This is a genomic window from Rubrivirga marina (assembly GCF_002283365.1).
GTDB classification, from domain to species: domain Bacteria; phylum Bacteroidota; class Rhodothermia; order Rhodothermales; family Rubricoccaceae; genus Rubrivirga; species Rubrivirga marina.
Map to the genome: position 1 here is coordinate 1,426,497 of NZ_MQWD01000001.1, position 56,497 is coordinate 1,482,993.

General features: G+C 73.2%; 48 protein-coding genes and 1 pseudogene (2 of these 49 only partly in view). 13 read left to right on the forward strand and 36 right to left on the reverse strand.

Annotated features, from left to right (window positions below; all coding sequences use genetic code 11):
• The 10 genes from BSZ37_RS05850 to BSZ37_RS05895 form a co-directional block, all read left to right on the forward strand.
• A protein-coding gene (locus BSZ37_RS05850) for a T9SS type A sorting domain-containing protein (protein WP_095509645.1) crosses the window boundary here: on the forward strand, nt 1-198 show its 3' end. Its footprint begins 2,484 nt before the window's first position; only the last 198 of its 2,682 coding nucleotides appear in the window; the start codon falls outside the window, past its left edge; its stop codon occupies nt 196-198.
• 139 nt (nt 199-337) lie between these two features.
• Nucleotides 338-1,516, forward strand: a complete 1,179-nt coding sequence (locus tag BSZ37_RS05855; RefSeq protein WP_095509646.1) for a glycosyl hydrolase — start codon at nt 338-340, stop codon at nt 1,514-1,516.
• A gap of 4 nt (nt 1,517-1,520) precedes the next feature.
• Complete coding sequence (locus BSZ37_RS05860) at nt 1,521-3,281, forward strand: arylsulfatase (protein ID WP_095509647.1); 1,761 nt, start codon at nt 1,521-1,523, stop codon at nt 3,279-3,281.
• Nucleotides 3,282-3,291: 10 nt separating this feature from the next.
• Nucleotides 3,292-5,403 carry a discoidin domain-containing protein gene (locus tag BSZ37_RS05865; RefSeq protein WP_095509648.1) on the forward strand — a complete coding sequence of 704 codons (2,112 nt, stop codon included), beginning with the start codon at nt 3,292-3,294 and terminating at the stop codon, nt 5,401-5,403.
• A 47-nt stretch (nt 5,404-5,450) separates the two neighbouring features.
• Complete coding sequence (locus BSZ37_RS05870; protein WP_095512324.1) at nt 5,451-6,785, forward strand: sugar MFS transporter; 1,335 nt, start codon at nt 5,451-5,453, stop codon at nt 6,783-6,785.
• 3 nt (nt 6,786-6,788) lie between these two features.
• The gene (locus BSZ37_RS05875; protein ID WP_095509649.1) at nt 6,789-8,810 is read left to right on the forward strand and encodes a glycoside hydrolase family 9 protein; all 2,022 of its coding nucleotides are present in this window, start codon (nt 6,789-6,791) and stop codon (nt 8,808-8,810) included.
• Nucleotides 8,810-9,820, forward strand: coding sequence for a sugar phosphate nucleotidyltransferase (locus BSZ37_RS05880; RefSeq protein WP_095509650.1), 1,011 nt, complete (start codon nt 8,810-8,812; stop codon nt 9,818-9,820). The genes BSZ37_RS05875 and BSZ37_RS05880 overlap by 1 nt, the downstream gene beginning before the upstream one ends.
• Nucleotides 9,813-10,967 (forward strand): galactokinase, encoded by a 1,155-nt coding sequence (gene galK / locus BSZ37_RS05885; protein ID WP_095509651.1) that lies wholly within the window; start codon nt 9,813-9,815, stop codon nt 10,965-10,967. Before BSZ37_RS05880 ends, galK begins: the two co-directional genes overlap by 8 nt.
• Nucleotides 10,964-12,997, forward strand: a complete 2,034-nt coding sequence (locus tag BSZ37_RS05890) for a sodium:solute symporter family transporter (protein WP_095509652.1) — start codon at nt 10,964-10,966, stop codon at nt 12,995-12,997. Before galK ends, BSZ37_RS05890 begins: the two co-directional genes overlap by 4 nt.
• 49 nt (nt 12,998-13,046) lie before the next feature.
• The gene (locus BSZ37_RS05895; RefSeq protein WP_095509653.1) at nt 13,047-14,273 is read left to right on the forward strand and encodes a glycoside hydrolase family 27 protein; all 1,227 of its coding nucleotides are present in this window, start codon (nt 13,047-13,049) and stop codon (nt 14,271-14,273) included.
• A 45-nt stretch (nt 14,274-14,318) separates the two neighbouring features.
• Here BSZ37_RS05895 and BSZ37_RS22840 read toward each other — a convergent pair.
• Nucleotides 14,319-14,648, reverse strand: a pseudogene (locus BSZ37_RS22840) (glycoside hydrolase family 95-like protein); the annotation flags it as partial.
• 116 nt (nt 14,649-14,764) lie between these two features.
• Between BSZ37_RS22840 and BSZ37_RS05900 the strand changes: the two are divergent.
• Nucleotides 14,765-15,496, forward strand: coding sequence for a ThuA domain-containing protein (locus BSZ37_RS05900; protein ID WP_218830417.1), 732 nt, complete (start codon nt 14,765-14,767; stop codon nt 15,494-15,496).
• A gap of 31 nt (nt 15,497-15,527) precedes the next feature.
• Here the strand turns inward: BSZ37_RS05900 and BSZ37_RS05905 are convergent, their stop codons facing one another.
• The 27 genes from BSZ37_RS05905 to BSZ37_RS06040 form a co-directional block, all read right to left on the reverse strand.
• Nucleotides 15,528-18,995, reverse strand: a complete 3,468-nt coding sequence (locus BSZ37_RS05905; RefSeq protein WP_095509655.1) for a DUF6519 domain-containing protein — start codon at nt 18,993-18,995, stop codon at nt 15,528-15,530.
• 14 nt (nt 18,996-19,009) lie between these two features.
• On the reverse strand, nt 19,010-21,340 hold the full coding sequence (locus tag BSZ37_RS05910; protein WP_095509656.1) for a hypothetical protein: 2,331 nt from the start codon (nt 21,338-21,340) through the stop codon (nt 19,010-19,012).
• Complete coding sequence (locus tag BSZ37_RS05915; RefSeq protein WP_095509657.1) at nt 21,337-23,871, reverse strand: putative baseplate assembly protein; 2,535 nt, start codon at nt 23,869-23,871, stop codon at nt 21,337-21,339. The genes BSZ37_RS05910 and BSZ37_RS05915 overlap by 4 nt, the downstream gene beginning before the upstream one ends.
• Entirely contained in the window at nt 23,868-26,309 is a 2,442-nt protein-coding gene (locus BSZ37_RS05920; RefSeq protein WP_095509658.1) for a putative baseplate assembly protein, read from the reverse strand. The genes BSZ37_RS05915 and BSZ37_RS05920 overlap by 4 nt, the downstream gene beginning before the upstream one ends.
• The gene (locus tag BSZ37_RS05925) at nt 26,309-26,668 is read right to left on the reverse strand and encodes a GPW/gp25 family protein (RefSeq protein WP_095509659.1); all 360 of its coding nucleotides are present in this window, start codon (nt 26,666-26,668) and stop codon (nt 26,309-26,311) included. Before BSZ37_RS05925 ends, BSZ37_RS05920 begins: the two co-directional genes overlap by 1 nt.
• Nucleotides 26,669-26,672: 4 nt before the next feature.
• Nucleotides 26,673-26,996 carry a PAAR-like protein gene (locus BSZ37_RS05930; protein WP_095509660.1) on the reverse strand — a complete coding sequence of 108 codons (324 nt, stop codon included), beginning with the start codon at nt 26,994-26,996 and terminating at the stop codon, nt 26,673-26,675.
• A gap of 1 nt (nt 26,997) precedes the next feature.
• The gene (locus BSZ37_RS05935; RefSeq protein WP_095509661.1) at nt 26,998-27,498 is read right to left on the reverse strand and encodes a phage baseplate assembly protein V; all 501 of its coding nucleotides are present in this window, start codon (nt 27,496-27,498) and stop codon (nt 26,998-27,000) included.
• Nucleotides 27,495-28,616 (reverse strand): phage late control D family protein, encoded by a 1,122-nt coding sequence (locus tag BSZ37_RS05940; RefSeq protein WP_095509662.1) that lies wholly within the window; start codon nt 28,614-28,616, stop codon nt 27,495-27,497. The genes BSZ37_RS05935 and BSZ37_RS05940 overlap by 4 nt, the downstream gene beginning before the upstream one ends.
• A gap of 2 nt (nt 28,617-28,618) precedes the next feature.
• A complete protein-coding gene (locus tag BSZ37_RS05945) occupies nt 28,619-28,909 on the reverse strand; it encodes a hypothetical protein (RefSeq protein ID WP_095509663.1) in 291 nt (96 codons plus the stop codon).
• Between the two features lie 4 nt (nt 28,910-28,913).
• Nucleotides 28,914-29,576 (reverse strand): hypothetical protein, encoded by a 663-nt coding sequence (locus BSZ37_RS05950; RefSeq protein ID WP_095509664.1) that lies wholly within the window; start codon nt 29,574-29,576, stop codon nt 28,914-28,916.
• 12 nt (nt 29,577-29,588) lie between these two features.
• A complete protein-coding gene (locus tag BSZ37_RS05955) occupies nt 29,589-29,798 on the reverse strand; it encodes a hypothetical protein (RefSeq protein WP_095509665.1) in 210 nt (69 codons plus the stop codon).
• A gap of 751 nt (nt 29,799-30,549) precedes the next feature.
• A complete protein-coding gene (locus BSZ37_RS05965; protein WP_095509667.1) occupies nt 30,550-30,813 on the reverse strand; it encodes a hypothetical protein in 264 nt (87 codons plus the stop codon).
• Nucleotides 30,810-32,741 (reverse strand): ATP-binding protein, encoded by a 1,932-nt coding sequence (locus tag BSZ37_RS05970; protein WP_095509668.1) that lies wholly within the window; start codon nt 32,739-32,741, stop codon nt 30,810-30,812. The genes BSZ37_RS05965 and BSZ37_RS05970 overlap by 4 nt, the downstream gene beginning before the upstream one ends.
• Nucleotides 32,738-34,021, reverse strand: coding sequence for a Pvc16 family protein (locus BSZ37_RS05975; RefSeq protein WP_095509669.1), 1,284 nt, complete (start codon nt 34,019-34,021; stop codon nt 32,738-32,740). Before BSZ37_RS05975 ends, BSZ37_RS05970 begins: the two co-directional genes overlap by 4 nt.
• Entirely contained in the window at nt 34,018-34,209 is a 192-nt protein-coding gene (locus BSZ37_RS05980; RefSeq protein WP_143537571.1) for a hypothetical protein, read from the reverse strand. The genes BSZ37_RS05975 and BSZ37_RS05980 overlap by 4 nt, the downstream gene beginning before the upstream one ends.
• Before the next feature lie 740 nt (nt 34,210-34,949).
• Nucleotides 34,950-35,660, reverse strand: coding sequence for a T4 family baseplate hub assembly chaperone (locus tag BSZ37_RS05985; protein ID WP_218830418.1), 711 nt, complete (start codon nt 35,658-35,660; stop codon nt 34,950-34,952).
• Nucleotides 35,661-35,702: 42 nt separating this feature from the next.
• Nucleotides 35,703-36,224, reverse strand: a complete 522-nt coding sequence (locus tag BSZ37_RS05990) for a phage tail protein (RefSeq protein ID WP_095509671.1) — start codon at nt 36,222-36,224, stop codon at nt 35,703-35,705.
• A gap of 36 nt (nt 36,225-36,260) precedes the next feature.
• Nucleotides 36,261-38,534 (reverse strand): phage tail sheath C-terminal domain-containing protein, encoded by a 2,274-nt coding sequence (locus tag BSZ37_RS05995; protein ID WP_095509672.1) that lies wholly within the window; start codon nt 38,532-38,534, stop codon nt 36,261-36,263.
• Between the two features lie 486 nt (nt 38,535-39,020).
• Nucleotides 39,021-40,955: a sialate O-acetylesterase gene (locus BSZ37_RS06000; RefSeq protein WP_095509673.1), complete on the reverse strand. Its 1,935-nt coding sequence runs from the start codon at nt 40,953-40,955 to the stop codon at nt 39,021-39,023.
• A gap of 57 nt (nt 40,956-41,012) precedes the next feature.
• Nucleotides 41,013-41,396, reverse strand: coding sequence for a hypothetical protein (locus BSZ37_RS06005; protein WP_143537572.1), 384 nt, complete (start codon nt 41,394-41,396; stop codon nt 41,013-41,015).
• Between the two features lie 172 nt (nt 41,397-41,568).
• Entirely contained in the window at nt 41,569-43,062 is a 1,494-nt protein-coding gene (gene rpoN / locus BSZ37_RS06010; RefSeq protein ID WP_095509675.1) for an RNA polymerase factor sigma-54, read from the reverse strand.
• 47 nt (nt 43,063-43,109) lie between these two features.
• Nucleotides 43,110-43,751 (reverse strand): DUF3109 family protein, encoded by a 642-nt coding sequence (locus tag BSZ37_RS06015; protein WP_095509676.1) that lies wholly within the window; start codon nt 43,749-43,751, stop codon nt 43,110-43,112.
• A gap of 123 nt (nt 43,752-43,874) precedes the next feature.
• On the reverse strand, nt 43,875-44,522 hold the full coding sequence (locus BSZ37_RS06020; RefSeq protein ID WP_095512326.1) for a GDSL-type esterase/lipase family protein: 648 nt from the start codon (nt 44,520-44,522) through the stop codon (nt 43,875-43,877).
• A 41-nt stretch (nt 44,523-44,563) separates the two neighbouring features.
• Nucleotides 44,564-45,787 carry a bifunctional phosphopantothenoylcysteine decarboxylase/phosphopantothenate--cysteine ligase CoaBC gene (gene coaBC / locus BSZ37_RS06025; protein ID WP_095509677.1) on the reverse strand — a complete coding sequence of 408 codons (1,224 nt, stop codon included), beginning with the start codon at nt 45,785-45,787 and terminating at the stop codon, nt 44,564-44,566.
• A gap of 52 nt (nt 45,788-45,839) precedes the next feature.
• Nucleotides 45,840-46,151, reverse strand: a complete 312-nt coding sequence (locus tag BSZ37_RS06030) for a DNA-directed RNA polymerase subunit omega (RefSeq protein WP_095509678.1) — start codon at nt 46,149-46,151, stop codon at nt 45,840-45,842.
• Nucleotides 46,152-46,267: 116 nt separating this feature from the next.
• Nucleotides 46,268-46,855 (reverse strand): guanylate kinase, encoded by a 588-nt coding sequence (gene gmk / locus BSZ37_RS06035; protein WP_095509679.1) that lies wholly within the window; start codon nt 46,853-46,855, stop codon nt 46,268-46,270.
• A gap of 80 nt (nt 46,856-46,935) precedes the next feature.
• Entirely contained in the window at nt 46,936-47,805 is an 870-nt protein-coding gene (locus BSZ37_RS06040; RefSeq protein WP_179299498.1) for a YicC/YloC family endoribonuclease, read from the reverse strand.
• Nucleotides 47,806-47,903: 98 nt separating this feature from the next.
• Between BSZ37_RS06040 and BSZ37_RS06045 the strand changes: the two genes are divergently transcribed.
• Nucleotides 47,904-48,737: a nucleotidyl transferase AbiEii/AbiGii toxin family protein gene (locus BSZ37_RS06045; protein ID WP_095509681.1), complete on the forward strand. Its 834-nt coding sequence runs from the start codon at nt 47,904-47,906 to the stop codon at nt 48,735-48,737.
• 32 nt (nt 48,738-48,769) lie between these two features.
• Here the strand turns inward: BSZ37_RS06045 and BSZ37_RS06050 are convergent, their stop codons facing one another.
• On the reverse strand, nt 48,770-49,678 hold the full coding sequence (locus BSZ37_RS06050) for an NAD(P)/FAD-dependent oxidoreductase (RefSeq protein ID WP_095509682.1): 909 nt from the start codon (nt 49,676-49,678) through the stop codon (nt 48,770-48,772).
• A gap of 303 nt (nt 49,679-49,981) precedes the next feature.
• Here BSZ37_RS06050 and wrbA point away from each other — a divergent pair, with 303 nt between their 5' ends.
• On the forward strand, nt 49,982-50,575 hold the full coding sequence (gene wrbA, locus BSZ37_RS06055) for an NAD(P)H:quinone oxidoreductase (protein WP_095509683.1): 594 nt from the start codon (nt 49,982-49,984) through the stop codon (nt 50,573-50,575).
• A gap of 95 nt (nt 50,576-50,670) precedes the next feature.
• Here wrbA and BSZ37_RS06060 read toward each other — a convergent pair whose 3' ends face one another.
• The 7 genes from BSZ37_RS06060 to BSZ37_RS06090 all read right to left on the reverse strand — a co-directional run.
• Nucleotides 50,671-52,608 (reverse strand): LVIVD repeat-containing protein, encoded by a 1,938-nt coding sequence (locus tag BSZ37_RS06060; protein WP_143537573.1) that lies wholly within the window; start codon nt 52,606-52,608, stop codon nt 50,671-50,673.
• A 99-nt stretch (nt 52,609-52,707) separates the two neighbouring features.
• Nucleotides 52,708-53,454 carry a DUF305 domain-containing protein gene (locus BSZ37_RS06065; RefSeq protein WP_095509684.1) on the reverse strand — a complete coding sequence of 249 codons (747 nt, stop codon included), beginning with the start codon at nt 53,452-53,454 and terminating at the stop codon, nt 52,708-52,710.
• A 166-nt stretch (nt 53,455-53,620) separates the two neighbouring features.
• Nucleotides 53,621-54,151: a hypothetical protein gene (locus BSZ37_RS06070; protein ID WP_095509685.1), complete on the reverse strand. Its 531-nt coding sequence runs from the start codon at nt 54,149-54,151 to the stop codon at nt 53,621-53,623.
• Nucleotides 54,152-54,225: 74 nt separating this feature from the next.
• A complete protein-coding gene (locus BSZ37_RS06075) occupies nt 54,226-54,891 on the reverse strand; it encodes a NuoI/complex I 23 kDa subunit family protein (protein WP_095509686.1) in 666 nt (221 codons plus the stop codon).
• A 226-nt stretch (nt 54,892-55,117) separates the two neighbouring features.
• The gene (locus tag BSZ37_RS06080; RefSeq protein WP_095509687.1) at nt 55,118-55,570 is read right to left on the reverse strand and encodes a peptidase S1; all 453 of its coding nucleotides are present in this window, start codon (nt 55,568-55,570) and stop codon (nt 55,118-55,120) included.
• A 78-nt stretch (nt 55,571-55,648) separates the two neighbouring features.
• Nucleotides 55,649-56,263, reverse strand: a complete 615-nt coding sequence (locus BSZ37_RS06085; RefSeq protein WP_095509688.1) for a response regulator transcription factor — start codon at nt 56,261-56,263, stop codon at nt 55,649-55,651.
• A 79-nt stretch (nt 56,264-56,342) separates the two neighbouring features.
• A protein-coding gene (locus BSZ37_RS06090) for a sensor histidine kinase (protein WP_095509689.1) crosses the window boundary here: on the reverse strand, nt 56,343-56,497 show its 3' end. Its footprint extends 988 nt past the window's final position; only the last 155 of its 1,143 coding nucleotides appear in the window; the start codon falls outside the window, past its right edge — the gene reads right to left on this strand; its stop codon occupies nt 56,343-56,345.

Below are 56,497 nucleotides of genomic sequence, written 5' to 3' on the forward strand. Positions count from 1 at the left end.
CTCGCCGAGTCGGCCGACGTCCGCCTCGACGTGTTCGACGTCCTCGGCCGTCGCGTCTCGACGCTGGCCGACGGGCTGATGTCGGCCGGCGACCACGAGGTGCGCCTCGACGCGCGCGGCCTCGCGAGCGGGACCTACGTCTACCGGCTCTCGACGCCGGTCGGCATCCAGGCCCGCCGCCTGACCATCGTCCGGTAGAGTAGCCCGGACGAGCCCGCCGGCAGACGCGACGCCGTCCGCCGGCGGACAGGACCCCCACCGCGGTGGGCGAGCGGCGACGCCGCACCCGCCCCGCCTCGCGTGGGGGTCTTTTTTTGGACTCTGCCCACCACGTCCCATGACCGCCCGCCACCTGCTGGCCCCGCCGGCCTTCCGGCTCCTCGTCCTCGCGCTCGCCGTCGCCGGCTGCGCCGCCCCGGCCCGCCTCGGCGACGCCGCGCCCGAGGCGGACCTCGTCGACCCCGACGCGACGGCTGAGACGCGGGCCCTCTTCGTCAACCTCCGCGCGCTCGCGCCGGACCACCTCCTGTTCGGCCACCAGGACGACCTCGCCTACGGGGTGACGTGGGACCGGGAGCCCGGCCGCTCGGACGTGAAGGAGACCGCCGGCTCGTACCCGGCCGTCTACGGCTGGGAGCTCGGCGACCTGGAGCTCGGGGCGGAGGAGAACCTCGACGGCGTCGCCTTTGACGACATGCAGCGGTGGATCCGCGAGGGCCACGCCCGTGGCGGGGTCATCACGATCGCCTGGCACATGGCGAACCCGGTCTCGGGCGGCAACACGTGGGACACGACGCCGGCCGTCCACACGGTCGTCCCCGGGGGCGAGAACCACGACGCGTTCCGCGGCTGGCTCGACACGTTCGCGGACTTCGTCGACGGCCTCCGCGACGCCGAGGGCCGGCCCATCCCCGTCCTCTTCCGGCCGTACCACGAGCACACCGGGAGCTGGTTCTGGTGGGGCGCCGATCAGACCTCTGTGGAGGACTACAAGTCGCTCTGGCGGTTCACCGTCGAGTACCTCCGCGACGGGCGCGACCTCCACAACCTGCTCTACGTGTACTCGCCCGACGTCTTCGAGTCGGAGGCCGAGTACCTCGAGCGCTACCCCGGCGACGCCTACGTCGACGTCCTCGGCTCCGACGACTACCAGGCGCTCCGGACCGACTCGACGGTCGCCGCCATGACGCGGCGCCTCGCCACCGTGGTTCGGCTGGCGGAGGCCCGCGGCAAGCTGGCCGTGCTCAGCGAGACCGGCCTCGAAGGCGTTCCCGACGACGACTGGTGGACGAACCGACTCCTCCGCGCGATCGAGGCGGACCCAGTCGCCCGGCGAATCGCCTACGCGCTCGTGTGGCGCAACGCGAACGCCGAGGCGCGCGCGGCCCGCGGCGAGAGCACGACGCACTGGTTCGGCCCGCACCCCGACGGCGTCGACGCCGAGGACTTCCGCCGCTTCGCCGCCACCGACTTCGTCCTCCTGGAGGACGATCTCCCCGACCTCTACGAGCGCTAGCCCGATGCCGATCGCTCCTCCTGCTCGCGCCGCGCTCTGCCTCCTGGCCATGGGGCTGGTGCTGGCGGGCGCCGTTCGCGGCCAGGAGACCCGTCCCAACGTCCTTCTCGTGATGACGGACGACCAGGGGTGGGGCGACGTCCGCAGCCACGGCAACCCGCTCCTCGATACGCCGGTCATGGACCGGCTGGCGAGGGAAGGCGCCCGGTTCGAGCGGTTCTACGTGAGCCCGGTCTGCGCCCCGTCGCGCGCCAGCCTCCTGACCGGCCGCTACAGCCTCCGCACCGGCACGCAGTGGGTGACGTACGGGCTGGAGACGATGCGCCCAGAGGAGGTCACGATCGCTGAGGTGTTCGGCGCCGCGGGCTACGCGACGGGACTGTTCGGGAAGTGGCACAACGGGAGCCACTACCCCTCGGACCCCCTCGGGCAGGGGTTCGACACGTTCGTCGGCTTCTCGGCCGGCCACTGGAACAACTACGTCGACGCGCCGCTCGTCGCGAACGGGCGGGAGGTCGAGACGCGGGGGTTCATCACCGACGTGCTCACCGACTCGGCACTGGCTTTCGTGGAGCGGAACCGGGACCGCCCGTTCCTTGCCTACGTCCCATACAACGCGCCCCACAGTCCCTTCCAGGTCCCCGACGCCTACTTCGACCGCTACAAGGCCCGGGGCTTCGACGACCGGACGGCGGCCGTGTACGGCATGGTTGAGAACGTGGACGACAACCTCGGGCGCCTGCTCGACCGGATCGAGGCGCTCGGGCTGGCGGAGCGGACCGTCGTCGTGTTCCTGACCGACAACGGGCCGAACGGGGACCGCTTCAACGGACACATGCGCGGGTTCAAGGCGAGCGTCCACGAGGGGGGGAGCCGGGTCCCGCTGTTCGTCCGCTGGCCGGGCCGGATCGAGGCCGGGGCGACGGTGCCGGAGCTCGCCGCGCACATCGACCTGCTGCCGACGCTCGCGGACCTCGCGGGCGTTCCGCTCCCCGCCGGCCTCGTCCTGGACGGTGTGAGCCTCGCGCCGGCCCTGCTCGGGACCGGCCCCGCGCCCACCGGGCGGACGCTGTTTACGCACCACTCCCGCGGCGCCGACCTGGAGCCCTACCCTGGAGCGGTTCGCACGGACCGCTGGCGGCTGGTCCGAGAGGGCGCCGGCTGGGAGCTGTTCGACATGGCCGCCGACCCGTCCGAGGCTGTCGACGTCGCCGCCCACCACCCCGACGTGGCCCGCCGGCTGGCGGCGGCCTACGACGCGTGGTTCGCCGACGTCACGCGAGGGCTGGATGCGCCCCGGCGGATCCCGGTCGGATTCCCCGAGGCCCCCGTCGTCACGCTGCCGGCGGTGGAGAGCACGCAGGCGGGCGGCGTCCGCTACGCGGGCGAGAGCGGCTGGGCGAACGACTGGCTCACGGGGTGGGGCGCCGACGGCGACCGGGCCGCGTGGGCGCTCGACGTGGTCGAGGCCGGCGTCTACCGCGTCGTCCTCGACGTCACGGCGCCCGCGCCCGGCGTCCGCCTCCGCGTCGCGTCGGGGGCGGCCACGACGGAGGCCGTCGTCGACCGCGCGTTCGACCCCCCGTTTTTGCCGAGCCCCGACCGCGTCCCCCGCGGCGAGGTCTACGCCAAGCCCTGGATGCCCCTCGACGCCGGCACCCTCCGCCTCGGCGCCGGCCCCGCCCGTCTCGCCGTCGACCTGGTCGCCGCCCCGGGGCCCGACGCCCTCGACCTCCACGCCGTCACCCTCCATCGTGTCCGCTAGCCGTCCCGTCATGTCCCGACTCCTCGTCCTGCTGGCGGCGTTCGCCGTCGGCGCCCCGGCTCTCGCCCAGGGCACCGTCCGCTTCAACGACCAAGACCTCTGGCTGAGCGGCGGCAACGTCGCGTGGGTCGACTTCGCCCGAGACATCGGGCCGGGGACGACGGACCTCGCCCGGTTCGAGGAGGCGTTCTCCGACCTCCACGCGAGTGGGGGCAACACGATGCGCCTCTGGCTCCACACGACCGGCGACGCCACGCCGGCCTACAGCGCCACCGAGGTCGGCGCGATCACCGGGCCGGGGGCGGGGGCCATCGAGGACCTAGAGGCCATCCTCGACCTCGCGTGGGAGCACGAGGTCGGCCTCGTCCTCTGCCTGTGGTCGTTCGACATGCTCCAGAATGGGCGGTCGCCGGCGAAGCTGGCGCAGAACCGGGCGCTCCTTGAGAGCGCGGAGCTCACGCAGACCTACATCGACAACGCGCTCACGCCGATGGTGGAGGCGCTCGCCGATCACCCGGCGATCATCGCGTGGGAGATCTTCAACGAGCCCGAGGGGATGACGGGGCAGTTCGGGTGGACGCCCGAGCGGGTCAACATGACGCACGTCCAGCGGTTCGTGAACCAGACGGCCGGGGCCATCCACCGCGCGGCGCCCGAGGCGCTGGTGACCAACGGGTCGTGGAGCTTCCGCGCGTCGTCGGACGTGGTGCCGGGGCCGAACAACAAGAACTACTACAGCGACGCCGAGCTGGTCGCGGCCGGCGGCGACGAGTTGGGGACGCTCGACTTCTACAGCGTCCACTACTACGAGTGGGGCGGGACGCAGCTCTCGCCGTTCCACCACGACGCGGACCACTGGGGCCTCGACAAGCCCATCGTCATGGCCGAGTTCTTCCTCGGCGGCGGCCACAGCGGCTCCGGCGACGGCGACGAGGACGCCATCTTCGGCGTGCCCTACGAGGACGCGTACACCACGCTCTACGACCGCGGCTACGCGGGCGGCCTCGGCTGGCAGTGGTTCAACTACCCGACCGGCGCCGAGGGCGTCGTCAACTGGCCGCGGATCCTGGAGAACGCGGCGGCCATGTTCGAGCGCCACCCGGAGGTGGTGGACGTCGACGCCGGGTTTCGACTGATGTCGTTCACAGCGTCGCCGGAGGGCATCGAGGCGGGCGGGGAGAGCGTGCTCTCCTGGGAGACCAGCGGGGCGAGCGTGTCGATCGACGGTGCGCCCGTCGGCCCGGCCGGGAGCCTGACCGTCACGCCGACGGAGACGACGACCTACACGCTCGTCGCCACCGACCTCGACGACGCCTCCAACACCGAGACGGCGGAGGTCACGGTCCGCGTGCTCGACCCGAGCGAGGTCAACCGCGCGCTCGACGGGACGACGACGGGCTCCACGTGGGAGACGTGCTGCGGCGCCCCGCTCGTCCCGGGCCTCGCGACCGACGGCGACGCGTCTACACGCTGGGCGAGCGCCTGGAACGACGGCTCGAATGGCGGCACGCCCGACGCCCAACTCGACGACGACCCCGACGACGAGTGGTTGGCGGTCGACCTCGGCGCGGCGTACGCCGTCGAGCGCGTCGTGCTCTCGTGGGAGGCCGCCTTCGGGGAGGCCTACGCCATCGAGACGTCGCTCGACGGTCAAGGCTGGACGTCCGTCTTTACCGAGACCGCGGGCGACGGGGGGACCGACGAGATCGTGCTCGATGAGCCCGCGACGGCCCGGCACGTCCGGATGCACGGGGCCCGGCGGACGACGATCGCGGGGCAGCAGTACGGCTACTCGCTGTGGGAGCTCGCCGTGTTCGGGCTCCCGGCCGGCGACGTTGCCGCCGAGGCGGGGACAGTCGGGGGCGTCCGCCTCGACGCGCCGCGCCCGAACCCGGCGGCGGGCGCGGCGGCCCTAGGCTTCCACCTCGCCGAAGCCGGCCCGGTGCGCCTCGACGTGTTCGATGCGACCGGCCGCCGCGTGGCGGTGCTCGTGGACGAGGCCCGGCCGGCCGGGTCGCACGCGGTTTCGTTCGATGTCTCCGGCCTGAGCGGCGGCGTCTACCTCGTCCGCCTCGGGGCTGGCGGCGAGACGCTCGCCCGGCCCCTCGCCGTCGCCCGCTGACGATGGAGCCGGCCCCTCCCGACGACCGATCCTCGGCGGCGCGCCGGATGCGCGGCCCGTTCGCCGTCGTCACGACGCTGTTCTTCCTGTGGGGCTTCATCACGGTCATGGTCGACGCGCTCGTGCCGCGGCTGAAGGCCGTGTTCGAGCTGAGCTACTTCGAGGCGGCGCTCGTCCAGTTCGCCTTTTTCGCGGCGTACCTCCTCCTGTCGATCCCGAGCGGGGTCCTGATCGCGCGCGTCGGCTACAAGCGGGGCGTGGTCGTGGGGCTGCTGGCGATGGGCGTGGGGTGCCTGTTGTTCGTCCCGGCGGCCGGGCTCCGGGTGTACGCGCTGTTCCTCCTGGCGATGTTCGTCCTCGCGGGCGGGATCACCGTGTTGCAGGTGGCCGCGAACCCGTACGTCGCGGCCCTCGGCCCGGCGCGGACAGCCTCGTCCCGGCTCAACCTCGCGCAGGCGTTCAACTCGCTCGGCACGACGATCGCTCCGCTCGTGGGCGCCGCGTTCATCCTGGGCAACACGGTGTTGTCGTCGGGCGAGATCGCCGGCCTCGGGGAGGCCGAGCGGGCGGCCTACTACGCCGCCGAGGCGGGCACCGTCCAGACGCCGTTCGTGGTGCTGGCGGCCGTTCTCGCCGTGCTGGCCGTCGCGTTCGGCGTCTTCAACCTGCCGAAGATCCTCGAGACCGACGACCACGCCTCGGGCAGCTACCGCGGCGCGCTCGCGTCGAAGGCGCTCGTGTGGGGTGCCGTCGGCATCTTCCTCTACGTCGGCGCGGAGGTCACGATCGGGAGCTACCTCGTCAACTACTTCCTGGCGCTCGACGTGGCCGCGCTGGTGGCCGACACGCCTTGGTTGGCAGGCATTGCGGGCTTCCTATCGGGCGGCGACTACGAGACGTTCAACGTGGAGCGGCTGGCGGGCACGTTCGTCGCGCTCTACTGGGGCGGGGCCATGGTGGGCCGGTTCGTCGGCGCCGCGTTGCTCCAGACCGTCTCGCCGGGCCGGCTGCTCACCGTGTTCTCCGGCGTCGCCATCGTCCTGCTGGCCGTCTCGGCCGCCAGCGGCGGCGTACTCGCCATGGCCGCGATTCTGGCCGTCGGCCTCGTCAACTCGATCCAGTTCGCGACGATCTTCACGCTCGCCATCGACGGGCTGGGGCCGCACACGGCGCAGGGCTCGGGTGTCCTGTGCACGGCCATCGTCGGCGGCGCCGTGGTCCCCCCGCTCTACGGCGCGCTCGCCGACGCCGTCGGCGTCCAGCCGGCGTTCCTGCTTCTCACACTCTGCTACGGGACGATCGCGGCGTACGGCCTCAGCCGTGCCCGCGCCACGCCCGAGGTGCCCGACCCTGAGGCGCCGCTCTCCGCCGTTACCGTCTGACCCATGCGCTCGCTTCTCGCCGTTCTCCTCGTCGCCACGGCTGCCCAGGCCCAGACCGACGCGATCCGCCTCAATCAGATCGGGTTCTACCCGGACGGGCCAAAGACGGCCGTCGTGGTCGACGCCGAGGCCGAGACGTTCACGGTCCGCCCGGCCGGCGGCGGCGAGGCCGTCTACAGCGGCGCGTTCGGCGCGGCCGAGACGTGGGGTCCGTCCGGCGAGACGGTCCGCCTCGCGGAGTTCTCGGACCTGGCCGCGCCCGGGGAGTACGTCGTCGAGGTCGACGGGGTCGGCACGTCGTACCCGTTCGCCGTGTCCGGCCACGTCCACCAGGAGGTCGCGCGGGGGGCGCTGAAGGCGTACTACTATATGCGGGCGTCCGAGCCGCTGGAGGCGGCGTACGCCGGGCGGTGGGCCCGGCCGGCGGGGCACCCCGACGACCGCGTCCTCGTCCACAACTCGGCGGCGACCGCGGGCCGGCCGGCGGGCACCGTGATCTCGGCACCGGGCGGGTGGTACGACGCGGGCGACTACAACAAGTACGTCGTCAACTCCGGCATCTCGGTCGGTACGCTGCTCCTCCTGATGGAGCAGTACCCCGCGTACGCCGCGGCGCTCGACACGGGCATCCCCGAGAGCGGCGACGGCGTGCCCGACCTCCTCGACGAGACGCTGGTCAACGTCCGCTGGATGCTCGCGATGCAGGACGAGGACGGCGGCGTCTACCACAAGCTGACGACGGCCAACTTCGAGGGCGAGGTCATGCCCCACCGGGCGACGGCGACGCGCTACGTCGTCCAGAAGGGGACGGCGGCGACGCTCGACTTTGCCGCGACGATGGCGCAGGCCAGCCGCGTCGTTTCCGGCTACGACGACGCCTTCCCCGGCCTCGCCGACTCGCTCCGCACGGCCGCCGAGGCGGCCTGGGTCTGGGCGCGGGCGAACCCGACCGTGGCGTACAACCAGGGCGCCCTCTCTGACCCGGCGATCTCGACCGGCGCCTACGGCGACGGCACCTTCTCCGACGAGTTCGACTGGGCCGCCTGGGAGCTTTTCCTCACGACCGGCGACGCGGCGTACCTCGCCGCGCGCCCGATCCCGACCCGCCCGTCGATCGGGACGCCGTGGTGGGGCGGCGTCCGCGAGATGGGCTACTACTCGCTCCTCACGCACCGCGAGGACATCGGCGATGAGGTCGACGTCGACGCCCTCCGCGACGCGCTCCTCCGGCAGGCCGACGCCTTCCTCGCCGACCGGGAGGGCTCGGCCTACGACGTCGTGATGGGCGGGCAGACGAGCCAGTTCAACTGGGGCAGCAACTCGAACGCGGGCAACCAGGGGGTCGCGCTCGTCCTCGCCTACCAGCTCACCGGCGACCGGCGCTACCTCGACGCGGCGATCTCGAACCTCGACTACCTCCTCGGCCGGAACGCGACGGGGTTCTCGTTCCTGACCGGCTTCGGCGACAAGACGCCGATGCACATCCACCACCGCCCGTCGCAGGCCGACGGGATCGCGGACCCGGTCCCGGGCCTGCTGGCGGGCGGCCCGCACGCGGGCGGCCAGGACGTGGGCCCGAACTCGTGGCAGTGCGACGACTACCGGACGACGCCGGCCGCCTCGTACGTCGACGACTGGTGCAGCTACGCGACGAACGAGATCACGATCAACTGGAACGCGCCGCTGGTCTACCTCGCCTCGGCGATCGAGGCGGAGCTGTCGGAGACGGGGCTCCCGTCGGCGGCGGAGGGCGAGCCGCGGGGCGCGCTGCCGGTGGAGGGCTACCCGAACCCGTTCCGCGCCGAGGCCACGATCCGGTTCGAGCTGGCCTCGGCGTCCGACGTGACGGTCCGCGTGTTCGACGTGCTGGGCCGCGAGGTCGGCCGGCCGCTCGACGGCGCGCCGCGCGGGGCCGGCGTCCACCGCGTCCCGTTCGACGCCCGCGCCCTGGGGGGCGGGCTCTACCTGTACCGCGTCGAGACGGCCGGGGCGGCGGCCGGCGGGACGCTCACCCACGTCCGCTGATGCGCCTGATCGTCCCGATGGGCGGCCGTGGCACGCGGCTCCGCCCGCTCAGCCACACGACGCCGAAGCCGCTGCTCCCGCTGCTCGGCCGACCGGCCATCGTCCGGATCCTCGACGCCTTCGCCGCTGGCCTCGGGCGGCCCGTGGACGAGGTCGTGTTCGTGACCGGCCCCGACGCCTCGGCCGACGTCCGCGGGGCGCTCACGGCGGCGTGCGAGGCCCACGGGCTCCGGGCCGCGTTCGCCGTCCAGCCCGAGCCGCTCGGCACGGCCCACGCGGTCGCCTGCGCCGGCGCCGCGCTGGAGGGCGAGGTCCTGACCTGCTGGGCCGACACCCTCTTCGCGCCGGCCGGTCCCGCGCCCCTCGGTGCTGCCGACCTCATCGCGTGGACCGTCGAGGTCGAGGACCCACGCCGGTTCGGCGTGGCCGTCCGCGACGAGGGCGGGCGGGTCGTGCGTCTCGTCGAGAAGCCGCAGACGACCGAGCACCGCGAGACGCTGGTCGGCGCGTACTACGTCCGCGACGGGGCCGCGCTGCGAACGGTCCTCGACGACATGCTCGCGAGCAAGGCCACGGGCGCGGGCGGCGAGTACCAGCTGACTGACGCTTACGACCGGCTCGTCCAGAATGGCGCCCGCATGGAGACGGCGCCGGTCGCCCGGTGGCTCGACACCGGCACGCTCGACAGCTACCGCCAGACGGTCCGCGCGCTCCTCGAGGCGGGCGAGGCCGACCCGGCCGGCCTCGGGCCCGAGGCGGAGGGCGTCGAGGCCCCATCGTTCGTCCACCCCGAGGCCGTCGTGCGGCGGTCGCGGGTGGGGCCGTACGCCATGATCGAGGCAGGGGCCGTGGTGGAGGACGCCGAGGTCCGCGACAGCGTCGTGATGGCGGGCGCCGCCGTCCGCCGGGCGCGACTGGCGGCCTCGGTCATCGGCGAGCGAGCCGTGGTCGACGGGCTGAGCGGGACGTTCGTGCTGGGGGCCGACGCTGAGGTGCGAGACGATGTCTAGTCTCTCCGCCCTCATCGTCGGGGCGTTCCGCACCCGGTTCGGGGCGGCGCCCGCGCTCGTGGCCCGGGCGCCCGGGCGCGTCAACCTCATCGGCGAGCACACCGACTACAACGACGGCTTCGTGATGCCCCTCGCGCTGGAGCAGGCCGTGTGGCTCGCGGCCCGCCCGCGCAGCGACCGCCGCGTCGTGCTCCACAGCCTCGACGTAGACGAGCCCGCCGCCTTCGACCTCGACGACGCGGAGCACGAGGCGGGGTGGGCCGAGTACCCGAAGGGCGTGGCGTGGGCGCTCGGGGAGGCGGGGCACGACCTGGCCGGGTTCGAAGGCGTCCTCACGTCCGACGTGCCGCGCGGGGCGGGGCTGTCGTCGTCGGCCGCGCTGGAGCTGGCCGTCGCGCGCGCGTTCGCCGCCGTCTCCGGGATCGACTGGGACGGCCGGGCGATGGCGCTCGCCGGCCAGCGCGCCGAGAACGGCTGGGTCGGCGTCAACTGCGGCGTGATGGACCAGATGGCGTCGGCGCTGGGCGAGCCGGACCACGCGATCCTGCTGGACTGCCGGTCGCTCGCGACCACGCCGGTCCCGCTGCCGGCCGGGACGGTCGCGCTCGTCCTCGACACCGGCACGCGGCGGGGGCTGGTCGACAGCGCCTACAACGAGCGCCGCGCGGCGTGCGAGCGGGCGGCCGAGGCCCTCGGTGTCCCGGCCCTCCGCGACGTCGCGCCCGAGAGACTGGCCGAGGCCGAAGGTCGGCTCGACGCGACGGCGCTCCGTCGGGCCCGCCACGTCGTGACCGAGAACGCCCGCGTGCTGGAGGCCGCCGAGGCCATGCGCGCCGGCGACCCCGTCCGCCTCGGCGCGTTGATGGACCAGAGCCACGCCAGCCTCCGCGACGACTACGAGGTCTCGAGCGACGCGCTCGACGCCTTCGTCGAGGCCGCGCGCGCGCAGCCCGGCTGCCACGGCGCCCGGATGACCGGCGCCGGCTTCGGCGGCTGCGCCGTCGCCCTCGTCGACGCCGACCGGGCCGACACCGTCGCCGAGGCGGCCGCGGCGACGTACCGTCGGCAGACCGGCCACACCCCGGCGACGCTCGTCGCCCACGCCTCACGTGGCGCGTCCCTCGAACCCCTCCCCACACCCCCATGACCTTCGGACTGGCCGACGTCCTCGTCTTCGTCGCCTTCGTGGCCGTCGTCGTGACGGTCGGGCTCTTGCGGAGCCGTCACGCCGACGACTCGGGCGAGGACTACTTCCTCGCCGGCCGCGACCTCAAGTGGTGGCTCATCGGGTTCTCGCTCATCGCCGCCAACATCTCGACCGAGCAGTTCGTTGGGATGAGCGGGAACGCGGCGTCGAACGTCGGCCTCGCGATCGCCTCGTACGAGTGGATGGCGGCGATCACGCTCGTCGTCGTCGCCTTCGCGTTCCTGCCGTACTTCCTCCGGGCGGGCATCTACACGATGCCGCAGTTCCTCGAGGTGAGGTTCAACGGCGCGGCGCGGACGGTGATGGCCGTGGCCACGCTGGGGATCTACCTCCTGCTGCTCGGGGCCGTGACCTACTCGGGCGCGCTCACGATCCGGACGCTGGCCCTCGACGCGGGCTACGCGATGGGGCTGTTCACGCCGGCCCTCGTGATCGGCCTGATCGCCATGCTGTACGTGGCGGCGGGCGGACTGAAGGCGGCCGTCTGGGCCGACCTCATCCAGGGCTCGGCGCTCCTCCTCGGCGGCCTCCTCATCACCTACTTCGTCTTCCAGGCCCTCGGCGACGCGTCGTCGGCGACGACCGTGACCGACGTGGCGACCGGCGCCGTCGAGTCGCGTGACCTCGTGGCCGGCGCGAGCTCCATGGAGCGGTTCCTCGACCTCAACCGGAACCGGCTCAACATGTTCTTGCCGGCGACCGACACGGTCCTCCCGTGGACGGCGCTCCTGCTCGGGCTGTGGATCCCCAACTTCTACTACTGGGGCCTGAACCAGTACATCACGCAGCGGACGCTGGGCTCGGAGTCGCTCGCGGAGGGCCAGCGCGGCATCGTGTTCGCCGCGTTCATGAAGCTGCTCCTCCCGCTCGGCATCGTGATCCCGGGCATGATCGCGTTCAACCTCTACGCCGACGGGATGGCCGCCGACGCCGGGCCCGACAACGCGTCGGTCCTGGTCCAGTACGTCAAGGCGAACCCCGAGACCGGCTTCGTCGCGGTCGACGAGAGCCCGACCGAGGCGGAGGTGGCCGACTGGGACGAGAACCGCTACCTCCTGGCGGTCTACCCGGACGCCGCCGCGATCCCGCAGGCCGCTCGCCTCAGCCCGAACGTGATCCCGGTCACGCGCCAGCTGTTCGAGTCGACCGCGCCCGCGCCGTACGCCACGTTCACGTCGGCCGACCTCGCGTTCGCGCACGTCAACGCCGGGCTGAGCGAGGAGATCGCGGCGTTCAACGCGGAGCAGGAGAGCGTGGCGCGGGGCCTCGGGGCCTCGACGTCGTCGTCGACGCTCATCGCCTACAAGTACGACACGGCGCTGGCGCGGCTCTTGGGCGGCGTGCTCCCGCAGGGTGTGGGCGTCGTCGGGTTCATCTTGGCTGCGTTGCTCGGGGCCGTCGTGTCGTCGCTGGCGGCCATGCTCAACGCGGCCTCGACCATCTTCACGATCGACCTCTACCAGACGTACGTCCGGCCGGCGGCGACGCAGCGGGAGCTCGTCCGCGTCGGGCGGGCCTGCGTGTTCGGGTTCGCGGCCGTCGCCGTGCTGCTGGCGCCGCAGCTCGGGAATCCGGCCGTGAGCAACTCGATCTTTACGATCATCCAGGAGGGCCAGGGCTTTATCTCGCCGGGCATCCTGGCGGTCTTCGCGTTCGGGCTGGCCGTCAAGCGGGCGCCGCGGATCTCGGGCGTGGCCGGGCTGCTCACCAACATCGTGGCGTACGGGCTGCTGAAGGTGGCCGTCCCGGAGGTCCAGTTCCTCAACCGGATGGCGATCTGCTTCGGTCTGTGCGTCGCCGTCATGACCGCGCTGACGGTCGCGAAGCCGATGAAGGAGCCGGTCGTGTTCGAGTCGAACGCCGGGATCGAGCTGACGCCGTCGCCCGGGGCCAAGAAGGCGGCCTACGTAATCGTCGCCCTCACGGTCGTCCTGTACCTCGTCTTCAGCCCGCTCGGCGTCGCCCGCTGACCCCGCCCGCCTCGGGCCCGAGGCGGACCCTCCCGTTCCGATCCGTCCCATGTACCGCGCGCTCGTCGTCCTCCTCGCCCTCACCCTCGCGGCGCCGGCCCGTGCCCAGGCGAACGCGCCGAAGGCCGCCGGCCTCGCCGAGACCCCGCCGATGGGCTGGAACTCGTGGAACACGTTCGGCTGCGACATCGACGAGGCCCTCATCCGCGAGACGGCCGACGCCATCGTGGCCTCGGGCATGCGCGACGCCGGCTACACCTACGTCAACATCGACGACTGCTGGCACGGCGCGCGCGACGCCGACGGGTTCATCCAGCCCGACCCCGAGCGCTTCCCGTCCGGCATGAAAGCCCTCGCCGACTACGTCCACGGCCAGGGCCTCAAGCTGGGGATCTACTCCGACGCCGGGACGGCCACGTGCGCCGGCCGGCCGGGCAGTCAGGGCTACGAGTACCAGGACGCGCTCCAGTACGCGCGGTGGGGCATCGACTACCTCAAGTACGACTGGTGCAACACGGAGGGCCGCGACGCCCCGGAGGCCTACCGGACGATGCGGAACGCGCTCGCCGCGAGCGGCCGCGACATCTTCTTCTCGATCTGCGAGTGGGGCGACAACGACCCGTGGACCTGGGGCAAGGAGATCGGCCACATGTGGCGGACGAGCGGTGACATCATCAACTGCTGGGACTGCGTCGTCAACCACGGCAACTGGAACTCGTGGGGCGTCATGCGGATCGTCGACATGCAGGTCGAGCGCGGGCTCCGCGTCCACGCCGCGCCGGGCCACTGGAACGACCCCGACATGATGGAGGTCGGCAACCTGCCGACGACGCACGAGGACCGGGCGCACTTCGCGATGTGGGCCATGCTCCACGCCCCGCTCATCGCCGGCAACGACGTCCGGACGATGACCGAGGCCACGCGGCAGATCCTGACGAACGAGGAGGTCATCGCCGTCGACCAGGACCCGCTGGGCGTCGAGGGCTTCCCGCACTGGCGGGCCGGCGGCGTCGAGATCTGGGCCAAACCGCTCGACGGCGGCGACTGGGCGATGGCCTTCCTCAACCGGAACGACGACCCGCGCGACGTCTCGTTCACGTGGGCCGAGGAGGACGTCGAGGACGCCTTCACGGGGCGCCGGCCGCACTTCGACCAGCACGCCTACGCCGTCCGCGACCTGTTCGCCCGCGCCGACATCGGCACGACCGAGGGCACGTTCGAGCGGGTCGTCCCCGGCCGCGACGTCGTGATGGTCCGCCTGACCCGGGTCGACTGACGCGGCCCCGCCCGCCTCGGCGCCGAGGCGGAGGAGGTCGACGGCCACGCTGCCGACGGCGCGGAGGCCGGTCACGCGACCCGCGGGCCACGCCGCCGGGAGCGCCGGCAGGAGGTCGGTCACGTCGGCGTGGCTCTGGAGGAGCATCTCGGCCATGCCCGCTGCGCCGCTGAAGGTGCCGTCGGTCTGGAAGGGCGGGTGCGTACCGGGCAGGTCGTCCAGCGCCGACGGGCGGTAGAGGGCGAGCAGGTGGCCGCGAGGGGCAGCCCGAGCAGGAGGCCGAGTGGGTGGCGACGGGGCGGGGGGGCTCCCCGTGCGTCGGTCGGGGGGACGGCGAAGGGGAGAGAGCCGGCCTGCGTCGTACGTTTGGTCCATCGAATGGACGTCATGGACTCCGGCGTTCGAAGCGCTTCCGGCCCGGCCGGACGCGCTCGCTCTCCCCTCCGTCCCCCTCCGCCTCGATGCCTAGGTGGCCCTCCTCACGCACTCCCATGACCCGGCTTCTCGCTCTCCTCCTGCTCCTCGGCGGCTGCGCCGGCTCCGGCCCGGCCGAGCCGCCGCGCCTCCTCGTGTTCTCGAAGACCGAGGGCTGGGTCCACGACTCGATCCCGGCCGCCGTCGAGGCCGTCCGCCAGCTCGGCGAGGCCGGCGGGTTCGCCGTTGACGCGACCCAGGACGCCGCCGCGTTCTCCGACGACCGGCTCGCGGAGTACGACGCCGTCGTGTTCCTCCTCACCACGGGCGACGTGCTCGACACGGAGCAGGAGGCGGCGTTCGAGCGGTTCGTTCGGGCCGGCGGCGGCTACGCGGGCGTCCACTCGGCGAGCGACACCGAGTACGAGTGGCCGTTCTACGGCGACCTCGTCGGAGCCTACTTCGAGAGCCACCCGCCGGGCACGCCCGACGCGGTGGTCGACGTGGTCGCGGCGCACCCGTCGACGGAGCCGCTCCCCCAGCGGTGGACGTGGACGGACGAGTGGTATGCCTTCCGCGCGCAGCCGGAGAACGTTCGCGTGCTGATGACCGTCGACGAGTCGACGTACGAGGGCGGGACGATGGGCGAGCACCCGATCGCGTGGTGCCACGAGGCGCTCGGCGGGCGGGCGTGGTACACGGCCCTCGGCCACCGCGCCGAGGGCTACGCCGACGAGGCGTTCCGGGCCCACCTTCTCGGTGGCCTCCGCTACGCCGCCGGCCTCGCCGACGGCGACTGCGGCTCGTAGCGCTCGCCAACGGCAGGGCCGGACCGGGGTCTCACCGCGTCGGCACGCGCTGTCCGTCGGCGTCGAAGGCGATCAGCTCCATCGGGTCGCCCGGGACGGTCGAGCCTGAGGCGAGGATGACCACGGACTGCCCCCCCCGGCTCCGGAGGTCGAACGTCGTCCGTGCCGTCGCGTCGCCGACGGCGAGCGTGAGCGTGGCCTGCCCGGCGTTGATCCCGGTCACCTCGGAGCGGGCCCCGGGCTCCAGCCCGGTGACGACGTCACCGCCCCGCCGGCGGACGTCGATCCGGCCTTCCGCGAGCGTGTTGATGACGAGGGCCCCGACGCGGTCGCCGTCCCCCGACGCGGTCCGGACGTCGGGCGTCACGGTCAGCCGGACGCCGCCGGTCCGGGCGGCCCGCGTCGCGACGACGGTGTACGCCCGACCGGCCTCGAACTGGAGCGCCTGCGTGGCGACCGCCTCGCGGTTGGCATCGAAAACGGTGAGGACGTGCGCGCCGGCCGCGGCGAGGACGAAGGGGGAGGCCGTCTGGTACGCGAAGGTCCGCCGGTCCGAGTTGGCGGGCCGCAGGATCTCGTCGTCGAGCGTCACGCCGAGGTCGCCGACGTCGGCCGCGTTGTGGATGAACTGGAGCCGCGCGGCGCCGTCCGCGGCGCGCGCCTGGACCGGCACCACGAGGGTCGGCTCGTTCTCGGCGTTGCTGGAGATCGTGAGCTGCCCCGCAAACTGCTGCCCGTTGGCGGTGTACGTGACGAGCACGTCCGCCTCGGCGCCGGGCTCGACGCGCAGCGGGAGGGGGGCCTCGACCCGGAACACGCCCGGGCCGACGTCGAGGCTGGTGATCTGGAGCGGGGCCCCGCCGTCGTTGCGGATGCGGAGGGTCCGCTCAAGGCGTTGCCCGGGGGCCGAGACCTCGGGGAAGCGGAGCGCCGCCGGGCTCACCGCGATGGACGGCCGCCCGTCCTCGCGCGTCTCGACGAGCCAGAACCACAGCTCGAAGTCGCTGCCTCGGCGGCCGTCGCCGCTCGGGAGGACGACGTCGGTGCCCCCATCGCTCGCCCGAGGCCGGCCGAACGCCTCGCCATCGAGGTAGACGGGCCGCTCGGTGTCGGCGGCCCAGAGCTTGTCGCCGGCCAGCCGGAGCGAGCCCAGCAGGCGGTCGGCCACCCGCGGGAGGAGCACGGAGAAGGGGTTCTTCTCGAGCCACTCCAGAACGGGGTCCGAGGGGTTCCAAAGGAGTCGGTCTTCCTCCGCGACGAGCGTGCCGTCGAGGCGGATGGGCCGCGTGCCGAAGCCTGGGGAGAGGCGGTCCGGGAAGTTCCAGAGGTTGCGTTCGGACGCGTCGAGCGGGTACGGCAGGTGGAGAGTGAGCGTGCAGACCGGCTTGGCGAACGTCATCGCGTCCGGCGCCTGCTCGGACGGCCCGCCCCGCACGGCCTCCTTCGCGAGGGGCGCGTCGAAGGCCACGAGCAGCCCGGAGCGGAGGTCGTCGAGCCCGGCCCGCGCGTCGTTTCGGAGGATGAACCCGTTCTGCCACAGGACGCGCTCGACGTGGAAGCCGGGGTCGGTCTCGCCCGGCCCACCGACCTGGGCGGAGAACCGGACCGGCAGGTGAGCCTCGTTGCCGTCGCCGTCGAGGAGGGCGGCCTCAACGCGCTGGTCGTCGCCGCCGCCGAGCGTCCACCGGACGGTGGCCGTCCCGTCGACGAGCGTGGCGACCTCGACGGCGGGCTGCCCGTCGACGGTCCCGCCGCCGGCGACGATGCGGAACCGGACGGTCTCGCCCGCGACGGGCGTGTCGCCGCGTGACACGCCGACCTGGAGCGGGTAGGGGAGCGTTTCGCCCTGGACGCCGTGCTGGCCGTCGCCGCCGACGTAGTCGAGCGTCAGGTTTTCGATCTCGGCCGCGAACCGGACCGGGAGGTGGAGCGGGTCGCCGGCCGCGTCGAGGAGCTCGGCCTCGGCGCGCTGCGGGCCGCCGGCGCCGAGCGTCCACGCGACCGACGCGAGGCCGTCGGCGTCGGTCGCGACCTCGACGGCGGCGCTTCCGTCAAGCTGCCCGCCGCCGTCGACGACGGAGACCCGGACGCGCGCGCCCTCGACGGGGTGCAACCCGTTCGCGACGCCGACCTGGAGCCGGTGCGCGAGCGGCTCGAGCGGCGCGCCCTCCTGCCCGTCGCCGCCGACGTAGAAGAGGCCCGTTAGCTCGGTCACGGGCGGGAACAGGGAGCGGCAGTCCGTCACGGCGTCCCAGCCGTCTGCGACCGTGACCAGCCCGAGGCGGCAGTAGTGGTGGCCGATGCCCTCGGCCACGACCCAGCCGCCGTCCTCCGTCGGCCACTCGACGTCGCCCGTGTTGGTGCGGGCGGGGATCGTCCAGTAGTCGCCGGTCCGGTAGCGCCGGCCGCCGCCGCGGACGCGGACCTGGACGCCGTCCTCGAGGTCGCGGAAGCTCGCGTCGTTGTCGCCGTCGAACACGCCGTTCCACCGGCGGACCCTGGCGTTCTCGAGGAACGCCGCCCCGTCGATGGGGCCGGTGGCCGTGGTGAGGTCGACGGTGAGGACGTCGCCCGCGACGGAGTCGACCTGGACGAGCGTGCCCGGGAGGCCGTGGAGCTCGCGGGCGTCGTCGATGAGCTCGGCCCAGTCGCCGGGGGCGAAGCGGAGGACGGCGTCACGCCCGACGCTGCTCAGGGTCCACTCGTCGAAGGTCGGGCTCTGCGCGTCGAGCCGGGCGACGATCGTGCCGTTGTCGCGGTCCCACTTGAACGTGGCGTCGGCGAGCGTGCCGCCGTCGTGGACCTCGACGCGGTACAGCTGGTTCTCGAGCCGGCGGTAGCCCGCGCCCGGCGTCACGATGCACGGGTCCGTCGACGCCGCCGCCACGTCGGTCCGCGCGCTGAGCTGGCCGGTGCTCGGGGCGATCACGTCCTCCCAGGACGCGATCGGCCCGACGCAGTCCGCGGTCTCGCCGGCCTCCAGGGCGTGGAGCTTGACCTGCCCGAGCACGCGGGTGCGCGTCGCCGTGTCGGGGCCGCCGAGAGCGACCTCGCGGATCGGCGGCTCCTCGAGCGCCGTCCGGTGCCACTCCCACACGTCGAGGTAGGCGAGGCACTCCCCGTCGGGAGGCTCCGCGAGCGCGTCGAGGCCGAGCGTGTCGTCGGGGTCGAGCGCGTCGCGGGTGGCCGCGTCGAGCGGGTAGTAGGGCTGCGCGTCGTAGGCGACCTCGGCCTCGTTCTCCACCAGCGTGCCGCCCGCGTAGTAGCGCCCGGCGCCGATCATCAGGTCGGCGCCCGCGATCGAGAGGCCGAAGCCCGCGCCGTCGATCGGCCCGCCGCAGCCGCCGATGAGGTCGGCCGCCTCGGTCTCCGCGCGGTAGAACACGACGTCCAGCTGCTCGTTGGCGTCGGCGTCGGTCTGGACGCGCCCTTGCTGGAGGGGGACGCGCTTGACGTGGCGCGCGGGGTCGAAGGTGGAGCGGGAGAGGTCGGCTTTCATCGGGGCGGTCGGGCTCAGGAGGCGAACAGAAGGCCCGCCTCCAGCCCGAAGCGGAGGTAGTCCCCCAGGCTGGCGTGCAGGTTGGCGATGCGTTGGGGCTGCTTGAGGAGGCTCCAGACGCCCATCTCGGCCCCGTCCTCGGCGCCGGTCCGGATCTCCTCGGCGGCGCTGGCGGCGAGCTGCGCGTAGGCGGGCTCGCCGTAGCGGACGGCCGTGAACGAGGGGCGGAGCCGCCGGAGGACCCGGGTGCGCTCGGCCGGGTCGAGCTCGGCCGCCGAGCGGAGGCCGAGGGCCTCGGCGCGTCGGCGGAGCGCGAGGTCGGGCTGGCAGCGGAAGCGGCGCGGCGTGAGCGAGCCCGGCGGGACGTAGCTGAACCGGACGCACCCGCTCTGGAGCCGGTCGACCGTGACGCGGTCGATGAACACGCTCTCCGAGCCCAGCGCCATCTCGCGCACGCGGACCTCGCCGAAGACGGTGCACCGCTCGATGGTCGCGGGCGGGCCGTTCGTGGGGGCGGGGCCGGCGCCGGGGCCGGCGAGCGCCGTGTCGGCGTGCTGCACGACGCTGTCGCGGAGGCGGACGCCCCGGGCCGTCTCGGGCACCTCGAGCGGACCGCAGAGGGCGTGGTCGAGGTCGAGCACGAGCTCGCGGTTGGCCTCCGCGGCGAGCACGGCGTCGGCGACGAGGTCGACGTCGGGGCTGACGCGGAGGCCGACGGGGGCGTCGGGGTCCTGGAACCCGACGGTGCAGTGGGCCACGCGGAGGCCGCCGAGCGAGGCCGGCACGCGTGGGTCGCCGGGCGCGGGCTCGTACGCGCCGCGCACGCGGATCTCGCCCTCGACCAGCAGGCCGTCCAGGACCAGCGTTCCCGGCGTCGCGCTGGCGAACGGGGCCGTTCCGATCACCTCGACGTCGGTGCGGAGGTGGGCGCGGCGCTCCGTGGGCTCGGGGCTCCCGTCCTCCGCCCGCCCCGCGGCGACCACGACGAGCCGGCTCCCGTCCGGGACGACGATGGCGGTCGTGCCGGTGAGCGCCTCGGGATAGCTCGCGTTGTCGTCGATCGTGATGACGCCGACGGAGCCGGCGGGCTGGTCGGCCCAGCCGGGCGTGCCGGGGACGCCCGTGAGTGCGTCGAGGAGGCTCGTGAAGTGAGCGTCGACCGCGGGCGAGGACGGCCCCCCCGAGCGGCTCACCGAGGCGGACCAGTCCGGCACGAGCGGGAGCCCGTCGGGCTCGGGCGGGAGCGCCTCGGCGAGCGAGCCGGCCCGGTCGTACGGCCCGCCGCCGACGTCGCCGGGGAAGCCATGGGCGTAGCCGACCTCGACGCGGGCTGGATCCGGCGGGCCGAGCACCACGAGCCGCCCGAGCACGGGGTCGACGGAGACGCGCGTCTCGGCGGGCCCGTGCTCGGGGTGGACATGCGTGGTGGGCGCGGGCGCCGTCCAGTCGGAGAGGTCGCAGACGAGGACCTGCTCGGGGAGGAGGGCGGCGCCGTCGAGGTGGACCTCGACGACAGGCGGCTCGCCGAAGAACAGAGGGGCGGGCTCGTCCCCGCCCTCCCACGCGGCGCGGCGGTTCGCGAGCTCCTCGAACAGCGGCCGGCGGCGGAGCGGGCCGGGGACGTTGACCTCTCGGGCGAGGTGCGAGATCTCGTCTTCCGTCTGCTCCCGGTTGAAGAGCGGCGCGTCGAGGCCGTACGGGTGGAGCCAGTAGCGCCCGTCGGGCGGCTCCGTGACGGGCCGGGCCTCGACGGGGATCTCGAACGGGTAGGCCTCCAGTCGCCACAGGAAGAGCCCGACGTTCGGGAGGTTGTGGCGCCCGCGGCCGGAGGCGATCCGCCGGACGTCGGCCGTGTGGGCGACGCGGTCGAACGCCGTGTCGATGAGCTCCAGGGCGTCGGCGTCGCGGAGGTCGGGCGCGCGGTGGTTGTGGAGGCGCGGGTGGTTCGTGTGCTGCGTCGTCGCGACGAGCTCGAAGAACTCGACGGCGCGGGCGGGCCAGCCCGTCGTGTCGGTCGCGAGCTGCTCCAGCATCGTCGCCGTCCCCTTCCGGCGGCGGTAGGCGATCGTGTTCGCCACGCGCGCCCGCTGGCTGAACCCGACGACCTCGCCGAGCGCGTGGAGGTTGCGGACGCCGAGGAGGTCGCCGATGTACGGCACGGCCCACTCGTCGCACGTCTCGATGAACGCGTTGTCGTAGAGCCGCTCGATGTCGGCCTCGAGCAGCCGGCCCTGCTGGGCGAGGACCTCGACGAGGGCGCGGAGCGGGCCGCCCTGCTCGGCGTCGCGGATCCGGTAGATCGCCGGGAGCAGCTCGTAGAGGGCGTCTGCGGTGACGTGGGTCATGGCGACGTCGCGGTGAGGTCGATCCGGTCGGGATCGACGGTGAGGAGCTCGGCGGGCCGGATCGCGCCGCCCTCCCAGCGGGCCGGCCGCGCCACGAGCCACGGATTCGCGAACGGGTCGGCGCCGTCGAGCGACTCGAGGTCGACGAAGACGACGCCCTCGACGGCCTGCATGGCCGCCAGCACCTCGGCCGTGCTCACGCTCTGCCCGAAAGCGCGGGCCTCGAACGAGAAGGCCGCGACGAGCGCCGCCTCGACGGCCGCGAGGACGTCGTCGGCGAGGGCTGCGGGGTCCACGGCGACGACCGCCTCGAGCCCGAACGGGCGCGGCGCGAACGGCGAGACGACGATCTCGGCGTGGACGTGGCGCGCGGCGTCGAGTGAGCCGATGAGGCTCGTGAACAGGTCCGAGCCCTCGACCACCTCGGCCCCGGCCGCGCCGGCGACGGTCAGGTGGACCACCTGGCGCTCGCCGCTCCACAGCACCGTCGCCCCGGCCTTCCCGATGCCGGCGAACGCCCGCGCGTAGTCCTCGACGTCCTGCACCGAGACCACCCGATCGAGCGTGAGGACGGTGAGCGGCGCGTTATCGCGGGCGTCGGCGAGTTTCTCGGGGTCGTCGGCGCCGGTCGGCGCCTCGGGGTTGGTGACGTCCTTGACCCCGAACGGCCGCGTCATGAGCAGGCTGATCTGCCCGGCGTCGACGAGGGCGTCGAGTCCGATGCCCATGCGGTAGGTCGCCGTCACGTTCTCGACGGCCGTCGGGAGCCGCGCCCCGTTGACGCCGTCGCCGAACTGGACCGTGACCGTCCCGTCGTCGGCGAGGCGCGTCGTGTAGACGCGGGCGTCGGGCGGCTGCTGGTACAGCGACGGGACCTCGTCCCACCGGACGCGATTGACGCGGACCTCCAGCGTGCTCGAGGCCCCCCCCGCGGCCACCGAGGCAGTGTGGGTCAGGGGCTTGTTGGCGAGCGTGAAGCGCTGGAAGGGGACCGAGCCGTCGCCGCTCCCGAGGACCTCGCCGGCGACGGTCTTGCCGTGCGTCGCACGGGCCACGTTGGCGTTGAGCCGCGCGCCGACCACGCCCGCCCCGGCGTCGTCTTCGCGGGCGTAGCGGTGGGCGAGCGGGGCGTCGAGCGTGAGCTGGGGCAGGCCGCCGACGTCGTTGACGCGGGCGACCGTCGCCACCTCGGTCGCCGCCTCGCCCGTGTCGACGTCGGTCCCGGCAAAGGCGACGAGCTGGCCCTCCTGGATCGTGGTGACCGGTTTCGACAGCACGACGGTCGCCCCTTCGACCGGCGTCACGAGGGGCGCCTCGGCCCGCACGAGCGCCTCGGAGACGGCGAAGACGACGGTCTCCTGGACGTGGTCGCCGAACCTGAAGCTCAGGTTCTCCCCGTCGAGCTCCAGCCGCGTGGTCTTGGACGACAGCGTGAACCCGGTCCGCGCGTCCTCCGCCACCTCGAGGACGCGGTACGCCTCGGCGTACTCGGGCTGGGCGAGGACGACCCAGCTGTCGGGGACGATCTCGGGGTAGAGCGCGTCGAGGTAGATCGGGCCGTCGGGGAACGTCTCGGCTTCGATCCCGGAGATGTCGCCGATGGTGAGCTGGCCGCCCCACGGCTCCGCGTCGACCGGGACGGGGGTGGTGCTCGCGAGGCCGAGGTACGCCCGCTTGATGCTGTCGGGCATCGCCCGCCAGTCGGGTGCGTGGGATCCGAAGAGGGCCGCGCGCTGGCGGAAGACGTAGACCGTCGGGTCCGACGCGGGGAGCACGGGCGGGACGTACGAGCCCAGCCCGCGCTCGAACACGACGTGCGTGAGGGCCCGCCTCCGGTCGAGCGTGACGTCCTTGATCCGGCGGAAGTCCCACCGCTCGCTGCCCGGGTCGTCCTCGCGCTCCTCACCGACGAGCAGGAGGCCGTCGCCCGCGCGGAGGTTGAGGTCGACGCCCTCCAGCCAGATCCCGCGCGTCCCGCGCACCGGGACGACCGGGGCGCTCGCCCGAGGCCGCATGGCCTGCCACTCGGCGCGCGCCGTGATCTCCTCGACCGTCTCGAACGTCTGCGGCAACTCGTCCTGGCCGGGCAGGCTCTGCGCCTGCGTGCCGGCTGGGACGCGGGAGGTCTCGGGCGCGCCGGGGCCGGTCTGGAGCCCGAACGCGAGCGTCGTGCCGGCCGCGACGCCCGGCCCTAGCTCGTAGCCGATCTCGCGGGCGAGCTGGAGGACCGAGAGCCGCTCGGCCGCCGTCCGGAGGTAGTGCTCGTTGGCGATCCGCTCCTGGTAGAACGAGAGGACATCGAGGACCGTCGCCCAGGCGTCGATGAGCGCGAGCGTGGGGTCGGCGTCGTCGCGGGTGGTGAGGCCGGCGAGGCCGGGCTGCTCGCCGAGCGCGGCGTGCATCGAGGCCTTGAACCGGCCGTGCGTCCCGACGCGGTACGCTAGCGCGGAGAGCCCGGGCCGGTTCTCGACCGACAGGGGCGTCTGGCGCTCGACGCCGTCGCAGCATCCGCAGAAGGTGAGGTCGCTCATAGCCCTCTGGTCAGGTCGAACTCGATCCGCCCGTTGCCGGGTCGGCTGGGGTCGTTGTCGAGGCGGACGATCTCGAGCGCGGCCGTCCGCAGCACGCCCGCCGCGATCTCGCCGTGGGCGCCGTCGTCCAGGCGCTGGAACCGCTGAACCTCGACCGAGGCCACGCCCTCGACGGCCATCGCCGCGCGGTAGATCTGGCTGAGGTAGACGGGCTGGCCGAACGTGAACCGGTCCGGGTGGAAAAAGCCGCGTGAGCCGTCGGGCCGCTCGTGCCGGCCGAGCGCGATCAGGAGCTGGCGGTGGACGTCGGGGCGGATGTGGCCGGGCGCGACGCAGACCGCGAGGGCGAGGTCGAGCGGGACGTAGACGGGGTCCTGGATCTCGACGTCGTAGCCCGCGAGGCGGTACCGGTCGATGTGGGCGCGGATCTCGCGGAGGAACCGCGCGTCGCTCCGGACCGGCAGCCCGCCCACGCGATCGACGATCACGAAGACCGTCATCCAGCTGCCGGTCCAGCGGAACGTGGCCGCGGCCTTCTGGACGCCCGGGTGGCGCTCCGTGACCTCGGCGTAGTCGGCGGCGGTGACGGCGCGCTCCTGCGTGCGGAACGCCTGCGGCGCGAACTGGCGGACGGCGTCGAGCCTCTCGGGCGCCGTCCCGCCGACGGCCGGCATCGGGTTCCGCGCGCCCGTGACCCCGCCCACGCCGACGACCGTGGTGATGGCGTCGGCGCCGACGTTGCCGGCGGGCCCATTCCCCACGCGGTACGTCGCCGTGAACGTTGAGCCGGCCGCGGGCGCCTTGCCGAGCACGCCGTCGCCGAAGCGGAGCGTCGCCTCGCCCTCCGTGTCGACCTCGGCCACGAACTCGGCCGCGAACCGGCCGCTGCCGAGCAGGTCGCGGCGCGGCGCCCACACCTCGTCGCCGTCGTCGAGCGCGGCCTCGGGGAGCGCGGCGCGCGGGTCCTGCGCCAGCGCTTCGGCAGCGGCCCGGTCGCGGGCGCCGTCGGCGTCGAAGGGGGCGGCGAACGTGAGGCCGTCGTCGCGGAGCCGCGGCCGGTACCGGTCACTGGCGGGGACGGTCGGCGGTGCGAGCGGCTGGGCCGCAACCGTCCGCCCCTGGTCGGCCAGGACCACGTTGCCGCGGGCGAGGCTGAGGTCCTCGACGTCGGTCCCGCCGAGGACGGCGCTGAGGCAGAGCGCGAACGGGAGCGCGTCGGCCTCGTGCCACTCGACCTCCACGAGCGCGGTCCCGTCGAGGTCGTCGACCTCGGGCTCGGCGCGCACGAGGCGGACCGCGTGGCGGCGCGCGCGGTCGGCGTCGGCTGGCAGGCCGGTCGTCGGGCTGACGACCTCCTCGAAGATCAGCACGTCGCCCTCGGCGAGCGCGAGGCCGCCCTCGTCGCGGAGCGTCGCGCGGGTGGCGCCGGCCGGGAGGCAGCACTCGGTGTCGCCCCAGGTGTAGAGCCGGATCGCGTTGTGCGCGGCCCGCGCCGCGACCCCGTGCATCGTCTCGAACACGAGCGGGGCGTCGCCGCGCGTCCGGAGCACGGTGCCGGCCGGGACCGTCACGGCCCCGCCCGCCGTCGCGTCGAGGTGGACCCACACACGGGCGTTGCACCCGTCGTGCATCGCGTAGTCGAGCAGCCGCGCGTGGCGGCGAACCGACGCCCGGCGCCGGGCCGTCCCGAGGTAGGCCTCCGTGGCGACGGCGTCCTGGGCATAGCTGAGGTGGTCGCCGACGTAGGCGAGCATCTCGACGAGGGCGATCTGGAGGTCGGCCTGGTTCCGGTCCCGCCAGTCGGGCGCGACGACGCTCATCCGGTCGAGCATCAGCCGCCGGAAGCTGGCGTAGTCCTTGGCGAGGTAGTCGATCTCGGGCTCGACGACGCGCTCCGGCGGGCACTCGTCCTCGGGCGCGCAGTCGAAGTCGCTCGGGCACTCGGCCTTGAACGAGAACGCGACGGCCGCCAGCCGCTGGTCGATCTCTGGGGGCGGTCGGTCGTCGGTGGGCGAGTTGACGAGCCGGAGCGTGTACGTCGAGTAGTCGCCGGTCCCGTCCGTCAGGACGACGAGCGTCCGGTCGGCGTCGGGGTCCGCCGTGAAGTGATCGACCTGAGCGGCGGTGAGCGTCGCACCCGTGTCCGGGTCGGCGACGAGGGTCGAGTCGAGGTCGCTCGCGCGCCGCGCCCAGACCACGTTCGCCGCCGCCGCGCGCGGGACGGCCTCGATCCGGACGCGCGGCGTGCCGATCGCGTCGCCGTCGCCGTCGGCCGGGAGGTCCTTGAGGAACTGGACCACGAGGACCTGCTGCCGCGGCAGCCCCTCCGCCTCGGCGGTCCGGTCGAGGACCTCGAGGTAGTCGATGCCGTTGAGCGTCGCGTGGGCCTCGACCCGGCGGCGGCGGTTCTCGTTGTCGCAGCGGTACTGGGGGTCCATCACACCTCGCGGGTGAACTCGGTGACGGTCCGCCGCTGCGTCCGCCGGACGACGTAGCGGACGCGGACGGCGAGCGTGCTGTCGCGCCGGGTCACGTCGACGGCCTCGACCACGACCACGTCGCCCAGCCAGCGCTGGAGCGAGGCCTGGACGCTCGTCTCGACGGCGCCCGCGAGGGCGTCGGCGTTGGGCGCGAACACGAGCCCGAGCAGCCCGCTCCCGAAGTCGGGCCGGTTGACGCGCTCGCCGGGCGCCGTGAACAGGACCTGCTCGATGAGGTCGCGCACGTGGTCCGCGTCGTCGGTCACGGCCGTCCGTCCGCGTCCGTCCGCGTGGTAGGGGTAGTCGACGTGGAGCATGGCGTTACTGGCCCTTCACCCGGACCTGGGTCATGACGATGTTGACGCCCGTCCCGTTGGGCGCGCAGACGGCCTGGCTGTCCTGGAGGAGCACCGGCTGGCCGCCCGCGAGCACGCGCGTGGCGCCCGTGATCCACTGCGCCGTCACGCACGGCATGGGCGTGCCGCCAGGCGTCGTGAACGGGCACCCCGCGACGGTGTGAGGCGCCGCCTGCGTCACGACCGGCTGCCCCCCGACCTTGACGCGCGGGCTCGGTGTCGTCGCCTGCGCCTGCCCGCCGTGGAGGCAGAGGACCGTCGCGCCTTGATGGAGGAGGGAGCCGGGCATGTCAGATCACGTCGAGCGCGCCGTTGTTGATGGAGACCTGCGGGCCCGTCATGCTGATCGTCGCGCCCATCCCGTTGTCGATCTCCACGCCCGTCGCGCTGAGCACGAGCTTCTGCCCGGCCGACGTCTCGAGCGTGATCCCGCCGACGCCGGGCGTGTCGTCGAGCGTGACCGTCTGCCCGCCCGCCGTCACGATCATGAGCTTCTGGTAGGGCGGGGCGAGGAGGACCGGCGGGACCTCGGCGGCCGAGCCCCACCAGCAGCCCGACCAGATGGGCCGGTCGGGGTCGCCGTGCTCGAACTCGATCCACACGCCAGCGCCCACCGCCGGGAGCGCGAAGAAGCCGACCTGGTCGCCGCCGAACGGCGCGCACGGCAGGGCCCACCCGCTCTCCTGGTCGCCGAGCACGTCGGGCACGGTCGCGCGGACGCGCCCGAGCTGGAGCGGGTCGTGGACGTCGGAGACGACGCCCCGATACTTGCCGTAGAAGGGGGCGCTCATGGGACGACGAAGGGCGTGAGGGTGCCGGTGCCCTCCCGGCTGATGCGGAACGACTGGCGGTAGGTACCGGGGGTGACCGTGTGCGAGACGCGGCGGACGTAGTAGAAGCCGTCATAGCTGAGGCCAGCCCCGCGCACGCCCACGAGCCGCCGCGCCCGGAGCGCGCCGCCGTAGCGGGCCGCGTCGAGCTCGCCCGTGCCCGTCACGGGGTCCGGCGCCCGCGTCGTGGCCGCGACCGCCGAGGTCATGGCCTCCGCCGGGTTCTGGCTCGCCGTCTCGCGCAGGATCTGCGTCCGCCGCGCGGGGAGGGGCGACGCCGCCAGCGGCGGGACCTTCAGCGACGGGAGCGACGGGATCGGGATCGAGAGCTTGAGGAACGGCTCGACCACGACGCTCTCGGTCCCGACCGGCGCGAGGGCGTCGGCCGTGAACTGGAGCGACGTCACGTTCGTCGCGTCGCCCATGTCGACCGTGAGCGCGCGCTGCGGGAGCCCGAGGCGGGTCTCCGGGCCCCAGTAGGCCGTGTTGACGCCCGGCACGGGCGTGGGCTCGACGTAGAACACGTAGCCGTTCCGCTGGGCCAGCCGCCGGACGAACGCGAGGTCGGTCTCGGCTTGCCGCGTGATCCGCTCGACCTCGATCGGCACGTCGGTCGTCGGCGTGACGGCCGGGACCAGGCCGACCTGGGCGTACGAGGCCAGGATCTGCGTCACGACGAGCCAGTCGGGCTGGTTGGGGTACGACTCGCTCTTCTCCTTGAGGTCCATCATCTGGACCACGCTCTTCCCTTTCACGCGGAGCGTCGACTGGCCCGGCTCGCTGCTCGGCACGACCTCGTGGTGCGTCACGACGCCGTCGATCAAGACCTCGGGCGCGACGCCGAACACGACCGCCACGATCACCCGGTTGAACGGGGCGAACGGGCCACTCTGGAGGAGGGTGTAGTCGAGGAGCGGTCCCTTGGCGAGCGTGAACGTGAGCTGGAAGCCGTCCTCGCCGTCGGCGTCCAGGACCACCTCGGCCTGCGAGAAGGCCCGCATGGCCTCGGGCCCCACCGGGAGCGGGACCGTCGCTCCGGCGAGGAGCGCGAGGCGGGCGCCGAGGAGGCCGTCGAGCATGGCTAGAGGCGCGGGAGCGCGATCCGGATCCGCTCGCCGACCTCGTCGGTGAGCTCGCCGGGGTGGAGGACGGGGTGGGCGTCGCAGACCCGCCAGAACTGGAGCGGGTCGCCGAGGTAGCGGGCCGTGATCACGTCGAGCCGGTCGCCGGCCACGACGGTGTGCTCGGCGAGGACCTCCGCCTCGGGCGGCGGGGGGGGCAGGAAGCGGCGGCGGACGTAGCGGACCTCGCCGTCGGGGGTGACGAGCGTCGCGGTCTCGAGGCCGGCGTAGCGGCTGGCGGGGTCGAACATGGCGCTAGAGGCTGACGCTGACGGAGCCCGAGATCGCCCCGGCCACCTCGGAGGCGCCCTGGAGCGTGGCGAGGCCCTCCTTGAGGATCTGGTTGGCCATGTAGAGCGCGCCCCCCACGCTCAGCAGCCCGAGGTCGTGGTAGCTGAGCACGTCCATGCTCAGCGTGACCGTCGCGTAGAGCGGGTTGAGGTCCGGGTCGTACTGGAGCTCCTGGACCGAGAGGCTCGTGATCCGGACCGGCAGGACCCGCTTGAGGCCCCAGTAGAAGAGGGTGAGCGGGGCCTCGGGCGGGATCACCTCGACCACGCCCAGCGCCTTCTGAACCTCGTTGGCGATGACGGCCACCGACTTGGGGTAGAGCAGCATCTCGAGCGACGCCAGCGCCGGGTAGATCCCGACGCCCGCCACCAGCCCGTTGCCCTCCTCGATCTGGTCGGCCGCGTCGAGGTCGATCTTGACGCTGGTGATCTGCTCCTTCGGTGGGGCCTTCAGGCGGAGTGCGTCGCCCGCGTCGCTGCCCTCGGAGCCCGTCTGCGCCGTGAGCGAGCGCGTGAGTGTCTCCGGGTTGTACTGGAAGACGATGACGCTCGCCAGCGGGTTGAACTTGTCCAGCCCGATGATGGCGCCCTTCTGGATGCGCGGGGAACGAGAGAAGCCGGTGTTCACAAGGGGTGGGGGCTACATCCCAGCGAGGGTGTCGATTTGGCCCTCGTCGGAGACGGTGACGGTGAGGTCATGGCCGGGCGTCTCGGGCAGGAACACGAACCAGAACACCCAGCGTGAGCCGTCGCGCGATGCGGTGAGGCGGTACTCTCCGCTCTGCATGAGGTCCTTTCGCTCGGCGTGCTCGACGGCCTCCCTCAGCGCGTCGTAGATCCGCTTCTTCATGGGTATAGAGGCTTAAGGTGTCGTTCCACAGTTGGCGCTGACCCAGGTCGCCAACTGAGCGCGGATCGACTGCATCCCTGTCCTGCAGATGCCGGCCGACCCGGGGATGATGCGGTCCATCTCACGGATCGACTCCTGACGGTGCGCGCACTCCGACGCCGTCGCTGCCGACGGGTCTCGGAAGGGCGGCCGGTGGAGGCCCTGGGAGGGGTCGCAGTCCACGTCCGTCAGGTGCCGGCGCTCGTGGAGGAGCACGATGGCGTCGAACCCAGGGCATTGGCCGCGGGTGAGGGGCGGGACGTCGAACACACATGGGCATTTCGTCGCGCCATCGCAGACAACGCCGCCGCCGCCGAAGTTGAGACTCGAATCTGCGTAGGCCCGGTTGCAGATCGAGGTGCAGTTTCCACCCGACCCGCTCGCGCTCCCCGAGCCCGACGTGCCGCCGCCACCCGTCTGCATCGGCACCGGCTGTGTGTTGGGGTCTCCGATGAAGGTGGGTGTCGCCTTCGGCGGAGCTTTCGCGCCCGTCCGCTTCGGGCTCGTGGTCGTCGGGCGTGGCCTGGCGTGTGCGGCGAGGAGCCCGGCGGCCCGGTTCGAGCCGAATCTTGCCAGCCGCTTGCGGCGGCAGTCGGCGCACTCGCCTGACGGCCCGATGGGGCGGCCGCACGCACAGCGCCGCGGGGCGAGGGTCGACTGTGGCGCCCGGGGCGGATGTGGGTCTAACGCGGGAGCTGTCGTCAGCATGGCATCACGGGGTGGTGAGACTCGAGTGGATGCGGCGCGCGATGTGCGTCCCTACGCCCTCGGCGCCGACGCCGAGGCGGGCCGTCTCGACGCAGAAGGCGCCGCCGTCGACGCGCGGCCGTCGCGGGTCGTGGGCGAGGCCAGATGGAACGCCGGAGGCGGCGAAGAGCCGAGCCAACTCCGCCTCGGCGGCGGCTTGGACGGCCCCGGCGTCGAGCGGGCCGAGCCCGTCGAGCACGAGGCGGTCGATGTGGAGGTGGAGCGTCATGACCAGCCCGCGAGCTCGCGGTCGGTGAGGGGCTTCTCGAGCTGGGCGTAGACGTCGCGCGCGGCCTGGCGGACGTGCGCCATCCGGACCGGCCCGTCGGCCTCGGCGGCGAGGAAGGCGGCGTGGAGCGCGACGTTGCGGATCGTGCCGCCCGTCGCGTTGAGGCCGGCGAGCGTGTCGGGGTCGAGGCCGTCGGTCGGCGTCTGCGCCGGGAACACGCGGCGCCAGATGGCCGCCCGCTGCGGCGCGTCGGGGAACGGGAACGCCACGCGGAAGCGGAGCCGCCGCTCGAAGGCGTCGTCGATGGCGTTCTTGAGGTTCGTCGTGAGGACGGCCAGCCCGCGGTAGGCCTCCATCCGCTGGAGGAGGTAGCTCACCTCGAGGTTGGCGTAGCGGTCGTGGCTGTCCTTGACCTCGCTCCGCTTGCCGAAGAGCGCGTCGGCCTCGTCGAAGAGGAGGACGGCTCCGCCCGCCTCGGCGGCGTCGAACACGCGGCGGAGGTTTGTCTCCGTCTCGCCGATGTACTTGCTGACGACGGCGCTGAGGTCGATGTGGTAGAGGTCGAGGCCGAGAACGTTGGCGAGGACCTCGGCGGCGAGCGTCTTGCCGGTCCCGCTGTGGCCGCTGAAGAGCGCCGTGATGCCGAGCCCCCGATCCGAGCGCGCGCCGAAGCCCCAGTCCTCGTGCACGCGGAGCCGGTGGCGGACGTGGGCCTCGATGGCGCGGAGCGTCCGGAGTTGGGGCTCGGGCAGGACAAGGTCGTCCCAGGTCGCGCGGGGCTCGACGCTGCGGGCGAGGCCGTCGAGCTCCTGCCGGGCCTGGACGCGGCAGGCGTCCCACAGCGCGTCGGCGGCCGGGCGGCGCGCGTCGAGCGCGCGGAGGCTCGCGGCCCGGATGGACGGCCCGCTCAGGTCGAACTGGTCCGTCACGCGGCCGACGTGCCCGTTGAGCGTCGCGGCGTGCTCGCCGAGGGCGGCCGTCCAGAGCGCCCGCTGCTCGGGCCGCGTCGGGCGCCCGACGTCGAAGGCGACCGTCGGCCGCCGCGCGGTGCGCGTCCGCTCGCGCGACGCCAGGATCAGCGGCCCGCCCGCCTCGTCCACCAACCGGCGGACCAGCGTCATCGCGGTGTCGGAGGGCGCGACCTCGTCGGCGTCGAGGAGGAGCGCGGCGCCGCTCAGGGCCGACTCCCGCGTCCACAACTGGACGAGCGCGTCGAACTCGGCGGCGCCCCCGGGAATCACGCTCGCCGGCATCCGGAACAGCCCGAGCCCGAGGCGCGCGCACGCCGCGGCGGCCACGTCGCGCTTTCCGCTCGGTTCCACTCCGTTGAGCTGGATCGCGGGGAGAGCCGGCTCGCGGTTCCTCGCCCAGACGTCGGCCACGGCCTCCGCTACGGCCTCGTGCGACGGGACGAGCTCGCCCCCGGCCTCGGGGTAGACGAACCCGAGGAGGTTCTCGTCGAGGTGCTGGACCCCGTTGAGGTGGTGGAGCAGGCGCTCGTCGAGGCGGAGCGGGCTGTCGACGAGGCGCTCGCCGGATCCGACCTCGAGGAGGCGCCATCGGCGGAGCGGGGCCGTCGGTGCGAGCGCGCTCCAATGGGCCTCGGGCAGCGACGCCAGCGCGAGCCCGAACGTCGGGCGGTCGCTCCCCGCCCGCGCGCACGCCTCCGCGAACGCCGCCGTCAGCTCCATGCCCGCGCAGAGGAGCAGCACGGCCCGCTCGAACGGCGAGAGCCCGAACGCGCGGACGACCTGCTCCAGCGCCGCGGGGGCCCCGAACGCGGCGAAGTCGACGGCCTCGGTCGGTTCGTCGGCAGAGTCGGCGTCGAGCCCGGCCGCGCGGTCGAGAGCGGCGCGGACCTCGTCGAGGGCGGCGCCGAGGTGGCGCTGGTTGGCCTCGTGCCAGGACGTAGGGGCGGCGGCGCTCACGGGATCGTGACCTGCTGCGACGGGTCGAAGGCCGGCGGCGAGACCGTCCGGTCGACCAGCGCGCTCTCAGCCCCGTCCACGCGGAGGCGGATCGGGAACGTGCCCGTCGCGGCGTCCTCCATCCCGAACGTGAGCGTGTCGGCGACGGCCGTGCGCGCCTCCGCCCGCACCTCGCGGCTCCCGACGACGAGCGAGGCCTCCTGCGCCGGCCACACGTGCGGCTCGACGGGCACCTCGATCGTCGCGGTCGGCCCGTCGGGGCCCGGGGCCAGCGTGACGGTGATCCCGCCGACGTCCATGACGGGCGCGAGCGTGAGCGCGAGGGTGTTCGTCGAGACCTCCCGGCCGTCGCGCGTGAGCGCGACGTGGACGCCGTAGAGGCCGGCGGGCCAGTCGGCGGGGGCACCGCCGGGGATCGTAACCCCGACCCCGCTCGGGGCGACGACGTCGGGCGCGAGCGAATGCTCGGCGTCGAGCCGGGCGTGCGACAGGACGACGGTGTGCGCGGTGCCGTCGAGGTGGTGGCCCTCCAGGCCGATGGCGTCGCCGAGGTGGGCGGCGAGCCGGGCGTCGGGCAGCGACGCGGTGGTGAGGGCGGGGAACGGCGGGAGGAGGCCCGTGACGGCCACGACGCCCCGCTCCTCGCCCGTCACCGCGTCGCGCGGGCCGCGCGTTAGAACTGGGAGCGGCGTCCGCGTCGGCTCGTCGGCCTCGATGAGCACGACGGAGGCGACGTAGGCGGCCGTCGGCCGGTAGCTGACCTGGAAGCCGGACCACAGCTTCGAGATCTCCTCGGTGCTCATCGGCGCCGGCGCGAGCTTGACGAGCTCGACCTGATCGGCCAGGGCCGAGTCCGCCAGCCGGCCGGAGAGGAGGCTCGCGTCGGCGAGGATCGTGCGGATCGTGTCGCGCTCGAGGACGGGCACCTCGTGGAGCCGCTGCATCGCGTAGCCGAGCAGGATCTCGGCCTGGAGGTCCTGGCGGCCGTAGGCCGTCAGGAGGTAGTGGAGGTCGAGCGCCAGCGGTGCGTTCGTGAGCCGATCGCCGTGCCTGTTCCGCGAGGGCAGCCCGGCGTTGCGCCAGCCGGGGTTCGGCGTGGTCCCGTAGAGGTAGACGTTGAGCCCGACGTCGCCGGTGTCGCCGAGCGCGATCCGGTCCGGCGCGACGGCCGTGACGTCGGCGCTGCCGAGGAGCACGGGCACCCCGTGGTCCACGAAGGCGTCGCGGACGACCTCGCGGATCACGGCCGTGACCGAGGCGATGGCGAGGGCGCTGCTCACCGGGTCCCGCTGGGCTTGAGGAACTCGTCGAGCGAGACGACCGGCGCGGGCCGCTCCGCGCGCCGGTGTGGCGGCGGCTGCACGGCGCGGACCTCCACGACGCCGATCGACACGTGGATCGTCGGGTCCGGCACGGAGCGCGGCTCGGCCTCCAGGCCGCCCGGCGAGACCGAGGGGGGCAGGGCCACCGGTCGGGCCTCGATCGGGCGGCGGGCGGCGGGCGGGGCTGCCTCCGCCACGGGCATCTGTGCGGCAGTGACGGGCGCGCCGGCCGGCGGGTCCGGGGCGATCTCTGCGCGGTCGTCCCGTCGCTCCGCATGAGGTCGCGGATCGAGGCGGGCGTCGGTGCGCTCGTCGTCTGCTCCGGGCGAGGCTGCAGGCCGCGTCGTGCGTGCGGGCTCATCGGGAGCCTCTAGCGGAGTGGCCTGACCTCGCCGCGGAGGCGTCGGCGTCTCGGGCTCGCGACCCAGCTGGCCCGACGGCCGAGGCGGAGGAGGTGCGGTCCCGTTCTCCGGCGAGCCCTCTCGCGAGGCGGTCCGAGGCCGGAGCGCTGGCTCGGTCGGCCTCGGTGGTTCCACGGAGGGAGTGGGGGTGGCGGCCGGTCGCGGGTCCGGGCGGGGCGCGTCGGTCGGCTCCCAGTTCGGTCCGACCACTTCTGGGGGCGCTGGTGACGAGACGTTTCGCGAGGGGCGCGCCGGGGCAGAGCGCGGGTCGGGCTCGGGTGCGCCGGCCGTCGGGCGAAGCGGGGCGTCGGACGGCGGGTCGGTCGGGGCGCGCTCGGGCGTCGTCGGCGGCGCCTCCACGATGGCCTCCAGCGGAGGCGCCAGCGGGCTGAGCGTGGGTAGGGGCTCGAACGGCGAGCGCTGGCGGGGGCGGAGGGCGCCCGCGGGCTCGTGGCTTCGCGCCAGCAGGCGCTGGAGGTAGCCCGTCACGCGTCCAGGAGCTGGAGGTACTGACCCCGGCGCCACGCGCTCATCGCGAGCACGTCGCGCTCGGCCCAGCCGTACGCCGAGGCCAGCCGGTGGACGTCGCGGAGCAGGCGGGGCGCCCACGCCTCGAACTCGGCCCAGACAAACGACGCCACGTCCAGCACGTCGGACCACTCGTGGCCGCACGCCACGCACGTCATCGCGAGGTCGACCTCAGCGAGCGGGTCCGCCTCGGCCATCGCTTGCGCCAGCGCGGCCCGGACCTCATGACCGAGGTCGGCGACGGGCTCGCCGTTCGAGTCATGGGCCTCCAGCACGCAGCGGCGGAGGAGGCCGTCGGCGTCGGTGGCGTCGAGCAGGTCGCGGCTCGTGGGGAGGCGGAACGTGACCGTGGTCCCGTTGTGGTCGAGGCGGAGCGGCTCGGGGGCGGCCGCCGGCGAGGCCGCGCGGAGGTCTGCGCCAGGGACGGTCAGCTCGAGGCGCTCGTCGCAGGCCGGGCAGCGCGTCTCGATCTCCAGGGCCGGCCCGAGCGTCCGCTCGCGGAGGCGGAGCAGTCGCGCATCGCGCCGGCCGACCGGGAGCGCCGCGAGGGCGCCGGGCGGCTCGTCGGGGTGTGCGGCGCCGAGGAGGAGGAGGGCGCGGGACGCTGCCGGCAGCGCGCGCCCGCGTTCGCAGGCGTCGAGGAGGTGCGCGGCAGACAGCGGGTCCATGGCCAGGGGGCGGGAGAGGGAGAGGGCACCGGTGGGCTGGGCCTACGGCTCGACGAACGACGGCTCCTTGGGCTCGACCACGTCGTAGTCCCGCTCCCAGCCCTCGTTCTCGAGCTTGATCGACTCGATGAGGACGGCCTCGCCGTTGGCGTCGAGGTCCGAGAGCGCCTGGTACTCCGAGACCCAGCAGCGGTAGACCTTGTAGGCCATGACGAGTTGGCCGGCCACGTTGTAGACCTCGATGATGAGGTCCTTGCGGAAGTCGGCGAGCGAGACCTCGGCGCCGAGGCCGGCCCCGTAGTTCCAGACCTTGTTGGCCCACCGCTCGAACTCCTCGTCGTGGGTCTTCCCACGCTCGAGCGAGATCGCGTCGTACTCGGTGCGGCCCGGCGACTTCCGCGTCGTGCTGGGGTCCGCGCCGTCGCGGTGCTCGACGAGCTTGGTCGTCCGCTTCAGCGCGCCGACCTTGCTCACGCCGGCGACGTAGCGGCCGTCCATGATGACGCGGAATTTGAAGTTCTTGTACGGGTCGAACCGTTCGGGATTGGTGCTGAACTGGGCCATGGCGATGTCGGAGGCGTGAGGGGGCCGGGGCGGGGGTCAGACCTCGAGCTGGCCCGCCATCTGCTGGATCTTGACGATGACGAACTCGGCGGGCTTGAGCGGGGCGAAGCCCACGACCACGTTCACGATGCCGCGGTCGATGTCGGCCTGCGGGTTGACCTCGGCGTCGCACTTGACGAAGTAGGCCGCGTTGGGCGAGCTCCCCTGGAAGGCGCCCTGGCGGAACAGCGTGTGCAGGAACGTGCCCACGTTGAGCCGGATCTGGGCCCAGAGCGTCTCGTCGTTGGGCTCGAACACGACCCACTGCGTGCCACGGAACAGGGTCTCCTCGATAAACAGCGCGAGCCGGCGGATCGGGATGTACTTCCACTCGCTGGCGAGTTGGTCGGCCCCGTCGAGCGTCCGCGCGCCCCAGGCGACGGTCCCCACCACGGGGAACGTCCGGAGGGCGTTGATGCCGAGCGGGTTGAGCACGCCGTTCTCGGCGTCGGTGAGCGTGTACTCGAGCCGCTGCGTCCCGCGGAGGACGGCCTCGGTGCCGGCTGGCGCCTTCCAGACGCCGCGCGTGGCGTCGGTCCGGGCGTAGACGCCGGCCATCGTCCCAGAGGAAGCCACCTCGCGGAGGCGGAAGTCGTTGAGCGGGTCGGCGACGGCGGGCCGCGGGTAGTAGAGCGCGGCGTTCTTGTGGCGGAGCGTCGCGTTGCTGTCGAGCCACGCCTCGATCTCCGTCGGGAGGTCGAGCGGGTTGGCCGCGGGCTGGGGCGCGTCGAGGATGTAGAAGGCGCGCTCCCGGGCGGCGAGGGCCGTCGCCTCGGCGGCGACCTGGGCGGCGTCGGTGTCGGCCAGCCGCATCGTGTCCGGGATGCAGAGGAGGTTGAAGAGGTCGACGTCGAGGAGCGCATACATCCCCGACTTGTCGCCCTCGGAGCCGATCAGGGCGGCGGCGTTCGGGAGGGCCCCGTCGGCGCCGACCTGCTGGGCCCCCGAGCCGGGGAGGACCTGGGCGCCCGCCGCGGTCGGCGCCCCGAGCACGTACTGCTGGACGTTCGTGCGGGAGGCGTCGTCGAGGCCGAGGAGGCCGGCCAGCGTGTCGCCGTCGGCGCCGACGTCGGAGAACGAGACCACGTGGGCCGCCCCCGGGGCGCTCACGTGGAGGTGCTGCTGGGTGGTGGCGCTCCCGATCGCGCGCACGGTCACGGCCGCCAGCGACGCGTCGGCGGCGCGGATGCGCGACTGGAGGTCGGAGGCCAGCGCGGGGACGGACGCCGGGGCGCCGGCGGCGATCGCCACCTCGTGGGTGGTCGCCCCTCCATCGGCCGAGACCTTCAGCGTCTCCCCGCCGCTCAGCGTGCCGAGGCTGACCGGGCCGCTCAGCGTGCCGGAGTGGGCCGGCCGCGCCGTCGTGGCCGGGGTCCCGACGGCCTCGGCCCGCACCAGTGCCGAGCCCCCGTTCACCACGTCCACGACGTACCGCGCGCTCGCGGGGTCGAACGTGAGGTTGCGGAACACCTCGGTCGCCACCGCCTGTGTCCGCCCGTCGACCACGCCAAACTCGAGGACTGTGAGGTTGAAGGTCGTCGCGGGGTCGGCGGTGTTGTAGTCCACGAGGGCGCGGAGAGCGTTTCCCCACGCGCCCTCGCTGGCGGCGGTCAGCGTGAGGAGCCCCGTGGGGGCGTCGGCGGCGTTGCCCAGGACGATGGCGGCCGCGGCGGGCCCCGCGTCCACGCCGCCGGCGAGCATCGTGGTGCCGGCCTCCGGCCGGCCGGCGCCGCCGGGGAGCGTGGCCGTCACGAGGGCCGACCCCGTGGCGACGTTGTTGATGGCGTCCCTCGCTTCCGCCAGCGTCACGTCGGTGTAGTCCTCCGTCGTCGACGGGTCGTCCGCCAGCGTGAGGTGGAGGTTGAACCGCGTCGCCGTCGTGGCGCCGTCGTAGTCGACCTCGGCGCGGACCCCGTTCCCGTACGCGCCGACGGCCGCCGCCTCGAGGGCCAGCAGGTCGGTGGCCCCGTCGCGGAGGGTGGCGGTCGCGGTGGCCGCGGCGACGGCGGCGGCCGTGCGGACGACGTAGGCCTGCCCCCCCCCGTTCAGGAAGAACTGCTGGACGGCGTAGGCCGCCTCGCTGTCGGCGCGGAGGCCGCCAAAGGCCCGCTCGAAATCGCCGAAGTTGAAGATGCGGACGGCCTCATCCATCGGGCCGCGCGAGAAGTAGCCGAGGAACGCGGCGACGGAGGTCGCGACCCCGGTAATCGTGCGCACCCCGCTGGGCACTTCCTCGATATAGACGCCGGGGTACGTCGGAGCTGTCGGCATGGTCGGCTGGGGCTAGATGGGTCGCGGCCGTCGTGGAGGCATCGCATCCAAAGGGGCACGGTTGCGGGAGGGGCGACCGGTGCTCCGCGACGGGGTCAGCGAGTTGAAAGAGCGGGGGGATAATGAGTGTATGACATCGGCGGGGAACAGGGACCATCCCCCGGTGCGACTCGAGTAGACACTCATCGGTACCGGATTCCCGGCCGACCCCTGTCGCCCCACGGACCGGACGCCGAGAAAGAGTTCGTACCGTCGTGCTCCAAGCCGCTCTCGATGAGGCCTGTGCGTCCTAGAGGGTGCCACAGGGCTCACATGAGACGGTATTGGTCCCTCCTGAGTGAGGGACGCCGTCCGGTCGTCGGGCCCGAACGGACGTGAGCCCAGGCCCCGACCTCGTCGGTGGGGCCGCAGGTCGCAGAGTGCTAACCGCTTGGGTGTTGGTGACGAGCCGCCCTCGTCGCCGATGGAGCCTCGCGGACCGGGCGCTTACCGCTCGGCCTCGAACGGGGCCGCGGGGAGGCCCTCGGCGCTCGTGAGCGTGGCCGCCTCGGGGTTGTTGGCCCAGGCGTAGCGGACCGAAACCGGGTCCGGCACGGCGTCGCTCCACACGAGGACCCGGTCGCCGTCGATCTCGGCATCGGCCCAGTGCCAGATGCCGTCGGCGCCGGCGATGGCGAAGCCGCCGAGCGGGAGGCCGTCGCGGGTGCTCAGCCCTCCGCCGAGGTGGGTGAAATACACCTCGGCGCGACCGTCGGCGACGTCGAGATCCTCGAACCGCGGGCCGGAGTACTCGAGGTCGTCCTCACCGTAGACCAGCGCGCGGGCCGCCAGCGACAGCCGGTGGCCGACCGTCTGCTTGTCGCGCGGGTGGATGTCGTCGGGGTCGCCGACGTCGTAGGTCACGGCCTCGGCCGTGTGGTCGAGGTCGAGCGCCGCGCTCTGGCTGGCCCGGAGCGTGGACCACGTGCCGGCGTCGTCGGGGCCGGTCGGGGCCGCCATGAAGTTGGCGAGCTGGACCCAGAAGAACGGGAGGTCGTCGTCGCCCCACGCGTCGCGCCAGCCCTCGATCATCGACTGGAAGAGGCCGGCGTAGGCCGCGGCGTCCTCGACCGAGTTCGCGTTCGACTCGCCCTGGTACCACAGCACGCCGGCGACGGGCTGGACCGTCAGCGGCGCGACCATCTGGTTCCACAGGAGCATCGGGACCTGGTTCGTCTGGCTGCCCGCCCCGATCTGGGCGACGCCGACCTTGAACCGCCACCCGGCGCCGGCGAGCGCCCGGCGCGTCCCGTCGGCCAACTCGAGCGCAACTCCCTCGGCGGGCCCGTAGATGCCGCCGCCGCCCTGGAAGTCCTCGACGCGGACCACGAGCGTGTTGGCGCCGGCCCGGAGCGCCGAGGCGGGGACGGCGTAGTGCCGCTCCTGGTTATACGCGTTCGGCGTTCGGCCGACTTCGACGCCGTTGACCCACGCGACGTCGCCGTCGTCGATCATGCCGAGGTGGAGCGTGGCGCCCGCGGCGGCCTCGGCCGGGGTGAGGGTGAACGAGGTGCGGTACCACGCGATGCCGTCGAGGCCGGGGTAGCCCTGCTCCTCCCACAGGCCCGGCACGGTGATCGTCCGCCAGTCGGAGGTGTCGAGGTCGGGCGCGGCCCAGACGGGCTCGCCGCCATCCATCCCGGCGTCCTCCGTCGGGATCTCGCCGCCGAGCGACGCCATGAGCTGCGCGCGGACGGCCTCCTCCTTCTGTCGCTCGGCCTCCCAGACCGCCTCGACGTCGCCCTCGCCGTAGCCGAGCATGGAGGGGCTCATCCACGGCTCGATCCGGCTGCCGCCCCACGACGTGTGGAGAAGCCCGATCGGCACGTCGACGCCCGCCTCGCGGAGGTCGCGCGCGAAGAAGTAGCCGACGGCCGAGAAGTCGCCAACGGTCTCGGGCGAGCCCACCGCCCAACTCCCCCCCACGAGCTCGTCCTGCGGCGTCTCGGCGAACGACTGCGGCACCTTGAAGTGGCGGATGGACGGGTCCGTCGCCGCCGCGATCTCGGCCGCCGCGTCGTTGGCGTCCTGGACCGTCCACTCCATGTTCGACTGGCCCGACAGCACCCACACGTCGCCGACGTACAGGTCGTCGGCCTCGGCGGTCTCGCCGCCCGACGTGACGACGAGCGCGTGCGGCCCGCCGGCCGGCATCGCCGGGAGGTCGACGCGCCAGCGGCCGTCCGCGTCCGCCTCGGCGGTCTCCCCAGCGTCCCCGAGGCGGACCGAGACGTCGGCGTTGGGCGAGGCCCAGCCCCAGACGGGGATCGCCCGGTCGCGCTGGAGCACGGCGCCGTCGGAGAGGACGAGCGGGAGGCGGAGCTGGGCGTGGGCGGCCGTGGCGAAGGTCAAGGCCACGAGGGCGAGGAGGACGATGCGCATGGGAGGGGAAGAGCGGCGCCCAAGGTTCGCACTCGGCGGGCGCTTCCGCCAGTCCCGCTACGCCGCCCGTCGCCGGCCCGTCACGACGCGTTCGACGCGCTGATCCGGCGCGAGCCACCGGCCGTCGCCGCCGTCCACCGGGTAGGCGTTCGGGGCGCCTGGGACGAGGTCGCGCGACGCCCGCGCCGGCACCTTGCGGAACCGCTGGCCCTGCCACCAGAACAGCGCGCCCGGCGGCAGCAGCACGAACGCGACGGGCGCCGGCCGCGGGGGCGGGACGTCCACGCCGCACCGCGCGAGGGCCTCCTCGGCCGAGAGCCCCTCCTGCAGCGCCAGCGCGATCGCGAGCTGGCGCGGGCCCTCGGCGGCGGCCTCCGGGCCGAGCCGGGCCAGCAGTCGGTCGACCGCCACACGAATGTCGTCGGGGGTGGGGGCGGACACGGGGTCAGGCGTGAGGCGAAGGCGTGAGGGCTCGGGTCGTCTGGAACGCGGACCTCGGGCTGGAGGCTCCGCTGGGTTCGACGCAGGGCAGACGCCTCGGCTTATTCCGCCTCGGCCCCGAGGCGGACGGGGCGGGGGCCCGTACGCGGGGCGTCGTCCCGCCGGAGGCGAGCTACGCGAGGACGATCTGCTTGCGGAGCCGCGCGACCGGGACGTTCAGCTGCTCGCGGTACTTCGTCACGGTCCGCCGGGCGATTGGGAAGCCCTCCTCGGCCAGGAGGTCGGCCAGCTTCTGGTCGCTGTACGGCTTCGTCTTGTCCTCCTTGGCGATGATCCGCTCGAGGAGCGCCTTGACCTCCTTGTTCGAGACCTCCTCGCCCTCGTCGGACGTGATGCCCTCGGAGAAGAAGTGCTTCAGCTCGTAGACGCCGTACTCGGTCTGGACGTACTTCCCATTCACCACGCGGCTCACCGTCGAGATGTCCATGTGGATGATGTCGGCGATGTCCTTGAGGATCATCGGCTTGAGGTGGCCCTCGCCGTGCTCGAAGAAGTCGTGCTGGACCTCGACGATGGCCTCCATCACCCGGAGGAGCGTGTTGCGCCGCTGCTGGATCGAGTTGATGAACCACCGCGCCGACTCCATCCGGGTCTTGAGGAAGTCCTTCGTCTCCTTGGCCTTCTCGTCGCCCTTCGTCTTCTTGGCCGAGAGGTCGTTCCACATGTTCCGGTAGTGCCGGGACACGCGGAGCTCCGGGGCGTTGCGGCCGTTGAGGAGAATCCGGAAGTCGTCGTTGTCGCGCTCGACGGTGAAGTCGGGCGTGATGTAGTTCGTCTGCGTGGCGAAGTCGCCCTCGCCCGGCTTCGGGTCGAGGCTGCGGACGAGGTCGTAGGCCTCCTTGAGCTCGAAGTCGTCGAGGTTCAGCTTCCGCTTGATGGCGTCGAAGTGCTTCATCGTGAACGGCTTGTAGCAGTCCCGGAGCATGTCGATCGCGTTCTCGCGGCCGTCGACCTCGTCGCCCAGCACGTCGAGCTGGATGAGGAGGCACTCGCGGAGGTCGCGCGCGGCGATGCCGACGGGGTCGAGCCGCTGGATCCGCGAGAGCACGCGCTCCACGTCGTCCTCGGTGAGCACGACGCCGTAGTTGAACATGACGTCGTCGAGGATCGACTCGACGGGCCGGCGGAGGTAGCCGTCCTCGTCGATCGACCCGATGATCTGGTCGGCCACGAGCTCTTCGGTCTCGTCGAGGTCGAGGAGGCCGACCTGCTCGCGGAGGCCCTCCGCCAGCGACGACAGGGCCGGCATGGGCGACTCGCGGTCGTCCTCCTCAGCCGAGTGATCGACCTGGGCCTTGTAGCCGTAGAGGTCGTCGGGCGCGTTCAAGAACTCGTCCCAGTCGAACTCGTCGTCGGACGACGACTGGGTGTCGTCGGACGGGAGGTCGTCGTCGAGGTCGCTCGAGCCGTCGTCGGTCGGCTCGTCGGAGTTGTCGAGCTGGAGGTCGTCCTCCTCCTCGCCCTCCTCCAGGAGCGGGTTGCTCTCGAGCTCGGCCTTGATCCGCTGCTCGAGCGCGAGCGTCGGCAGCTGCAGCAGCTTGATGTACTGGATCTGCTGCGGCGAGAGCTTCTGCTGGAGGCTTTGCTTTTGCTGGAGGTTGAGCATCGGGGGGACGGACGACGCGGGGGGTATCGGAAAGCGAGATGGGCCTGTTAAGAGGCGGCCGGCGCGGGCGCCTCGTCCTGCGGCCCGATGCCGACGTCGAGGCGGCGCTGGCGGAGCGTCTCGCGGAAGCGGTCGACCCAATCGGCGCCGTACTTCCGGGCGAGCGGGCGCTCGAGGAAGTCGGCCAGCTGGACACCGGTCCGCTCGCCGTGGGGCACGGCCGGGGCGCAGAGGTCGATCCGCTCGTAGTTCAGCACGTCGACGGCGTCCTCGCCCTCGCCGTACGTCTCGGCGCGGACGGGGTAGAGGTGGCACGAGACGGGCTTCTCGAAGCCGAGCTTGCCCGCCCAGAACGCCTGCTGGAGCGCGCACTTGGCGACGCCGGAGCCGGCCCCGCCGCCGTCGTACACCACGAACACGCACTCGCGATTGCGGACGGTCGTGGTGTGGTAGCCGCCGCGCTCGGTGCCTTCCCAGACGCCGCGCCGAGCGATCTCGGCACGGGCCTCGGGTCGGAGCCGATGCTCGACCACCGGCAGCGCGTGTTCGAGCGCCTCGCGCTCGTCGGGCTCGAGCGGCGCGCCGCGGTCGCCGTGCACGCAGCACGCGCCGAAGCAGCTCCCGAGGTGGCACGCGAAGGGCGCGTCGAGGAGCGCGTCGGAGACGAGGACGTGGTCGACAGCAAACATGGTTCCAACGTAGGTCCGGGGGCGGTCCGCGGTCAACGGAGAAATCCCCGGAGGCCGTGCCCGGAGGCCCGGCCTGCCTCGGCGGACGACCGAGGCGGGCACCTCCGCGTCGAGGCGGCAGTCCTACTCGCCCGCCAGCGCGGCGCGGGCCGCCGGCGCGATCCGCCCGACCCATCCGGCGTAGGCCTCGGCGCGCGGGTGGAGCCCGTCGTGCACGACGAGGTCGCCCTGCAGGCGCGAGAGCCCGGTGATGTCGACCCACGCGACCCCGGCCGCCTCGGCCTCTTCGCGAGCGATGGCGTTGAAGGCGTCCACTTCGGCCGCGATCTGGTCTGGCGTCCGCTCTGCTTGTTCGGCGAACGGCGTCACGCTCCAGTCCGGGAACGACACCGCGACGACGCGGCCGGGGTCGTCGCCGGCAAAGCCGATGGCCCGGCCGAGCACGCGGCGGTAGTCCGCCCGGTAGCCGTCGAGCGAGTACCGCCGGTACTGGTCGTTCACGCCGATGAGCAGCGTGACGAGGTCGAATGGTCCCTGCGGGTCCGCGGCGCCGATGCCCGCGTCGAGCTCGTCGACCGTCCATCCGGTCTGAGCGACGATGATCGGCGGCTCGACGTCGAGGCCCGAATCGCGGAGCGTGTCGGCGAGCTGGTTCGGCCAGCGGTCCGCCCGCTTGGTCCCCTCGCCGATGGTGTACGAGTCGCCGAGGGCGAGATAGCGGACGGGCCCGGCGGGCTCCGGCGTCGGGGCGGGCGTGGGCGACTCGGACATGCAGCCGGCGGCGAGGACGAGGAGGGCGAGCGCGAGGCGTCTCATGCGACGGCGTCGAGGATCGCGTCGGCGACGGCGGCCTTCGAGGCGGTCGGGATCTCGACGCGGGCGCCGTCGCGGCCGATCAGCGTCACGCGGTTCGTGGCGGAGCCCATGCCGGCGCCGGCCTCGCCCTGCACGTTGAGCGCGATCCAGTCGAGGTTCTTCCGTTCCAGCTTGTTGCGGGCATGGGTTTCGCCGTCGTGCGTCTCGAGCGCGAACCCGACGAGCGTCTGCCCGTCCCGCTTCCTCTCGCCGAGCGTCGCCAGCACGTCGGGCGTCCGGCGGAGCGCGAGCGTGAGGTCGCCCTCCCCCTTCTTGAGCTTCCGGTCGGAGGGCGCGGCCGGCGCGTAGTCACTCACGGCGGCGGCGGCGATGACGAGGTCGGCGTCGGCGTGCGCGAGGGCGGCCTCCAGGAGGTCGTCGGCTGAGACGATGTCGACGCGCTCGACGCCGGGCGGCGTGTCGAGGCGGACGGGGCCGGCGAGGAGCGTCACGCGGGCCCCTCGCCGAGCGGCGGCCGCGGCGAGGGCGAACCCCATCGTCCCGGTCGACCCGTTGGAGAGGAACCGGACGGGGTCGATGGCCTCCCGCGTGGGCCCGGCCGTGACGAGCACGTGGCGGCCCGCGAGGGACCGGTCGGGCGTCTCCACCTCGGTGCCGAGGCGGGGGGAGCCAAGCCACTCATCGATTCGCCGGACGAGCTCTTCGGGCTCCGGCAGGCGGCCGTCGCCGACGAGGCCGGAGGCGAGCTCGCCGTGGGCGGGCGTGACCACCTCGACGCCGTCGGCCCGGAGCTGGCGGACGTTCCGCTGCGTGGCCGGGTGGCCCCACATGTCGTGGTCCATGGCCGGCGCCACTAGGACTGGGCAGCGCGCTGAGAGCACGACGGCCGTCAGCATGGAGTCGCAGAAGCCGCCGGCCAGCTTCGCGAGCGTCTGCGCCGTGGCGGGCGCGATGACGACGCCATCCGCCCAGAGCCCGAGGTCGACGTGCTTCGTCCACGCCGTCTGGGCCTCGCCCGCCTCGGGGAACAGCTCCGTCAGGACCTCGCGGCCCGCCAGCGTCGCGATGGTGAGCGGCGGGATGAAACGGGCCGCCGCGGCCGTCATCACGGGCTGGACCTCGGCGCCGGCCTTGACGAGGCGGCGCGTGAGGTCGGCGGCCTTGTAGGCCGCGATGCTCCCCGTGATGCCGAGGACGAGCTTTTTTCCTTCGAGCGACACGAGGCGGTGGGCGGAGAGCGGGGGCGTCCCCCCACGTACCCCGCCCGACGGACTAGGCTCCGTCGCCCTCGGCCGCGGTCGGGTTGCGGAAGTAGAGCTCGTCCTGCTCGAGCTCCTCGATGGCCGCGCGGCTCGGCTTCGGCTGGCGCTCGTACTCGAGCGAGATGCGGAGCTGGTCCTCGTTCGAGCGGAGCTCCTCGGCCGGGTCGAGCGAGAGGTCCTCGAAGTAGCTCAGGCGCTGGTCGAGCTCGGCCTTGGTCTTGGCCGAGAGCTGCCGGGCGCGCTTCGAGAGCACGGCGACGGTTTCGTAGAGGTTGCCGGTCGCCTCGGCCATCTTGGCCGTGTCGAGGGTCTGGATCGCCATGAAGTAGGGGGTTCGGTGCGCAGGAACGGGACAGAGTACGCGCGCCCGCGGGGCCGGATCGGCTAAAAACGCGGGAAGGAGTCGGGGCGAGGGGGGCGGGGATGAGGGCTTCGGCCTCACGCCTCGTCCCGCATCCCTCTCGATTCCAAGAACTCCCGGACGTGGGCGACGGTCTCCGCGACGGCCGCATCGAGGTCGTCGTTGACGATGACGGCGTCGAACTCGGGGGCGGTCGCCATCTCCATCTTGGCCCGTTCGAGCCGTGTCGTCACCTGCTTCTCCGTCTCCGTCCCCCGCGCGTGGAGCCGGTCGGCGAGGGCCGTGAGGCTGGGCGGGGCGATGAACAGGGTCCGCGCGGCGTCGCCGTAGAGGCGCTTCACGTTGAGGGCGCCCTTCACGTCGATGTCGAGCACGACCGCTCGGACGTCGTCCATCCGGGCGATCCGCTCGACCTCCTGGCGGAGCGTGCCGTAGAACCGGCCGGGGTAGACCTCCTCGTGCTCCAGGAAGTCGCCGGCGTCGAGGCGTTCGCGGAACGCGTCGGGCGAGAGGAAGAAGTAGTCGACCCCATGGCGCTCGGCGGGCCGCGGGTCGCGCGTCGTGGCCGAGACCGAGAACCGGAGGCCCTCCACCTCGGCCATCAGCCGGCGCGCGATCGTCGTCTTGCCCGCGCCGCTCGGCGCCGTGAGCACGATGAGGTTCATGAGGGGTGGGGACTGAGGACGTGGGGGACTCGGGACTGGGGAGGGGCGGTGAGCCCCTGGTCCCCGCAGTCCCCAGTCCCTCAGACGACGTTCTGCACCTGCTCGCGGATCTTCTCGAGCTCCTCCTTCATCGAGACCGAGAGGCGCGTGAGCTCGGCGTCGTTGGCCTTCGACCCGATGGTGTTGACCTCGCGGCCGATCTCCTGGGCCAGAAAGTTGAGCCGGCGGCCGACCGGTTCGGCCTCGACGAGCGCCTCGCGGAACTGGTCGAGGTGGCTCCGGAGGCGGACCGTCTCCTCCGTCACGTCGAGCTTGTCGGCGAGGAGGACGGCCTCGGCCTCGAGGCGGCCGGGGTCGAGGTCCGGCACGTCGGCGAGGTCGCCGAGGCGGTCGCGGAGGCGCTGGCGGGCGACCTCCAGCCGGATGGGCGCGCGCTGCTCGACGTCACGGGTGAGGCCTTCGAGGGCGTCGGCGCGGGCGGCGAGGTCGTCGTGGAGGGCGGCGCCCTCCGCGCGGCGCATGGCCTCGAGGCGGTCGAGCGCGTCGGCGAGCGCGGCCCTCGTCGCGGCCCACGCGGTCTCGGCGTGCGCGGGATCGGGCGGGGCCGGGGCGAGGACGTCGCCGGCGCGGAGGAGGTCGGCCACCGTCACGGCGCCGGCGCCGAGGCCGGCCGCCTCGGCGGCCTCGCGGAGGAGCGCGCCGAGCCGGGCCGCCGCCGCGGTGTCGACGCGGAGCCCGCTGTCGCCGTCGCCGGCCGAGGCCGACACGTGGACGGTCGCGTTGCCGCGGTCGATGGCCACTTTCACGAGGCCCTGGATCGCGGCCTCGCGCTCCGCCAGCTCGCCGAGCCCGCGGACGCTGACCTCGGCGAACCGGCCGTTGACGGTGCGGACCTCGACCGTGGCCTCAGCGTCGCCCTCGCGGGCGGTGCCGCGGCCAAAGCCGGTCATGCTGCGAAGCATCGGGGTGCGGGTGGGGGAGCGACGGCGAGCGGCAAACCTACGGCGTGCGAAGGCGATCTCGCGTGGGGCTCGTGCGTAGACGCCGCATGCCGACTGTGCCCACCCTGCCGCCGCCCGCGCCCGACCAGCGCGCCCGCCTCGCGGTCCTCGCCGCCCTCCGCCACCATGAGGACCTCGCCCAGCACTACGTGCTTAAGGGCGGCCTCGTGCTCCAGCGCGTCTACGGCTCGCCCCGCGAGTCCGACGACATCGACCTCAACCACGTGCGCGCCCACGAGAACGCCCTCACCGATGCGCACGAGGTCACGCTCCGCGACGTCTGCGACCGGCTGGCCGAGACGGTCCAGGACACGGCGCCGCGCTTCGGGCTCGACCAGGCCACGCTCCGCATCGTGAAGTGGAGCCAGCTCCTCCCAACCGTGTTCGCCGAGGTCGACTATCGGACCGACGACGCGGAACCGGTTGAGGGCGCCGTCGAGGTCCAGGTCACGCTGTGCGAGCGGGTCTGCCACACGGCCCTCGCGCGGATCGACGGCGTGCCCGTCCTCGCCTCGACGCTCGACGACGTCGTGGCCGACAAGCTCAAGGTGCTCCTCCAGCAGCGCCGCCGCGGGAAGGTCCGCCACTCGGACGTCTACGACCTCTGGTTCGCGCTCTCGGTCGCCCCGTTCGTGCCGGACCCCGACGTCGTGCGCGAGGCGCTCCTCGTCAAGATGGCATCGTGGCCCGAGTACCTCCCGATCACGCGGTCCCAGTTCCGCGCCGTCGGCGTGCGGACGTTCGCGGAGCAGGGCTACCGCGCGCTCCGCGCCGAGCAGCCGGGGCTCCCGTTCGCCCCGTTCGACGTGGTGTGGCGCACGATCGAGGCGTTCGTCGACGCGATGGGGCTGCCTGAAGGGGAGCCGGTCGAGGTCGCCTGACGTTCTCCGCCTCGACGCCGAGGCGGGCGGGGTCAGGGGAGGAAGTCGGCTTCGAGGAGGTCGAAGTTGAGCATCGCGCCCGCCAGCGCCCCGCTGGCGGCGGCCGTCGGAACCGACTGCATGGCCGTGGCGATGTCGCCCGCTGCGTAGACGCCGCCCACGGGCGTCCGGCCCCCCACGTCGACCGCGAGGCGCCCCGTGTCGGTGAGCGGGCAGCCCAGCCGGTGGGGGAGGTCCGAGCGGAGTTCCTGGTCCGGGCGGAGGAACAGGCCGGCCCGGGCCACGCGCTCCCCGTCCGCCAGCACGACGGCCTTCAGCGTTCCGTTCTCGCCCTCCAGCCGCTCGATGGGCTCCTCGCGGACGGCGACCCCGTTTCGCTCGAACCGCTGGCGCTCGTCGTCGTCGAGCCCGCCGGGGCCGTCGGTGAACAGGACGAGGTCGTCGGTCCACCCCCGGATGAGCCGGCCGAGGTGGTGCGCCGCCTCGCCGCGGGCCAGGACCGCCAGCGGCCGGCCGGCGACTTCCCAGCCGTGGCAGTAGGGACAGTGGAACACCCCGGTCCCCCACAGCTCGGCCATCCCGGGCACGTCCGGCAGCACGTCGCGGACGCCCGTGGCGAGCACCACGCCACGCGCCTCGACGCGCTCTCCGCCCTCGAACGTGACGACCACGCCGTCGCCCGTCCGCTCCGCATCGGTGGCCCGCTCTCGACGGACGGTCACGTCGTAGGGCGCGAGCTGGTCGAGGCCGAGCCGGACGAGGTGGGCGGGTGGCGTGCCGTCCCGCGTGAACACGTTGTGGGCCGCCTCGGCGGGGGCGTTCCGCGTCGGGCCGTCCGCGGCGAGGAGGACTCGGCGGCGGGACCGGCCGAGCGCGAGGGCAGCGCTGAGACCGGCGGGGCCGCCTCCAACTACAATGGCGTCGAACGGGCGGGGAGGCATGAGGGCACCGGGGAGGGATGCCATCGGACGGGTCACCCTGAGCTCCTCTTACCTGCACTCCAGGCGCTCATGGGCCTCGTCCCACAGGGCGCCATCCGCAAGGAGACCGCGAGGCGCGGCGGGTTCGACGTGTCGCGGCCGAGTCGAGCCGCCTCGGTCGCTCCGTCCGCCGGCCTACCGAGGTCGGCGGACGGCGTCGGCGAGCGGCCTCGACGATCAGGCCGGCCCTGTCTGTTTGTTGGAACGACTATCGGAACCGCCCACGGCGGGCCCCGTCGCAACGTTCCTTCTCCCCCCACCCCTATGTCCAAGATCCTCGTCGTTTACTATTCCACCTACGGCCACAACCACGCGATGGCCCAGGCCGCCGCCGACGCTGCCGAGGCGACGGGCGCCGAGGTCCGCCTCCGGAAGGTCGCCGAGACCGCGCCCGAGGAAGTCGTCCAGGCCCAGGAGGCGTGGGCCGCCCAGAAGGAGCGCGAGTCCGACGTCCCCGTCGTCTCGACCGACGACATGGTGTGGGCCGACGGCTACTTCTTCTCGGCCCCGACGCGCTACGGCGGCGCCGCCAGCCAGATGAGGTCGTTCATCGACACGCTCGGGCCGATCTGGCAGGAGGGCAAGCTGGCCGACAAGACGTTCACGGCCACGTCCAGTGCGCAGAACGACCACGGCGGCCAGGAGACGACGCTCCTCACGCTCTACGTGACGGCCATGCACTGGGGCTGCGTCCTCGTGCCGCCCGGCTACACCGACGGCACGGTGTTCAACGCCGGTGGCAACCCCTACGGCACGACGGTGACGGCGAACAGCGACAGCGTCGACGACGCGTCGCTGGCGGCCATCCGGCACCAGGCCGAGCGGCTCGTTCGGTTCACCGACAAGATCGCCGGCTGAGCCGGTCCGACCGGCGGCCCGAAACGACCGCGCCCCCGTCCACCTCGGTGCCGAGGCGGGCGGGGGCGCGTCGCGTTCGGGACGCCGCGGGGGCGCTAGCTCGCGGCGGCGAGGTCGCGGAGCGCGGTCTCCAGCGTCCCCACCTTCGCGGCGTGCGGGCCGGCGACGTACTCGGAGACCTGGTTGGCGAGCGCCGTCAGGATCTGGGCGCGGGCCTCGCCCGAGGCGCCCTCGGCCTCACCGAGCACGCGGCGGACGTGGCTGATCTGGCTCGCCGAGCCGGCCTCGGCCCGCTCGAGCTGGTCGACGTACGCCTTCGCGAGGGCAAACGACGGCGGCCAGTCGTACTTGGGCTGGCCCTGCGCGTTGAGGTAGGCGAACTCGACGGTGTTGGCCGCGTCGATCTCGTTCTGCGTGAGGTGCTCGCTCGGGGCGAGCTCGAACACGTCGAGGCCGCGCGCGATCTCCGAGCTCACGATGTGGCCGTTGTACCAGTACACCGACCACGAGCCGCCCATCTGGAACTCGTCGGCGTCGATGGGCCCGCGGTCGTGGTACGCGATCTCGACGGGGTTCTGCGGGTCGGTCCAGTCGAAGACGGAGATGCCGCCCTGGTACCAGCTCTGGACCATGATGTCGCGGCCGGGCACCGGAATGAGCGAGCCGTTGTGGGCCACGCAGTTCTCGGTCGAGGTCTGGGGGGCCGGGAGCTTGTAGTAGCTCTCGAAGTCGAGCTCGCCGTCGTTGATCGAGAAGATGGCGTTGGCGCCCCACTCCTTCGGGTCGTCGGCGCGGCACTTCGGCTGGCCGCCGCCGCCCCACTCGTCGGTGAAGAGGACCTTCGTGCCGTCGTTGTTGAACGTGGCCGAGTGCCAGTACGAGAAGTTCGAGTCGGCGACGGCCGTGATCCGCGTCGGGCGGACGGGGTCGGAGATGTCGAGGAGGAGGCCGTAGCCCTCGCAGGCGCCGCCGGCCAGCCCGATCTCGGGGTACAGCGTGATGTCGTGGCACTGGTTCGGGCCGGGGCCCTCCTCACCGCCTTCCGACGGCTCGGCGGAGATGCCGAACCGCTCCTCGGCGATCGACTGCATCTGCTCGCGGAGCATCGTCGAGTCGGCCGCCGTCGGCGCGCCCGTGCCGCCGCGGGCCTCGACCATCTGCGCCAGGAGCATCTGGACGTAGCGGCCGGGGACGATCTGCTCGTTCCCCTCGATCATGATCGTGTAGGCGCCGTCGGCCTTGGCCTCCTCCATCGCGCGGATGTCGGCGGGGCTGGGGCCGTGGCTCTCCGGCGCCGTGAGGCCCTCGAAGATGCGCGGGCTGTTGACGATGGCCGCCGCCTGCGGGTTGTCGAGCGGGACCTGGATCACCTCGATCCGGAACATGGCCGACTCCGGGTTCTCGTCGGGCGTGCCCGAGGCGCAGCCCGGGAGCTCCTCCGCCGGCCGCACCGGGGCCGAGCCTGAGACGTAGATGTAGACGTTCTCGTCGTCGTCGGGGTCCTTCAGGACCGAGTGCGTGTGCGAGCCGCGGCACGTCTGGACGTTGGCGACGTACTGCGGGTCGCGGATGTCCGAGATGTCGAAGATCCGGATGCCGCGGAGCCGGTCGGCCGAGACCTGCGTCTCGACGCCCTCGGTGCCGCAGTCGAGCCGGCCGCCGAAGCCCTCGCCCGAGACGAACATGAGGTCGCCGTAGACGGAAACGTCGCTCTGGGAGGCCGGGCAGAGGTACTCGGTCACGAGCTCCGGGCGGGCCGGGTTCGTGAGGTCCCAGATCATGACGCCGTTGTAGTTGCCCTGGATGGCGTAGTTGCCCTTGAAGGCGAGGTCCGAGTTCGTCACGCCGACGAAGTCCTCGGCGGGCGGCGTGGACGACAGCTTGGTGAGGTTCCAGATGGCCTCCTCGGCGTCGAAGAGGCCGGCGTCGAGGCCGACGCGGGCGTCGGCGGTGCCCTGTGCGTGGGCGAGGGGGCCGAGCAGGAGCGCGGCGAGGGGCAGCAGCCCGAGCGTGCGGGCGAAGGGGCGTCTCATGGTGGGGTCAGGGTGAGAAGGAGGGGGGAGGGGGGCGGCCGGACCGAGCCGACCTCGCGATGCGGTGCCGAGGCGGCCGGTGTGGCCGTCGAGGCGGGACTAGTCGGTGGCGCCCAGCATCTGGTCGAGCATGAGCTGCATCCGGGCGATCTCGGTCCGCTGGTCGACCTGGATGTCGGAGGCGACCTTGAACGTGTTGCCGCCCTGGGCCGCGCCGTCGGAGGCGAACAGGTCGTCGACCATGGTCACGGCGCCGGCGTGGTGGCCGATCATGTAGGTCAGGAAGAGCCGGTCGAACTCGGCGCCGCGGGCCGCGTCGAGCTCGTCGAGCTGGGCCTGCGTGAGCATGCCGGGCATCGAGCCGTGGTCGTGGGCCATGCCGGCCCCGCCGTGCTGGCCGTGGTCCATCTGGCCATGATCCATTTGCCCGTGGTCCATGGCGGCGGACTCGGCGTCGCCGCCGGTCATGTGAATCATGAGCCGCGTGCCCTCGATGTGGACCTCGGGGACGGGCTGGCCGCGGTCGCGGAGCCAGCGCTGCATCGTCTCGATCTCGTCCCGCTGGGCGTTGTCGATCCGCGCGGCGAGCCGCCGGACGGCGGGGCCGGCCCCGTTCCGTTCGGCCATCTCGGACATGATGAGGGCCTGGGCGTGGTGCCCGATCATCCCCGTCATGAACGCCACGTCGGCGTCGGTGAACCGCTGGATCGCGGCCTCCTGGCGGGCCCAGTAGAGCGCCTCGAGCTCCTCCGCCGACCGCGTGTCGGTCTGGGCGAGGGAGGGGGCGGCGAGGGCCGCGAGCGCGGCGAGGACGAGGGACGGGCGGAGGGCGTGGCGAGCCGTCATGCGAAGCGGGACCGGGCGCGGTGGTGGGGCGCCGGCAAGCTACGGGGCGCCTCTCCGAAAGGTGCGCCCGCTTGCCGACGGCCTCCCAACGCACGGCCTGCAGTCGTCCGTACGTGGCCGACTCCCTCCGCCTCGGCGCCGAGGCAGGCGCGGTCGGGTACCCGGGTCAGCCCTTCGGCGTGCGGAGGTCGGCGTCGTGGAGCCGGTAGGCCAGCTCCTTGAGGTGCTCGGCGTCGCGCTGCACGATGGCGAGGGCGATCCCGTAGAGGTCCGTCGCGTCGCCGTCGAGCGTGGCACGGCGGGCCCACGCCTCGGCCGGCACCGCCTCGACGGTCCCGCGGAGGGCCTCGCGGGCGGCGCGGAGGTCGCTCAGGAGGTCGCCGAGGTCGCGGTCGTTGGCGTTCTCCTCCGCCTCCAGTGGGGGCGATTCCAGATCGGGCGCGTCCTCGGCCTGGAGGCGCGCGATCCAGTCAGGGTAGACGTCGCGGTCGAGCGCGGCGAGCGCGGCGAACGTCTGCTTGGCCGAGAGGTCGGTGGGCATCGGGGCCTGCTCGACGGCCCACGCCGGCAACGCGTCGAGGAGCGGCGCGAGCGCGGCGGCCTCGTCCTCGAGCCACCCGAGTTGGTCGATCAGCGCCTCGCGGCGGGCCGCCAACGTGGCGGCGTCACGGCGGGGCTCCGAGTACTTGTCGAGCATGGGAGGGAAGGGGGATGCGGGAGTGGGAGGGATACGGGACGCATCCCGCATGCCCCCTCCCTCCATCTCTCTCGTCAGGCCTCGACGTCCTCGGCGAGCGGCTCGGCGGGGTCGGCCTCGTCCGCCTCGGCGACGGCGTCCTCGACACGGGCCACGTAGTCGAGCCGGTTGCGGAGCGTGTGGACGTTGTTCTCCGGCTTGTGCTGCCAGTCCCCGGCCGGCTGGCCGTTGCGGCGGCGCTCGAGGAAGTCGAGCCGGTCCTGGAGGCGGGCCTTCGGGACAAGCAGCTTGTCGAGGCCGAAGTGGGCCTCGTCGCGGGTCTGGAAGGTGAGGTCGTACTCCTTCGACATCACGATGGCCTCCTCGGGGCAGACCTCCTCGCAGAACCCGCAGTAGATGCACCGGAGCATGTTGATCTCGAACCACTCGGGCTCGCGCTCCTTGATGTCGTCGTGGACCTCGTGGGCCTGCATCGAGATGGCGAGCGGTGGGCAGCTCCGGGCGCAGAGGCCGCACGAGACGCACCGCGGCCGGCCCTGCTCCTCGACGAGGACCGGGCGCCCGCGGTACGAGTCCGGCGGGTACCACTGCTCCTCGGGGTACTCGAAGGCGTAGCTGTCGAGCGACATCTTCGAGGCCGAGTAGCCGAGGCCCTTGAAGATCTCCGGCAGGTAGAGGCGCTCCCAGAAGTTGAGCTTCCGCTCGTCGGGCGTGGCGTTGTTGACGGGCGTTCCGGGCATCGTGCGGGCGAGAGGCGGGGCCCGGAAGCTACGCCCGCCTCGGTACCGGGTTCGCCGAGGCCGGCGCCTTCGCGACGGGTTGACGCAGCCTCACGGCCCGTCGCCCCGAGGCGGCGGCAACACGGCCCGGGACAGGCGCCCCACCACGAGGGGCGGCCCGAGCCGAGTCCGCCCGCCTCGGGCGTGGGGCCGAGGCGGGCGGAGTGGGAGGCGAGCCGGGCGTGCGTCAGCGCGGGTCGATCTCCGAAATGAACAGCGAGGCCTCGACGGGCTCGTCGCCGTACGTCCCGACCCAGATGTCGTAGAGGCCGTCCTCGGCGTTCTCGATCACGACGATCGGGTCGCCGTCGCCGAAGCCGTCGTCGTCGCAGACCCACGAGCCGTCGGGGAGGTTGACCAGGAGCGTCGTGTCGTCGGCGCCGATGGCCGAGATGTAGAGGGTGCTCGAGCCCGAGGTCGTGTAGTAGAGGTCCACGTCCGGGGCCTCGGCGACGGTGCCGTAGTCGCAGCCGGAGACGGCCGGGGTGACCGTGCCGCCGGCCGTCAGCGAGACCTCGACGGGGTCGGGCTCGAACCCCTCATCGAGCTCGAGGTCGCCGAACGTCGGCGGGGCGGAGACGTCCTGGGCCTGCGCGGGCAGGGCCAGGGCGGCCAGGGCGGCGAAAAGGAAGAGGCGCATGGTACCGGAAAAAAGGGAGATGCCGTCGCGACGGGCGGCTGTCGGAGGGTACGCCAGAACCGGTCGGCGGCGACCGCCTCAGGTCGCCTTCACGATCCCGTTCTCCCAGGCCCACGCCACGGCCTCGCGCGCCGAGCTCACGCCGAGCTTCGAGTAGACCGCCGCGAGGTGGTTGCGGACCGTGTTCTCGGCGATCCGAAGCCGCTCGCCGATCGCTGCGTTGTCGACGCCGCGGGCCATCAGCACGAGCACCTCGTGTTCGCGCCCGGTGAGCGGCGAGAGCATCTCGGGCTTCTTCGGGATCGGCACGAACCACCGGCCCTCGCCGCGGTGGACCGCCAGCACGGCCTCGCGGACGGCCGTCGGGTGCTGGTCCTTCGTGATGTAGCCGGCCGCGCCCGCGTCGAGAAGCCCGTGGATGTAGGCCGAGTCGTTGTAGGCCGAGACGGCGAGGATCCGCGGCGCCTCAGGATCCTCGCGGAGCGCCTCCGCGACCTCGGGCCCCGGCACTTCCGGCATGTTCATGTCGAGGAGCAGGACGTCCGGGCGGAGTCGACGGACCAGCTTGAGCGCCTCGTCCCCGTCGGCCGCCTCGCCGACGACCTCGATCTGGCCGCCCTTCTCGAGCGCGTCGCGGATGCCGGAGCGGAACACGGGGTGGTCGTCGGCGACGACGACAGTGACTGGGGGCATTGCAGAAGGGGCGATGGGGTGAGGGGCTGTTCTGTGGGCAACCCCGACGGGGTCCGCCTCGACGTCGAGGCGGGCGGAGTCAGACCGGGGGAGCGGTTTCTGCCAGGTCCCGCTTTCCGTGCCCCAACTCCCGCGCCAAGCGGTGTGGGGCGAGCGGGACGTCGAGGGCGACGCGCGTGCCGCCGAGCGGGCTCCGGCCGAGCGCCAGCGTGCCGCGGAGGAGGTCGGCCCGCT

Excerpts from the sequence above, each read along its gene's own strand:
- BSZ37_RS05855 (WP_095509646.1), top strand. The coding sequence starts at position 338 with ATGACCGCCCGCCACCTGCTGGCCCCGCCGGCCTTCCGGCTCCTCGTC.
- BSZ37_RS05860 (WP_095509647.1), top strand. The coding sequence starts at position 1,521 with ATGCCGATCGCTCCTCCTGCTCGCGCCGCGCTCTGCCTCCTGGCCATG.
- BSZ37_RS05865 (WP_095509648.1), top strand. The coding sequence starts at position 3,292 with ATGTCCCGACTCCTCGTCCTGCTGGCGGCGTTCGCCGTCGGCGCCCCG.
- BSZ37_RS05870 (WP_095512324.1), top strand. The coding sequence starts at position 5,451 with ATGCGCGGCCCGTTCGCCGTCGTCACGACGCTGTTCTTCCTGTGGGGC.
- BSZ37_RS05875 (WP_095509649.1), top strand. The coding sequence starts at position 6,789 with ATGCGCTCGCTTCTCGCCGTTCTCCTCGTCGCCACGGCTGCCCAGGCC.
- BSZ37_RS05880 (WP_095509650.1), top strand. The coding sequence starts at position 8,810 with ATGCGCCTGATCGTCCCGATGGGCGGCCGTGGCACGCGGCTCCGCCCG.
- galK (WP_095509651.1), top strand. The coding sequence starts at position 9,813 with ATGTCTAGTCTCTCCGCCCTCATCGTCGGGGCGTTCCGCACCCGGTTC.
- BSZ37_RS05890 (WP_095509652.1), top strand. The coding sequence starts at position 10,964 with ATGACCTTCGGACTGGCCGACGTCCTCGTCTTCGTCGCCTTCGTGGCC.
- BSZ37_RS05895 (WP_095509653.1), top strand. The coding sequence starts at position 13,047 with ATGTACCGCGCGCTCGTCGTCCTCCTCGCCCTCACCCTCGCGGCGCCG.
- BSZ37_RS05900 (WP_218830417.1), top strand. The coding sequence starts at position 14,765 with ATGACCCGGCTTCTCGCTCTCCTCCTGCTCCTCGGCGGCTGCGCCGGC.
- BSZ37_RS05905 (WP_095509655.1), bottom strand. The coding sequence starts at position 18,995 with ATGAAAGCCGACCTCTCCCGCTCCACCTTCGACCCCGCGCGCCACGTC.
- BSZ37_RS05910 (WP_095509656.1), bottom strand. The coding sequence starts at position 21,340 with ATGACCCACGTCACCGCAGACGCCCTCTACGAGCTGCTCCCGGCGATC.
- BSZ37_RS05915 (WP_095509657.1), bottom strand. The coding sequence starts at position 23,871 with ATGAGCGACCTCACCTTCTGCGGATGCTGCGACGGCGTCGAGCGCCAG.
- BSZ37_RS05920 (WP_095509658.1), bottom strand. The coding sequence starts at position 26,309 with ATGGACCCCCAGTACCGCTGCGACAACGAGAACCGCCGCCGCCGGGTC.
- BSZ37_RS05925 (WP_095509659.1), bottom strand. The coding sequence starts at position 26,668 with ATGCTCCACGTCGACTACCCCTACCACGCGGACGGACGCGGACGGACG.
- BSZ37_RS05930 (WP_095509660.1), bottom strand. The coding sequence starts at position 26,996 with ATGCCCGGCTCCCTCCTCCATCAAGGCGCGACGGTCCTCTGCCTCCAC.
- BSZ37_RS05935 (WP_095509661.1), bottom strand. The coding sequence starts at position 27,498 with ATGAGCGCCCCCTTCTACGGCAAGTATCGGGGCGTCGTCTCCGACGTC.
- BSZ37_RS05940 (WP_095509662.1), bottom strand. The coding sequence starts at position 28,616 with ATGCTCGACGGCCTCCTCGGCGCCCGCCTCGCGCTCCTCGCCGGAGCG.
- BSZ37_RS05945 (WP_095509663.1), bottom strand. The coding sequence starts at position 28,909 with ATGTTCGACCCCGCCAGCCGCTACGCCGGCCTCGAGACCGCGACGCTC.
- BSZ37_RS05955 (WP_095509665.1), bottom strand. The coding sequence starts at position 29,798 with ATGAAGAAGCGGATCTACGACGCGCTGAGGGAGGCCGTCGAGCACGCC.
- BSZ37_RS05965 (WP_095509667.1), bottom strand. The coding sequence starts at position 30,813 with ATGACGCTCCACCTCCACATCGACCGCCTCGTGCTCGACGGGCTCGGC.
- BSZ37_RS05985 (WP_218830418.1), bottom strand. The coding sequence starts at position 35,660 with ATGGACCCGCTGTCTGCCGCGCACCTCCTCGACGCCTGCGAACGCGGG.
- BSZ37_RS05990 (WP_095509671.1), bottom strand. The coding sequence starts at position 36,224 with ATGGCCCAGTTCAGCACCAATCCCGAACGGTTCGACCCGTACAAGAAC.
- BSZ37_RS05995 (WP_095509672.1), bottom strand. The coding sequence starts at position 38,534 with ATGCCGACAGCTCCGACGTACCCCGGCGTCTATATCGAGGAAGTGCCC.
- BSZ37_RS06000 (WP_095509673.1), bottom strand. The coding sequence starts at position 40,955 with ATGCGCATCGTCCTCCTCGCCCTCGTGGCCTTGACCTTCGCCACGGCC.
- rpoN (WP_095509675.1), bottom strand. The coding sequence starts at position 43,062 with ATGCTCAACCTCCAGCAAAAGCAAAGCCTCCAGCAGAAGCTCTCGCCG.
- BSZ37_RS06015 (WP_095509676.1), bottom strand. The coding sequence starts at position 43,751 with ATGTTTGCTGTCGACCACGTCCTCGTCTCCGACGCGCTCCTCGACGCG.
- BSZ37_RS06020 (WP_095512326.1), bottom strand. The coding sequence starts at position 44,522 with ATGTCCGAGTCGCCCACGCCCGCCCCGACGCCGGAGCCCGCCGGGCCC.
- BSZ37_RS06030 (WP_095509678.1), bottom strand. The coding sequence starts at position 46,151 with ATGGCGATCCAGACCCTCGACACGGCCAAGATGGCCGAGGCGACCGGC.
- gmk (WP_095509679.1), bottom strand. The coding sequence starts at position 46,855 with ATGAACCTCATCGTGCTCACGGCGCCGAGCGGCGCGGGCAAGACGACG.
- BSZ37_RS06040 (WP_179299498.1), bottom strand. The coding sequence starts at position 47,805 with ATGACCGGCTTTGGCCGCGGCACCGCCCGCGAGGGCGACGCTGAGGCC.
- BSZ37_RS06045 (WP_095509681.1), top strand. The coding sequence starts at position 47,904 with ATGCCGACTGTGCCCACCCTGCCGCCGCCCGCGCCCGACCAGCGCGCC.
- BSZ37_RS06050 (WP_095509682.1), bottom strand. The coding sequence starts at position 49,678 with ATGCCTCCCCGCCCGTTCGACGCCATTGTAGTTGGAGGCGGCCCCGCC.
- wrbA (WP_095509683.1), top strand. The coding sequence starts at position 49,982 with ATGTCCAAGATCCTCGTCGTTTACTATTCCACCTACGGCCACAACCAC.
- BSZ37_RS06060 (WP_143537573.1), bottom strand. The coding sequence starts at position 52,608 with ATGAGACGCCCCTTCGCCCGCACGCTCGGGCTGCTGCCCCTCGCCGCG.
- BSZ37_RS06065 (WP_095509684.1), bottom strand. The coding sequence starts at position 53,454 with ATGACGGCTCGCCACGCCCTCCGCCCGTCCCTCGTCCTCGCCGCGCTC.
- BSZ37_RS06070 (WP_095509685.1), bottom strand. The coding sequence starts at position 54,151 with ATGCTCGACAAGTACTCGGAGCCCCGCCGTGACGCCGCCACGTTGGCG.
- BSZ37_RS06075 (WP_095509686.1), bottom strand. The coding sequence starts at position 54,891 with ATGCCCGGAACGCCCGTCAACAACGCCACGCCCGACGAGCGGAAGCTC.
- BSZ37_RS06080 (WP_095509687.1), bottom strand. The coding sequence starts at position 55,570 with ATGCGCCTCTTCCTTTTCGCCGCCCTGGCCGCCCTGGCCCTGCCCGCG.
- BSZ37_RS06085 (WP_095509688.1), bottom strand. The coding sequence starts at position 56,263 with ATGCCCCCAGTCACTGTCGTCGTCGCCGACGACCACCCCGTGTTCCGC.